Source organism: Rhizobium sp. 2MFCol3.1 (genome assembly GCF_000377565.1).
Taxonomy (GTDB): domain Bacteria; phylum Pseudomonadota; class Alphaproteobacteria; order Rhizobiales; family Rhizobiaceae; genus Rhizobium.
The window spans coordinates 56,443-112,040 of the sequence record NZ_KB898357.1 but is presented as its reverse complement, the minus strand read 5'-3'; the positions used below and the strand labels follow the sequence as shown (position 1 = coordinate 112,040).

General features: G+C 61.4%; 55 protein-coding genes (2 of these 55 only partly in view). 20 read left to right on the top strand and 35 right to left on the bottom strand.

Features of this window, described 5'->3' with window-relative positions; genetic code table 11:
* Window positions 1-168 carry the 5' portion of a 30S ribosomal protein S18 gene (gene rpsR, locus D460_RS0111845; protein WP_007531286.1) on the bottom strand. The gene continues 81 nt to the left of window position 1, outside the view, so only the first 168 of its 249 coding nucleotides appear in the window; its start codon is at window positions 166-168; the stop codon falls past the left edge of the window.
* Window positions 169-180: 12 nt separating this feature from the next.
* Window positions 181-639: a 30S ribosomal protein S6 gene (rpsF, locus tag D460_RS0111840; protein ID WP_018898759.1), complete on the bottom strand. Its 459-nt coding sequence runs from the start codon at window positions 637-639 to the stop codon at window positions 181-183.
* A 389-nt stretch (window positions 640-1,028) separates the two neighbouring features.
* Between rpsF and D460_RS0111835 the strand changes: the two genes are divergently transcribed.
* On the top strand, window positions 1,029-2,558 hold the full coding sequence (locus D460_RS0111835) for a hypothetical protein (RefSeq protein WP_018898758.1): 1,530 nt from the start codon (window positions 1,029-1,031) through the stop codon (window positions 2,556-2,558).
* Window positions 2,559-2,621: 63 nt separating this feature from the next.
* Here D460_RS0111835 and D460_RS0111830 read toward each other — a convergent pair whose 3' ends face one another.
* Window positions 2,622-3,665 (bottom strand): aldo/keto reductase, encoded by a 1,044-nt coding sequence (locus D460_RS0111830; RefSeq protein ID WP_018898757.1) that lies wholly within the window; start codon window positions 3,663-3,665, stop codon window positions 2,622-2,624.
* A gap of 207 nt (window positions 3,666-3,872) precedes the next feature.
* Between D460_RS0111830 and fabD the strand changes: the two genes are divergently transcribed.
* From fabD to gmk, 7 genes are all read left to right on the top strand, one after another.
* Window positions 3,873-4,817: an ACP S-malonyltransferase gene (gene fabD, locus D460_RS0111825; protein ID WP_018898756.1), complete on the top strand. Its 945-nt coding sequence runs from the start codon at window positions 3,873-3,875 to the stop codon at window positions 4,815-4,817.
* A gap of 29 nt (window positions 4,818-4,846) precedes the next feature.
* A complete protein-coding gene (gene fabG, locus D460_RS0111820; protein WP_018898755.1) occupies window positions 4,847-5,584 on the top strand; it encodes a 3-oxoacyl-[acyl-carrier-protein] reductase in 738 nt (245 codons plus the stop codon).
* Window positions 5,585-5,875: 291 nt separating this feature from the next.
* Complete coding sequence (locus D460_RS0111815) at window positions 5,876-6,112, top strand: acyl carrier protein (protein ID WP_003502080.1); 237 nt, start codon at window positions 5,876-5,878, stop codon at window positions 6,110-6,112.
* A 93-nt stretch (window positions 6,113-6,205) separates the two neighbouring features.
* Window positions 6,206-7,468 carry a beta-ketoacyl-ACP synthase II gene (gene fabF / locus D460_RS0111810; RefSeq protein WP_026283052.1) on the top strand — a complete coding sequence of 421 codons (1,263 nt, stop codon included), beginning with the start codon at window positions 6,206-6,208 and terminating at the stop codon, window positions 7,466-7,468.
* A 117-nt stretch (window positions 7,469-7,585) separates the two neighbouring features.
* The gene (gene mltG / locus D460_RS0111805) at window positions 7,586-8,821 is read left to right on the top strand and encodes an endolytic transglycosylase MltG (RefSeq protein WP_018898753.1); all 1,236 of its coding nucleotides are present in this window, start codon (window positions 7,586-7,588) and stop codon (window positions 8,819-8,821) included.
* A gap of 17 nt (window positions 8,822-8,838) precedes the next feature.
* Window positions 8,839-9,726, top strand: a complete 888-nt coding sequence (locus D460_RS0111800; protein ID WP_018898752.1) for a YicC/YloC family endoribonuclease — start codon at window positions 8,839-8,841, stop codon at window positions 9,724-9,726.
* Between the two features lie 3 nt (window positions 9,727-9,729).
* A complete protein-coding gene (gene gmk / locus D460_RS0111795) occupies window positions 9,730-10,410 on the top strand; it encodes a guanylate kinase (RefSeq protein ID WP_037111230.1) in 681 nt (226 codons plus the stop codon).
* 44 nt (window positions 10,411-10,454) lie between these two features.
* Here the strand turns inward: gmk and pstB are convergent, their stop codons facing one another.
* From pstB to D460_RS0111735, 11 genes are all read right to left on the bottom strand, one after another.
* The gene (gene pstB, locus D460_RS0111790) at window positions 10,455-11,261 is read right to left on the bottom strand and encodes a phosphate ABC transporter ATP-binding protein PstB (protein WP_018898750.1); all 807 of its coding nucleotides are present in this window, start codon (window positions 11,259-11,261) and stop codon (window positions 10,455-10,457) included.
* Complete coding sequence (gene pstA / locus D460_RS0111785; RefSeq protein ID WP_018898749.1) at window positions 11,261-12,109, bottom strand: phosphate ABC transporter permease PstA; 849 nt, start codon at window positions 12,107-12,109, stop codon at window positions 11,261-11,263. The genes pstB and pstA overlap by 1 nt, the downstream gene beginning before the upstream one ends.
* 2 nt (window positions 12,110-12,111) lie before the next feature.
* A complete protein-coding gene (gene pstC, locus D460_RS0111780; protein ID WP_026283050.1) occupies window positions 12,112-13,089 on the bottom strand; it encodes a phosphate ABC transporter permease subunit PstC in 978 nt (325 codons plus the stop codon).
* An 84-nt stretch (window positions 13,090-13,173) separates the two neighbouring features.
* Window positions 13,174-14,196, bottom strand: coding sequence for a phosphate ABC transporter substrate-binding protein PstS (pstS, locus tag D460_RS0111775; RefSeq protein ID WP_018898747.1), 1,023 nt, complete (start codon window positions 14,194-14,196; stop codon window positions 13,174-13,176).
* A gap of 303 nt (window positions 14,197-14,499) precedes the next feature.
* Entirely contained in the window at window positions 14,500-15,327 is an 828-nt protein-coding gene (gene rsmA, locus D460_RS0111765) for a 16S rRNA (adenine(1518)-N(6)/adenine(1519)-N(6))-dimethyltransferase RsmA (protein WP_018898745.1), read from the bottom strand.
* Window positions 15,327-16,352, bottom strand: coding sequence for a 4-hydroxythreonine-4-phosphate dehydrogenase PdxA (pdxA, locus tag D460_RS0111760; RefSeq protein WP_026283049.1), 1,026 nt, complete (start codon window positions 16,350-16,352; stop codon window positions 15,327-15,329). Before pdxA ends, rsmA begins: the two co-directional genes overlap by 1 nt.
* Before the next feature lie 5 nt (window positions 16,353-16,357).
* Window positions 16,358-17,308 (bottom strand): peptidylprolyl isomerase, encoded by a 951-nt coding sequence (locus D460_RS0111755; RefSeq protein ID WP_018898743.1) that lies wholly within the window; start codon window positions 17,306-17,308, stop codon window positions 16,358-16,360.
* Between the two features lie 183 nt (window positions 17,309-17,491).
* Window positions 17,492-19,837, bottom strand: a complete 2,346-nt coding sequence (locus D460_RS0111750) for an LPS-assembly protein LptD (protein WP_018898742.1) — start codon at window positions 19,835-19,837, stop codon at window positions 17,492-17,494.
* Complete coding sequence (lptG, locus tag D460_RS0111745) at window positions 19,837-20,925, bottom strand: LPS export ABC transporter permease LptG (protein WP_018898741.1); 1,089 nt, start codon at window positions 20,923-20,925, stop codon at window positions 19,837-19,839. The genes D460_RS0111750 and lptG overlap by 1 nt, the downstream gene beginning before the upstream one ends.
* Window positions 20,922-22,088 (bottom strand): LptF/LptG family permease, encoded by a 1,167-nt coding sequence (locus D460_RS0111740; RefSeq protein ID WP_026283048.1) that lies wholly within the window; start codon window positions 22,086-22,088, stop codon window positions 20,922-20,924. Before D460_RS0111740 ends, lptG begins: the two co-directional genes overlap by 4 nt.
* Window positions 22,089-22,185: 97 nt before the next feature.
* Complete coding sequence (locus D460_RS0111735; RefSeq protein WP_037111272.1) at window positions 22,186-22,932, bottom strand: phosphatase PAP2 family protein; 747 nt, start codon at window positions 22,930-22,932, stop codon at window positions 22,186-22,188.
* 201 nt (window positions 22,933-23,133) lie between these two features.
* On the opposite strand from D460_RS0111735, the gene D460_RS0111730 reads away from it, so the two are divergent.
* Both D460_RS0111730 and D460_RS0111725 read left to right on the top strand, forming a co-directional pair.
* A complete protein-coding gene (locus D460_RS0111730) occupies window positions 23,134-24,633 on the top strand; it encodes a leucyl aminopeptidase (protein ID WP_018898738.1) in 1,500 nt (499 codons plus the stop codon).
* Entirely contained in the window at window positions 24,630-25,079 is a 450-nt protein-coding gene (locus tag D460_RS0111725) for a DNA polymerase III subunit chi (RefSeq protein ID WP_018898737.1), read from the top strand. The genes D460_RS0111730 and D460_RS0111725 overlap by 4 nt, the downstream gene beginning before the upstream one ends.
* Window positions 25,080-25,100: 21 nt before the next feature.
* Here D460_RS0111725 and D460_RS0111720 read toward each other — a convergent pair whose 3' ends face one another.
* From D460_RS0111720 to D460_RS0111695, 6 genes are all read right to left on the bottom strand, one after another.
* Window positions 25,101-25,646 carry a GrpB family protein gene (locus D460_RS0111720; RefSeq protein ID WP_018898736.1) on the bottom strand — a complete coding sequence of 182 codons (546 nt, stop codon included), beginning with the start codon at window positions 25,644-25,646 and terminating at the stop codon, window positions 25,101-25,103.
* A gap of 60 nt (window positions 25,647-25,706) precedes the next feature.
* Window positions 25,707-26,633: a Gfo/Idh/MocA family oxidoreductase gene (locus D460_RS0111715; RefSeq protein WP_018898735.1), complete on the bottom strand. Its 927-nt coding sequence runs from the start codon at window positions 26,631-26,633 to the stop codon at window positions 25,707-25,709.
* A 119-nt stretch (window positions 26,634-26,752) separates the two neighbouring features.
* Window positions 26,753-27,592: a polysaccharide deacetylase family protein gene (locus tag D460_RS0111710; RefSeq protein ID WP_018898734.1), complete on the bottom strand. Its 840-nt coding sequence runs from the start codon at window positions 27,590-27,592 to the stop codon at window positions 26,753-26,755.
* Between the two features lie 129 nt (window positions 27,593-27,721).
* A complete protein-coding gene (gene abc-f / locus D460_RS0111705) occupies window positions 27,722-29,605 on the bottom strand; it encodes a ribosomal protection-like ABC-F family protein (RefSeq protein ID WP_018898733.1) in 1,884 nt (627 codons plus the stop codon).
* 53 nt (window positions 29,606-29,658) lie between these two features.
* Window positions 29,659-30,708 (bottom strand): GGDEF domain-containing protein, encoded by a 1,050-nt coding sequence (locus D460_RS0111700; protein ID WP_018898732.1) that lies wholly within the window; start codon window positions 30,706-30,708, stop codon window positions 29,659-29,661.
* A 141-nt stretch (window positions 30,709-30,849) separates the two neighbouring features.
* Window positions 30,850-31,365 carry a DinB family protein gene (locus D460_RS0111695; protein WP_026283047.1) on the bottom strand — a complete coding sequence of 172 codons (516 nt, stop codon included), beginning with the start codon at window positions 31,363-31,365 and terminating at the stop codon, window positions 30,850-30,852.
* Between the two features lie 203 nt (window positions 31,366-31,568).
* Between D460_RS0111695 and ndk the strand changes: the two genes are divergently transcribed.
* Window positions 31,569-31,991 carry a nucleoside-diphosphate kinase gene (gene ndk, locus D460_RS0111690; RefSeq protein WP_018898730.1) on the top strand — a complete coding sequence of 141 codons (423 nt, stop codon included), beginning with the start codon at window positions 31,569-31,571 and terminating at the stop codon, window positions 31,989-31,991.
* Between the two features lie 71 nt (window positions 31,992-32,062).
* Here the strand turns inward: ndk and D460_RS0111685 are convergent, their stop codons facing one another.
* Window positions 32,063-32,566, bottom strand: a complete 504-nt coding sequence (locus tag D460_RS0111685) for a hypothetical protein (RefSeq protein ID WP_018898729.1) — start codon at window positions 32,564-32,566, stop codon at window positions 32,063-32,065.
* Entirely contained in the window at window positions 32,563-33,114 is a 552-nt protein-coding gene (locus D460_RS0111680; RefSeq protein ID WP_018898728.1) for a CGNR zinc finger domain-containing protein, read from the bottom strand. The genes D460_RS0111685 and D460_RS0111680 overlap by 4 nt, the downstream gene beginning before the upstream one ends.
* A gap of 64 nt (window positions 33,115-33,178) precedes the next feature.
* Between D460_RS0111680 and D460_RS0111675 the strand changes: the two genes are divergently transcribed.
* Window positions 33,179-34,075, top strand: coding sequence for a branched-chain amino acid ABC transporter permease (locus tag D460_RS0111675; protein ID WP_018898727.1), 897 nt, complete (start codon window positions 33,179-33,181; stop codon window positions 34,073-34,075).
* On the opposite strand, the gene D460_RS0111670 is transcribed toward D460_RS0111675, so the two are convergent.
* The 5 genes from D460_RS0111670 to D460_RS0111650 all read right to left on the bottom strand — a co-directional run bounded on the left by D460_RS0111670 (window position 34,076) and on the right by D460_RS0111650 (window position 38,542).
* Window positions 34,076-34,537 (bottom strand): molybdenum cofactor biosynthesis protein MoaE, encoded by a 462-nt coding sequence (locus D460_RS0111670; RefSeq protein WP_018898726.1) that lies wholly within the window; start codon window positions 34,535-34,537, stop codon window positions 34,076-34,078. It lies immediately after the preceding gene.
* A 237-nt stretch (window positions 34,538-34,774) separates the two neighbouring features.
* The gene (moaD, locus tag D460_RS0111665; RefSeq protein ID WP_018898725.1) at window positions 34,775-35,029 is read right to left on the bottom strand and encodes a molybdopterin converting factor subunit 1; all 255 of its coding nucleotides are present in this window, start codon (window positions 35,027-35,029) and stop codon (window positions 34,775-34,777) included.
* On the bottom strand, window positions 35,026-35,616 hold the full coding sequence (pgsA, locus tag D460_RS0111660; RefSeq protein ID WP_018898724.1) for a CDP-diacylglycerol--glycerol-3-phosphate 3-phosphatidyltransferase: 591 nt from the start codon (window positions 35,614-35,616) through the stop codon (window positions 35,026-35,028). The genes moaD and pgsA overlap by 4 nt, the downstream gene beginning before the upstream one ends.
* A 110-nt stretch (window positions 35,617-35,726) precedes the next feature.
* Window positions 35,727-37,778 carry an excinuclease ABC subunit UvrC gene (gene uvrC, locus D460_RS0111655; protein WP_018898723.1) on the bottom strand — a complete coding sequence of 684 codons (2,052 nt, stop codon included), beginning with the start codon at window positions 37,776-37,778 and terminating at the stop codon, window positions 35,727-35,729.
* Window positions 37,775-38,542: an SDR family oxidoreductase gene (locus tag D460_RS0111650; RefSeq protein WP_026283046.1), complete on the bottom strand. Its 768-nt coding sequence runs from the start codon at window positions 38,540-38,542 to the stop codon at window positions 37,775-37,777. The genes uvrC and D460_RS0111650 overlap by 4 nt, the downstream gene beginning before the upstream one ends.
* Before the next feature lie 363 nt (window positions 38,543-38,905).
* On the opposite strand from D460_RS0111650, the gene D460_RS0111645 reads away from it, so the two are divergent.
* Window positions 38,906-39,538 carry an outer membrane protein gene (locus tag D460_RS0111645; RefSeq protein WP_026283045.1) on the top strand — a complete coding sequence of 211 codons (633 nt, stop codon included), beginning with the start codon at window positions 38,906-38,908 and terminating at the stop codon, window positions 39,536-39,538.
* Between the two features lie 151 nt (window positions 39,539-39,689).
* Here D460_RS0111645 and D460_RS32915 read toward each other — a convergent pair whose 3' ends face one another.
* Complete coding sequence (locus D460_RS32915) at window positions 39,690-40,286, bottom strand: glutathione S-transferase family protein (RefSeq protein WP_018898719.1); 597 nt, start codon at window positions 40,284-40,286, stop codon at window positions 39,690-39,692.
* Between the two features lie 73 nt (window positions 40,287-40,359).
* Window positions 40,360-41,232 carry a 23S rRNA (adenine(2030)-N(6))-methyltransferase RlmJ gene (locus D460_RS0111625; protein WP_018898718.1) on the bottom strand — a complete coding sequence of 291 codons (873 nt, stop codon included), beginning with the start codon at window positions 41,230-41,232 and terminating at the stop codon, window positions 40,360-40,362.
* A gap of 82 nt (window positions 41,233-41,314) precedes the next feature.
* On the opposite strand from D460_RS0111625, the gene D460_RS0111620 reads away from it, so the two are divergent.
* The 3 genes from D460_RS0111620 to D460_RS0111610 all read left to right on the top strand — a co-directional run bounded on the left by D460_RS0111620 (window position 41,315) and on the right by D460_RS0111610 (window position 45,289).
* Window positions 41,315-43,453, top strand: coding sequence for a molybdopterin oxidoreductase family protein (locus D460_RS0111620; protein WP_018898717.1), 2,139 nt, complete (start codon window positions 41,315-41,317; stop codon window positions 43,451-43,453).
* Window positions 43,450-44,049 (top strand): NUDIX domain-containing protein, encoded by a 600-nt coding sequence (locus D460_RS0111615; protein ID WP_018898716.1) that lies wholly within the window; start codon window positions 43,450-43,452, stop codon window positions 44,047-44,049. Before D460_RS0111620 ends, D460_RS0111615 begins: the two co-directional genes overlap by 4 nt.
* A gap of 76 nt (window positions 44,050-44,125) precedes the next feature.
* Entirely contained in the window at window positions 44,126-45,289 is a 1,164-nt protein-coding gene (locus tag D460_RS0111610) for an alpha-D-ribose 1-methylphosphonate 5-triphosphate diphosphatase (RefSeq protein WP_018898715.1), read from the top strand.
* A gap of 12 nt (window positions 45,290-45,301) precedes the next feature.
* On the opposite strand, the gene D460_RS0111605 is transcribed toward D460_RS0111610, so the two are convergent.
* Genes D460_RS0111605 through purM form a run of 4 tightly spaced genes read right to left on the bottom strand, consistent with a single transcriptional unit; the run spans window position 45,302 to window position 47,732 of the window.
* On the bottom strand, window positions 45,302-45,709 hold the full coding sequence (locus D460_RS0111605; RefSeq protein ID WP_018898714.1) for a type II toxin-antitoxin system VapC family toxin: 408 nt from the start codon (window positions 45,707-45,709) through the stop codon (window positions 45,302-45,304).
* Complete coding sequence (locus D460_RS0111600; protein WP_018898713.1) at window positions 45,706-45,942, bottom strand: hypothetical protein; 237 nt, start codon at window positions 45,940-45,942, stop codon at window positions 45,706-45,708. The genes D460_RS0111605 and D460_RS0111600 overlap by 4 nt, the downstream gene beginning before the upstream one ends.
* 60 nt (window positions 45,943-46,002) lie before the next feature.
* Window positions 46,003-46,662: a phosphoribosylglycinamide formyltransferase gene (gene purN / locus D460_RS0111595; RefSeq protein WP_018898712.1), complete on the bottom strand. Its 660-nt coding sequence runs from the start codon at window positions 46,660-46,662 to the stop codon at window positions 46,003-46,005.
* Window positions 46,659-47,732, bottom strand: a complete 1,074-nt coding sequence (gene purM / locus D460_RS0111590; RefSeq protein WP_018898711.1) for a phosphoribosylformylglycinamidine cyclo-ligase — start codon at window positions 47,730-47,732, stop codon at window positions 46,659-46,661. The genes purN and purM overlap by 4 nt, the downstream gene beginning before the upstream one ends.
* Window positions 47,733-47,977: 245 nt before the next feature.
* On the opposite strand from purM, the gene D460_RS0111585 reads away from it, so the two are divergent.
* The 4 genes from D460_RS0111585 to ppx all read left to right on the top strand — a co-directional run bounded on the left by D460_RS0111585 (window position 47,978) and on the right by ppx (window position 53,616).
* Window positions 47,978-49,099 (top strand): AI-2E family transporter, encoded by a 1,122-nt coding sequence (locus D460_RS0111585; RefSeq protein ID WP_018898710.1) that lies wholly within the window; start codon window positions 47,978-47,980, stop codon window positions 49,097-49,099.
* A complete protein-coding gene (gene hdaA / locus D460_RS0111580) occupies window positions 49,096-49,809 on the top strand; it encodes a DnaA regulatory inactivator HdaA (RefSeq protein ID WP_026283042.1) in 714 nt (237 codons plus the stop codon). The genes D460_RS0111585 and hdaA overlap by 4 nt, the downstream gene beginning before the upstream one ends.
* Window positions 49,810-49,875: 66 nt before the next feature.
* A complete protein-coding gene (locus tag D460_RS0111575) occupies window positions 49,876-52,080 on the top strand; it encodes an RNA degradosome polyphosphate kinase (RefSeq protein ID WP_018898708.1) in 2,205 nt (734 codons plus the stop codon).
* 12 nt (window positions 52,081-52,092) lie between these two features.
* Window positions 52,093-53,616: an exopolyphosphatase gene (gene ppx, locus D460_RS0111570; RefSeq protein WP_018898707.1), complete on the top strand. Its 1,524-nt coding sequence runs from the start codon at window positions 52,093-52,095 to the stop codon at window positions 53,614-53,616.
* Window positions 53,617-53,695: 79 nt separating this feature from the next.
* On the opposite strand, the gene D460_RS0111565 is transcribed toward ppx, so the two are convergent.
* Both D460_RS0111565 and D460_RS0111560 read right to left on the bottom strand, forming a co-directional pair.
* Entirely contained in the window at window positions 53,696-55,054 is a 1,359-nt protein-coding gene (locus D460_RS0111565) for an esterase-like activity of phytase family protein (RefSeq protein WP_026283041.1), read from the bottom strand.
* 45 nt (window positions 55,055-55,099) lie between these two features.
* Window positions 55,100-55,598, bottom strand: the 3' portion of a protein-coding gene (locus D460_RS0111560; RefSeq protein ID WP_026283040.1) for an adenylate/guanylate cyclase domain-containing protein. Its footprint extends 566 nt past the window's final position; 499 of the gene's 1,065 nt are visible here — the last part of the coding sequence; its start codon lies beyond the right edge, outside the window; its stop codon occupies window positions 55,100-55,102.

Here is a 55,598-nt window from a genome sequence, read left to right as displayed (position 1 = left end):
AACAGCCGTGATACGGGAAGGAACGATCTTGCCGCGCTCGGAAATGTAGCGCTGCAGGAGACGAACGTCCTTGTAGTCGATGCGCGGAGCGTTTGCGCCGGAGAACGGGCAAGTCTTGCGACGACGGTGGAACGGACGACGTACCGGTGCGGAGGAAGATTCAGACATTCTCAGTTCTCCTTATGCACGGTCTTCGCGCGGAGCGCGATCGGGACGCGGGCCACGCTGGAAGTCGCCATCACGACGCGGCGGACGATCGCCGAATTCGCGACGCGGGCCACGGTCGGCGCCATCACGCGGGCCGCGGTCGTCGCGGTCGCGCTTCTGCATCATGGCAGACGGGCCTTCTTCGTGAGCTTCAACAGCGATGGTCATGTAGCGAAGGACGTCTTCGCTGATGCGCATCTGGCGTTCCATTTCCTGCACGGCAGCAGCCGGGGCGTCGATGTCGACGAGAACGTAGTGAGCCTTGCGGTTCTTCTTGATGCGGTAGGTCAGGGACTTGAGGCCCCAGTTTTCTACGCGCCCGACCTTACCGCCGTTAGCTTCGAGTACGCCCTTGTACTGTTCTACGAGGGCTTCTACCTGCTGAGCGGAAATATCCTGTCGGGCAAGGAATACATGTTCATAAAGAGCCATGACAGCTTTGCCTTTCTTGCGTTTATTCAACCCGATATTCGGCGGCTAAGCCTCAACGACTGCTCCTGATTGGGTAAACCCAGGCAAGAAAAGCGTTCCGAGACGGTCGAGAGCGGAGACACGGGAGGCTGGAACGCTTCCGTTCCGAACGATTTCCCGTGGGAAACCGGCCCTCCGTTCAGCCACCAGCCAGAAGACCGGGTTTTGCGAACAGGGCGGCTTATACGGATTTTTCAGGAGAACGCAAGGGGCGGGAGCAGCAAGCTGCGCGCGGACGCGATTTTGGTGTGCCTGTGTTGTCGTTTCCATCAGTGGGTGTATAACGTATTGCGTGTGTATAATATACAATACAACCTAATGCAACCGCGATACGTTAAACGGAGGAAGTTATGGCGACTGTTCAGACTATTCTTTCGAAAGCGATAGCATGGCAGACTTGGACCGCCGACCCTGAGGTCATGGCGTTGCTGTCCGACTTGCAGGCAAACATCCTGAAAGGCCACGGCCGCGATCACACGGCCAACATATTCGTAAGCTTTGAAGGCATGAGCGCGTCGGAAATCGCGGCCTTGTTGAAAGGCTTGTCGTTCGCAGTGACCTCGGCGCTCGACCAACTGCGTGCGGCAGCTGCGTTCAAATCGGCAGGTGTTAGCGGAGGGCGTGTCGTCTGCGTTTTCCTCTCTGCGGCCGGATACGCCAAGCTGGGTGCGAAGTCCGTTCCCGCGGACGTGGCCTTCAACGAGGGTATGCGGGCGCGCGGCAATCTCGACCCGATCACCTTCCCGAGCCTGCAAGGGGTGACCTTGCCCGGATTGAACGACGAACCGCCCTCGGCCTGGGAGGCTGGCGGAGCGTGGACACCGGGCAATCCGATACCCGACGCGATGATCCTGATCGCCGACGACGACGCCGAACTCGTTTCATCCGCGACGTCGTCTCTCAAGACGAAGCTTCGGGATGCCGGCGCTCACCTGCTGGGCGTCGATATCGGTCTGGCGCAGCGGCGCCGGCAGACCAGAGGCGGATCGGTCAAGGGCGAGGGTATCGAACATTTCGGCTATGTCGACGGCCGCAGCCAGCCGCTCTTCCTGGCGGAGGACATCGATGAGAACAGGAAAGCAGAGGAGCCGAAGGCGAAGAAAGCCGGTGATCCTTGGCCGCTCTGGGACGAATCCTTCCTGCCATCGCAATTCATCGTGCCGGATCCCGCCGCCCGCACGAAGTTCGCCTGCGGCAGTTACTTTGTCTACCGCAAGCTTGAGCAGAACGTCGAAGCTTTCAAGCGCCGTGAAAGGCAACTCGCGGGCTGGCTTGGCGAGGATGAGGAAGGAGAGGAGCGCGCGGGTGCGTTGGTCGTCGGCCGCTTCGAGGACGGAACGCCGGTGGTTCTGCACGGTCAGCCTGTAAGCGGCGAGCCGACCAACAATTTCAACTATACGGGCGATACGAAAGGAGAGCTTTGTCCATTTCGCGGCCATATACGCAAGACCAATCCTCGAACGGCGGGCGATGATTTCGAGCGACGGAGGATCATGGCGCGGCGAGGCATCACCTTCGGGGAAAGAGCGCAGCGTCCCGAGGGAGCGGACTTCGAGGAGGATGATCGTCCCACTGGCGGCGTGGGCCTGATCTTCATGGCCTACATGAATGACATCAACGAACAGTTCGAGTTCACTCAGGCCGCGTGGGCGGGAAACGCGGATTTTCCTGGTCCTTTCACAGGGATCGACCCGGTGATCGGCCAGCAGGAAAACCGGCCCGGCACTGCCGACGTGTCATGGATCGACGGGCATGTGGCGATCGGCACGAAAAATCCGGCGCTGAAAGCGGATTTCGACTTCAAGACTGCCGTCCGGCTGGTCGGCGGAGACTATTTCTTCGCGCCGTCAATCAGTTTTCTGCAGCAGCCGCTTCCATAAACGAAAGAGAGCGCAGCGCCATCGGCGCCGCGCTCTCATAAACGCAATGCGTGCTATCTCCAATCAGATCGGCATCGGATATTCGCGATGCACCTTGTCGATCTCGGCGAGAATCTCGCTCGAAAGCTTGATGCCGGCCGCATCGATATCGGTCGTCAGCTGCGCCATGGTCGTCGCGCCGATGATCGCAGACGTCATGAAGCGGCGCGTCAGGCAGAATGCGATGGCCATGGCCGATGGGTCGAGGCCGTGGCGCTTGGCGATCTCGACGTAAGCCTTGGTCGGCGCTTCCTGCAGCGGCTGCAGGCGTCCGCCAATGTCGCCGTTGATCGAGCCGCGCGAGCCACCGGGTACCGCGCCGCCGATGTACTTGCCGCTGAGGATGCCGCCGGCAAGCGGCGAGTAGGCGAGCAGGCCCACGTCCTCATGATGCGACATTTCCGCCATGTCGAGATCGTAGTGGCGATAGAGCAGGTTATACTCGTTCTGGATGCTGACGACGCGCGGCAGGCCGAGCTGTTCTGCGATCGTAAGATACTTCTGCGTACCCCAGGTCGTCTCGTTGGAGAGGCCGATGGTCCGGATCTTGCCTTCCTTCACCATTGCGCCCGCCGTCTCCAGGATGTCGGTGATGTTGGCGACGGCTTTGGCGCGGTCCTGCTTGAAGGGGTCGTAGTGCCAGTTCTGGCGGAAGTGGAAATGACCGCGAACCGGCCAGTGGATCTGGTAGAGATCGATATAGTCGGTCTTCAGCCGCTTCAAGCTGGACTCGATCGCCAATCGCATATTCTTGGCATCGGCGCCTTCGCCGCCCCGGATATAGGAGCGGCCGGGGCCGGCGACCTTGGTGGCGAGGACGATATCCTTGCGCTTGCCGGTATTCTCAAGCCAGGTGCCGATATAGTCCTCGGTCAAGCCCTGGGTCTCGGGGCCGACGGGCGTGGTCGGATAAAGCTCGGCGGTGTCGAAGAAGTTGACGCCTTTTTCGAACGCATAGTCCATCTGTGCGTGCGCTTCCGCCTCGGTGTTCTGCGTGCCCCAGGTCATGGTGCCAAGGCAGATTTCGGACACCGAAATATCGGTGCGGCCAAGTTTCTTATGCTTCATTGGGGAGCCTTAATCGTGATCTTAAAAGAAAGCGGTCTTGGAAGGACGGCGCGAATTTAGGCCGGAATTGAGCAAGCGCAAGAGCAAAAGTGCGGCTTTGTTGCCGTCGCGAAAGCCTTGGAACGCAGGCCTCCGGCACTTGACTCTCGGGGAAAGAATGTCAATTGGAGGCGAAATGACCGCGGGTCCATATAAAAAGGACATAGGATGACCATCGCTTTCACGTTCCCTGGCCAGGGCAGTCAGGCCGTCGGCATGGGCAAGGATCTTGCCGAGAATTTTGCCGAAGCGCGCGCCGTTTTTGCAGAGGTTGATGACGCTCTCGGCGAGAAGCTGTCCGAGACCATGTTCAACGGTCCGGAAGAGACGCTGACGCTGACCGCCAATGCGCAGCCGGCGCTGATGGCCGTGTCGATGGCCGTCATCCGCGTGCTCGAAGCCAAGGGCGTCGATCTCAAGGCCAAGGTCTCCTACGTCGCCGGCCACTCGCTCGGCGAATACTCCGCTCTCTGTGCCGCCGGCACGTTCTCGATCGCCGATACCGCGCGCCTCCTGCGCATTCGCGGCAATGCGATGCAGGCGGCCGTGCCAGTCGGCGTCGGCGCCATGGCTGCCATCATCGGCCTCGAACATGCGGACGTGATTGCCGTCTGCGAGGAAGCCTCGGCTCTCGGCGCCTGCCAGATCGCGAATGATAATGGCGGTGGCCAGATCGTGATTTCGGGTGAGAAGGCGCCGGTCGAAAAGGCTGCCGCCATCGCCACCGAAAAGGGCGCCAAGCGCGCGATCCTGCTGCCGGTCTCCGCACCCTTCCACTCCGCGCTGATGGCGCCGGCCGCCGACGCGATGCGCGAAGCGCTGGCAGGCGTCGCGAAGTCGAACCCGGTCGTGCCCGTCATCGCCAACGTGCGCGCCGCGCCCGTCACCGACGCCGAGGAAATCGCCAAGCTGCTGGTCGAACAGGTCACCGGCCAGGTTCGCTGGCGCGAAACGGTCGAGTGGTTCGCGGCAAACGGCGTGACCACCCTTTACGAACTCGGCGCCGGCAAGGTCCTGACCGGTCTCGCGCGCCGCATCGACAAGAACGTGACCGGCATCTCGGTCAACTCGCCGGCTGATATCGACGCGGCGGTTGCCGCTCTTCTGGCCTGATTGATTTAACGATTACAAGGAATTCTTCCATGCTCGATCTCTCCGGCCGCAAGGCTCTGGTAACCGGTGCCTCTGGCGGCATCGGCGAAGAAATCGCCCGCATCCTGCACAAGCAGGGTGCCATCGTCGGCCTGCACGGCACCCGCGTCGAAAAGCTCGAGGCGCTGGCCAATGAACTCGGCGACCGCGTCAAGATCTTTCCGGCGAACCTTGCCGATCGCGACGAAGTCAAGGCCCTCGGCGTCAAGGCTGAAGCTGAACTCGACGGCGTCGACATCCTCGTCAACAACGCCGGCATCACCAAGGATGGCCTCTTCGTGCGCATGTCGGACGAGGACTGGGACAGCGTCATCGAAGTCAACCTGACCTCGATGTTCCGCCTGACCCGCGAGTTGACGCATCCGATGATGCGCCGCCGCTATGGCCGCATCATCAACATCACCTCGATCGTCGGCGTCACCGGCAATCCAGGCCAGGCAAACTACTGCGCCTCCAAGGCCGGCATGATCGGCTTCACCAAGTCGCTGGCGCAGGAGATCGCGACCCGCAACGTGACGGTCAACTGCGTGGCTCCGGGCTTCATCGAAAGCGCGATGACGGGCAAGCTGAACGACAAGCAGAAGGACGCGATCATGGGCGCGATCCCGATGAAGCGCATGGGCACCGGCGCCGAAGTGGCCTCCGCGGTTGCTTACCTGGCTTCGTCGGAAGCGGCCTACATGACGGGCCAGACTTTGCATGTAAATGGCGGCATGGCCATGATCTGAAACGGAAAACTGGCTTTCGGGCCGTTTTTCCCCGCAATAGCCTGTTCACCAACGCTATGGGGTTGATTTTCTGGCTTTGCGGCAGACATAAACCGTGTTAATCGGGCCATGACTGTGAACAGTCTCCCGAGAAAGAAGACGGACCGGCGGGCTTTCCAAGCAAGCCTGGGACATCTCTGGTAGCCGGGTACAACGAGTTTGCCGAAGGTGGCTTTAGGGCGCCGCAGGCTGAAACAGGGTAGGGTGCCATAAAGGCTCTCTGATCAGGATTATAAGGTCGAGGAAACCGACATGAGCGATATCGCAGAACGCGTAAAGAAAATTGTTATTGATCATCTTGGCGTCGACGCCGACAAGGTTGTCGAAGGCGCAAGCTTCATCGACGATCTGGGCGCTGACTCGCTCGACACCGTCGAACTGGTCATGGCGTTCGAAGAAGAATTCGGCGTTGAAATTCCTGACGACGCTGCGGACTCGATCCTGACGGTCGGCGACGCCGTTAAGTTTATCGAAAAGGCCCAGGCTTAATCCTGAGCACTTTAGAAAGGGCGGACCCGGAGTCCGCCCTTTTTATTTCTGGCATGGTCTCCATAGAACACAAAAGGCGGGGGAATGCAGTCGATGAGACGGGTGGTTATTACGGGCACTGGCATGGTGTCTCCCTTGGGATGCGGCACGGAAGTGACCTGGGCTCGCCTGCTGGCGGGTGAAAACGGCGCACGCCTCGTGACCGAGTTCGAAGTCGATGACCTTCCGGCCAAGATCGCATGCCGTATCCCTGTCGGCGATGGCACCGGCGGCACCTTCAATCAGGATGATTGGATGGAGCCCAAGGAACAGCGTAAGGTCGATCCCTTCATAGTCTATGGTATGGCCGCGGCCGACATGGCGCTCAACGATGCCAACTGGCATCCCGAGAGCGACGAAGACCAGATTGCCACCGGCGTCCTCATCGGCTCCGGCATTGGCGGCATCGAAGGCATTGTCGAGGCAGGCTACACGCTGCGCGACAAGGGCCCGCGCCGTATCTCTCCTTTCTTCATTCCCGGCCGTCTGATCAACCTCGTATCCGGCCAGGTCTCGATCCGTCACAAGCTGCGCGGCCCGAACCACTCCGTCGTCACCGCCTGCTCGACCGGTGCGCACGCCATTGGCGATGCTGCCCGTCTGATCGCTTTCGGCGATGCTGATGTCATGGTCGCCGGCGGCACCGAATCGCCGGTCAGCCGCATCTCGCTCGCCGGTTTCGCGGCCTGCAAGGCGCTGTCGACACAGCATAACGACGACCCCACCAAGGCCTCGCGCCCCTACGACAAGGACCGTGACGGCTTCGTCATGGGCGAGGGCGCCGGCATCGTCGTTCTCGAAGAGCTCGAGCATGCCCTCGCGCGCGGCGCACGGATTTACGCCGAAGTGGTCGGCTACGGCCTGTCGGGCGACGCCTATCACATCACCGCGCCGTCGGAAGACGGCGAAGGCGCCGGCCGCTGCATGGCAATGGCGCTGAAGCGCGCTGGTCTGACGCCTGCCGATATCGACTACATCAACGCGCACGGCACATCGACCATGGCCGACACGATCGAGCTCGGCGCCGTCGAGCGTCTGGTTGGCGATGCCGCGTCGAAGATCTCGATGTCCTCGACCAAGTCCGCCACCGGCCACCTTCTAGGTGCCGCCGGCGCCATCGAAGCGATCTTCGCGACGCTTTCGATCCGCGACAACGTCGTGCCACCGACGCTCAATCTCGACAACCCCGAGCGCGAGACGAAGATCGATCTCGTCCCGCACAAGGCGCGTCAACGGGAAGTGAACGTGGCGCTGTCGAATTCCTTCGGATTCGGCGGTACAAACGCATCGCTGGTGCTGCGCCGCTACGTCGCCTGAGACTGACCCACGACGTCCGCAACGGGCAGGGCAGTCCAATCCGATGGCTGCCCACCCGCATTTCGCCGCATTGCTTCGCAAGAAGCAGCTTTTGGGGCCAAATTTAGAGGATTGCCGGTGAGCGATACGAACCAGAGCAACGACACGACCGGCCAGCAGGGCCAGCAGTCGCAGAGTGGCCCGATCATTCCGAAATCGCCAACCGAAGCGCTGCGCCCGGAGCGCGTGCCGGAGCCGCCGAAGCGCTCCAAGAAGGCCAGAAGCCAGGTCGTCATTTTCCTGAACTTCCTGATGACGCTGGTCGTGCTCGGCTGCGCCGCCGCCGTCGTCGTCTTCTACTATGCGATTTCCACCTACCAGAGCCCCGGTCCGCTGGAAGCCAACACCAATTTCATCGTGCGCAACGGCGCCGGTATCACGGAGATCGCGTTCAATCTGGAGCGCAACAACATCATCTCCGATGGCCGCGTCTTCCGCTATCTCACCGCCACCCATTTGAACGATGGCGAAAGCCTCAAGGCCGGTGAGTACGAGATCAAGGCGCATGCCTCGATGAACGAAATCATGGAACTGCTGAAATCCGGCAAGTCCATCCTCTATTCGATCTCCTTCCCCGAGGGCCTCAGCGTCCGCCAGATGTTCAACCGCATGAACGAGGACCAGGTACTTGAGGGCGACCTCCCGACGGTTCTGCCGGCGGAGGGCAGCCTGCGCCCGGATACCTACAAGTTCTCGCGTGGCACCAAGCGCGCCGAGATCATCGAGCAGATGGCAGCGGCCCAGCAGAAGCTCGTGGACCAGATCTGGGACAAGCGCGATCCGTCGCTGCCCTTCAAGTCGAAGGACGAGATGATCGTTCTCGCCTCCATCGTCGAAAAGGAAACTGGCGTTCCAGACGAGCGCGCCCATGTGGCCTCGGTCTTCCTGAATCGTCTCGGCAAGGGCATGCGCCTGCAGTCGGACCCGACGATCATCTATGGATTGTTCGGCGGCGACGGTAAGCCGGCCGACCGGCCGATCTACCAGTCGGACCTGAAGAAAGAGACGCCCTTCAACACCTACGTGATCAAGGGCCTGCCGCCGACGCCGATCGCCAATCCCGGTCGCGATGCGCTCGAGGCCGTCGCCAATCCGTGGAAGACGCAGGACCTCTATTTCGTGGCCGACGGCACGGGTGGCCATGTCTTCGCCTCCACGCTTGAGGACCACAACGCCAATGTCCGGCGCTGGCGCAAGCTGGAAGCCGACAAGGGCGCCGATCCGAATATCGCGGTCGACGGGCAGCCCGATGCGGCAACGCCTGCCGATGCGCCGGCAGCGCCCGCTCCGGCTCCGAAGAAAAAGAGAAACTAACAGTATCGGAGGCTTCCATGGCTTTGCAGTCCATGACGGGTTTTGCGCGGCGCGAAGGCACGACCGATCGCTGGCGCTGGGCCTGGGAACTGCGCTCGGTAAACGGCAAGGGCCTGGATATCCGCCTGCGCCTGCCGCCGGGCCTCGAGCGCTTGGAAAACGAAGTCAAGCGACTGGCCGGCGAGCAGTTCAGCCGCGGCAATATGCAGGTGTCGTTGTCCGTCTCGTCTCCCGAGAGCCGCGTCGAGACCGTCCTCAATCAGGAAGCGCTTGCCGCCGTCCTGTCGCTGCGCGATCAGCTGGCTGATATCATCGATCCGGCGCCGCTGAAGCTCGATACCCTGCTTGCCATCCGTGGCATCGTCGATTTCCGCGAGACCGAGGATAGCCCGGAAGCCATCGCCGCGCGCGACGCCGAGATCATGAATGGCCTGTCGCTGGCGCTGACCGATCTCAGGCATATGCGCGAGCAGGAAGGGGCGGCTCTGTCCCGCGTGCTCCTCGACCAGGTGGCGATCATCGAGCGTCTGACTGGTGTCGTGGAAAGCGACCCGTCGCGTTCGCCACGCGAGATCGCGGCACGGCTCGCGGCTCAGGTCGCGATGCTGATGGATGCATCCGGCAAGTTCGATCAGGACAGGCTCCATGCCGAGGCGGCGATCCTGGCGACCAAGGCCGATCTGCGCGAAGAGATCGACCGCCTGAAGGCACACGTGGCCGCCGCGCGCGACCTGCTCGCCAAGGGCGGCCCTATCGGCCGCAAGCTCGATTTCCTTGCACAGGAATTTAACCGGGAATCGAATACAATATGCTCGAAGTCCAATGCGGCTGCCGTGACAGCGGCCGGTATTGAGTTGAAAGTGGTCATCGACCAGTTCCGCGAGCAAGTTCAGAATTTGGAGTGAGCCATGAGCCCGACCCCGTCGAGCCCCCCATCGTCGAGCAGCCCAACCGTGATCCCCCGCCGCGGGCTGATGCTTGTCCTGTCTTCGCCCTCGGGTGCCGGCAAGTCGACCATCGCGCGCAATCTCCTGGAGCGCGATCGCAGCCTTGAAATCTCGGTGAGCGTGACGACGCGCCAGCGTCGCCCGAGCGAGATTGCCGGCACCCACTATCATTTCATCACCATCCCCCAGTTCGAGCGGATGCGCGACAGCGGCGAGCTGCTCGAATGGGCGGAAGTGCATGGCAATTTCTACGGCACGCCACGTGAGCCGGTGGAGGCCGCCATGGCCGATGGCCGCGACATGCTGTTCGATATCGATTGGCAGGGCGCGCTGCAGCTGCAGGAGAAGATGAAGGCCGATATCGTATCGATCTTCGTGCTGCCGCCGACCATGACCGAGCTCCAGTCGCGCCTGCATCGCCGCGCCGAAGACTCCGAAGAGGTGATCGCCACGCGTCTCGCCAATTCCCGCGCCGAGATCGCCCACTGGCGTGAATATGACTATGTCATCGTCAACGACGACTTGAACACCGCCTTCGAGGCGGTGCAGTCGATCGTCCGCGCCGAACGCCTTCGCCGCGATCGCCGCCATGGCATGTTCGACTTCGTGACCGGCCTGATCGAAGAGACGCCGGTTCTCTGACCCACCCGCCGGCGCCTTCGCGCCGGCGTCATTCCTAGAAATGATCAGCCGTAGCGACCGGTGATGTAGTCCTCGGTCCGCTTGTTCTTCGGCGCTTCGAATATCTGCGATGTCGGGCCATGCTCGACAAGCTCGCCCAAATACATGAAGGCGGTGTTGTCCGAGATACGGCCGGCCTGCTGCATGTTGTGGGTCACGATGACGATCGTGAAGTTCGCCTTCAGCTGCGCGATCAATTCCTCGACCTTGGCGGTCGAGATCGGATCGAGCGCCGATGTCGGCTCGTCGAGCAGCAGAACCTCCGGCCGCAACGCCACGCCGCGCGCGATGCACAGACGCTGCTGCTGACCGCCGGAGAGGCCAAGACCGCTCTGCTTGAGCTTTTCCTTGACCTCGTCCCAAAGGGCGGCCTGCCGCAAGGCTTCCTCGACACGCCCATCCATCTCCGCCTTCGACAGCCGCTCATGATGGCGGATGCCATAGGCGACGTTGTCGTAGATCGACATGGGGAAGGGGACCGGCTTCTGGAACACCATGCCGACGCGGGCGCGCAGCTCGTTCATCGGATAGCGGGGGTCGAGAATGTTGTCGCCATCGAGCTTCACGGTACCCGTTGCCCGCATGCCCGGATAGAGCGCGTAGATGCGGTTGAGGATGCGCAGCAGCGTGGACTTGCCGCAGCCGGACGGGCCGATCAGGGCCGAGACCTGCCGCTCTGGGAAGCTGATGCTGACATCGCGGATCGCCTGCGTCTTCCCGTAGAAGAAGTTGACGTTTTCGAGCGTGATCTTGTCGGTCTTCATTGTGGGTGCGGTCCTGCCGGTATCGAGTGCGCTGGAAGATTGCAGCATTATTTTCCCCGTCTGCTGAGGATTACTCGTGATCCGACACTGAGCAGCAGCACGATGGCGGTCATGACGAAGGCGCCGGCCCAGGCGAGCGTATGCCACTCGTCATAGGGGCTCATCGCGTACTGGAAGATGACGACCGGAATGTTGGCCATCGGCCCGGACATGTCCGTGCTCCAGTACTGGTTGTTGAGGGCGGTGAAGAGAAGCGGTGCGGTCTCGCCGGAGATGCGGGCGACAGCGAGCAGCACGCCGGTCAGGATGCCCGCGGACGCGGCGCGATAGAGCACATGCACCGTCACCTTCCAGCGCGGAATGCCGAGCGAAAGTGCGGCCTCGCGCATGACGTCGGGCACCAGCCGCAGCATCTCGTCGGTGGTGCGCACCACGACCGGCAGGAAGATGAAGCCCAGCGCGATACCACCGGCATAGCCCGAAAAGCGCCCGGTCTGGCGCACGACCAACTCGTAGATGAACAGGCCGATGATGATCGAAGGCGCGCTGAGCAGGATGTCGTTCACAAAACGAACGAGATCGCCGATCTTCTTGCCGCGGCTGTATTCCGAAAGATAGGTGCCGGCGAGGATCCCGATCGGCGTACCGAGAACGACAGCCATGAGAACGATCAGAAGGCTGCCCATGAAGGCATTCGCCAGGCCGCCGTCTTCGCCGGGTGGCGGGGTCATTTCGGTCAGCAGGCGAGGGCTGAGCGCCGCGATGCCGTTGATCAGCGTCGTCCACAGGATCCAGACGAGGAAGATGAGGCCGATGACTGTCGCGACGGTGGCGAGAGACAAGGCGATGGCGCTCTTGATCTGACGATAGCGGTAAAGGGAGTTGGATGTGGTCATGATTATTCTCCCTTCTGCCTGGCGATTCTGAGCAGCATTAGCTTGGCAGCGGCCAGCACGATGAAGGTGACCACGAAGAGGATGAAGCCGAGGCCGATCAGCGACGACAGGTAGAGATCCGTGTCGGCCTCGGTGAACTCGTTGGCGATCGCAGCGGCAATCGAGTTGCCGGGCTCCATCAGCGAGATCGCGATATTGTGCGTATTCCCGAGCACGAAGGTGACGGCCATGGTCTCGCCGAGCGCGCGGCCGAGGCCAAGAAAGATGCCGCCGACGACGGCCGTGCGTGTGTGGGGAATGACGATATCGCGCACGACCTCCCATTTGGTCGAGCCGAGCGCGTAGGCCGATTCCTTCAGTTGCGCCGGGACGACGAGGAAGACGTCGCGCATGACCGAAGCGATATAGGGGATGATCATGATGGCGAGCACGATGCCCGACGTCAGCATGCCGATCCCCATGGGTGCACCCGAAAACAGCGCGCCAATAACCGGCAGCGGACCGAGCCAGTCGATCAGAACGGGCTGGATATAATCGGCCATGAAGGGGGCGAAGGTGAAAAGGCCCCACATGCCGTAGATGATGCTAGGAATGCCGGCGAGCAGCTCGATGGCGCCGCCGATCGGTCCGCGCGCCCAGCGTGGCGCCACTTCGGTGACGAACACCGCGATGCCGAGGCTGATGGGGACGCCGATGATCATCGCGAGCGCGGAGGTGACCAGCGTTCCGTAGATCGGCACGAGGCCGGCGAATTTCTGGGCGACGGGGTCCCATTCGGTGCCGTAGAGGAATTCCAGGCCGAAGGTGCGGAAGGCAAGCAGGCCGCCCCAACCCATGGAAAAGGTCGCGGCCAGAAGCGCGATCAGCACGAACATGCCGCAGCACAGCACGATCGCGGAAAATACCATGTCGCCGGTCGCGCCATGGCGACGCTTCACGCCGACACTCTCGGCGCGCTGCGATGCCAAAACTTGGCTCATTGTCTGTTCTCTAATCTTTGAGGGGCAATCAAAGTTAAGCCGGCCGGAAAGCAGAGCTCTCCGGCCGTTTCGACAGTGTGGGGATCAGCCCTTGAACTGGGCGGTCCAGTAGGCTTCGATCTGCTTCACGAGGCTATCGGGAACCGGAACGTAGTCGAGCGAGGAAGCCTGCTTCTGGCCGTTCTCAAGCGCCCACTTGAAGAACTCGAAGGCAGCCTTGGAGCGAGCTTCGTCCTTGGCCTGCTTGTACATGATCGCCCAGGTCGTAGCCGTGACCGGCCAGGCCTTGTCGCCAGGAGCGTTGGTCATGATCAGGTTGAAGTCCTGAGCCTTGTCCCATTCGGCGCTGGCTGCGGCAGCAGCGAAGCTCTCGGCGTTCGGCTTCGGATACTTGCCGGCAGCATTTTCGATCAGGACGTAGGGCAGCTTGTTCTGCAGCGCATAGGCGTACTCGACGTAACCGATCGAATCCTTCACGCGCGTGACGTAGGCTGCAACGCCTTCGTTGCCCTTGCCGCCGATGCCGACAGGCCAGTTGACGGCGGTGCCTTCACCAACCTTGGACTTCCAATCAGCATTGACCTTCGAGAAGTAGTTGGTCCAGTTGAAGCTGGTGCCCGAACCGTCCGAGCGGTGAACGACGGCGATCTGCGAATCCGGCAGCTTGACGCCCGGGTTCAGGTCGGCGATGGCCTTGTCGTTCCACTTGGTGACGTTGCCGAGGTAGATGTCAGCCAGAACCTTGCCGGTGAGCTTCAGCTCGCCCGACTTGATGCCCTTGACGTTGATGACGGGAACAATGCCGCCAACTACCAGCGGAAACTGGCCGAAGCCGCCATCCGTCAGTTCCTTGGATTCAAGCGGCTTGTCGGACGCGCCGAAATCGACCGTTGCGGCCTTGATCTGGGCGATGCCACCGCCAGAACCGATCGACTGATAGTTCAGCTTGTCGCCGGTCTTCTTGTTGTAGTCAGCCGACCACTTGGAGAGAACCGGGTAAACGAAGGTGGAGCCGGCGCCGGTGATATCGGCGGCGGAAGCGGAGGCGGCCATCACGGCCGCAAGGCCGATGCCGAAACAGGTCGTCAAAAATCTGTTGGTACGCATAAGGGTTCGCTTTCCTGAAAGCTGAAAAGATGACGGCGAGATCAATAGGGGGCTACTTGTTTGCTTGCGCAACGAGTCTCGCCGGGAACGGGCTATTCCCCAGAGATAACAGTTTCATGACAGTCGGTGAGGCAAACCGCATTCACGCGATGTTAAAGCGCATCGTCGAGAAAAAGTTGGTTTTCGGTAGCGGAAATACTTAGTTTCCCAAAGTCAAGACGACTGGAATTGTAGTGTTTTAACAGCATAGAAGGCAGCCGCCTGCACGCAAGCTAGCGTTGATTTTGATGAGGCGTGCAGGGATTAGAGGCTGTTTGCCAAGCGGCAAAATTCCTCGACCGAAAGCGTCTCGGCGCGTCTCTGCGGATCGATGCCGGCCTTTTCGAGCAGTTTCTCGCCGCCGATCGGCTTCAGGCTCTGGCGCAGCATCTTGCGGCGCTGTCCGAATGCCGCCTGGGTCACTTTTTCGAGATTGGCGACGGAGCAGGGGATCGGGTTCTCGTTCGGCGTCAGATGCACCACTGTCGAGGTTACCTTCGGCGGAGGCGTGAAGGCCTGCGGCGGGATGTCGAACGCCATGTGCGCGTTCGTACGCCAACCGCAGAGCACGCCGAGACGCCCGTAGTGGTCGTCTTCCTCGTCGGCGACGATACGCAAGCCCACTTCCTTCTGGAACATCAGCGTCAGCGATTGCCAGAAAGGCGGCCATTGCTTCGGCAACAACCAGTTCACCAGAAGCTGGGTCCCGACATTATAGGGAAGGTTGGCGATGATCTTCACCGGCCCCTCGGGTGACAGCGCCTCGAAGTCGGTGGTCAGAGCGTCGCCTTCGATAACCTCGAGCCGGCCGGGATAATGCGCCTGCACCTCGGCCAGCGCCGGGAGGCAGCGCGGATCGCGCTCGACAGCGATGACCTTCTTGGCGCCGAGTGCAAGGATCGCTCGCGTCAAGCCGCCAGGGCCGGGGCCGACTTCAAACACCGTCGCATCTTCGAGCGGGCCGGCGTTGCGCGCCACCTTCTGCGTGAGATTGAGGTCGAGAATGAAGTTCTGCCCGAGCGCCTTGCGCGCATCGAGGCCATGCCGCCTAATGACGTCGCTCAGCGGCGGCAATCCGTCGAGTGCGGCCATCAGGAGTTGCTCTTGGAGACGCGACCGAGGTGCCCGGCGAGCTTCAGTGCGGCAACCAGGCTGCTCTCACGCGCCAGCCCCTTGCCGGCGATGCCGAAGGCCGTGCCGTGGTCGGGGGATGTGCGGATGAAAGGCAAGCCAAGCGTCACGTTGACGGCGTCATCGAAGCCGAGCGCCTTTGCCGGGATCAGGGCCTGGTCGTGATACATGCAGACCGCGACGTCGTAGCGCGAACGCGCTTCGTCATGGAACATGGTGTCGGCGGGCAGGGGACCGATCGCATCGATACCCTCGGCGCGAAGGAACTGGATCGCGGGGTGGATGACGTTGGCGTCTTCCTTGCCGATGGCGCCATCTTCGCCCGCATGCGGATTGAGACCCGCGACGGCAAGGCGTGGATTGGCGATACCGAAACGCTGGACGAGATCGGCGTGTGCGATCCGGCACTTCTCGACGATCAGCTCTGGCGTCAGCGCCTGCGGCACATCCTTGATCGGGATGTGGATTGTAACAGGGATCGCCCGAAGCTTCGGTCCGGCGAGCATCATGACGGGCGTCACGGGCGTGCCGGTGGCGCGTTTCGCAAGCTCGGCCAGAAACTCGGTATGTCCAGGAAAACGGAAACCGCTCTCGTAGAGAACGGACTTGGCGATCGGGTTGGTGACGACACCAAGCGCTTCGCCGCTGACCGTCAGTGCCACGGCCTGCTCGATGGCAGCAATCGTCCCTCGGGCCGTCGCGACATGCGCTTCGCCGGCGATGACCTCAATGCCTGCGGGGATCGGCAGGACAGGAAGGGCGTCGGCAAAGATGTCGATCGCGCCGGCGCAATCGGCCTCGCGGATCGCAACGGTCAGATCCAGCATCCGTGCGCGGGTGGCGAGGACGTCAGGATCACCGATGAAAATAAAGGGCGGCAGGCCGAGCTCGCGGCGACGCAACCAGGCCATCAATGTGACGTCAGGGCCGATCCCGGCGGGATCGCCTTGGCTCAGTGCAAGAGGGCGCGAAAAAGCGAGCGTCATTGACATCAGCGGCGAATGATCTGCGCCTTGCTGCGCAGTTCTTCGAGATACTTGGTGGCGTTGGCGTTTTCCGGCGGTGCGTTCTTGTCCTTGGCCTTGTTCAGATCTTCTTCGCGGAAGACCATCTCGGCGGCCTGGTCGTCGGAGACCTGGCGCTGGCTGCAGATCGCGAGATACTCGACGCCCTTTTCGGTCACACGCGTGGCCGTGGTGTTGCCCTTGGCCTGTTCGACAAGCGGCTTCCACTCAGGTGGCAGTTCCGGTGCCAGCATACGGCCGAGATCACGAACGGAGACGTCACGCATCGTGGCGGCGAAAACCTTTGCCTGTTCGCAGCCCGGATACTTCGAGCGCGAGGCTTCCGCTTCGCTCTTGCGCTTGCCGACGATGCCCTTCTTGCTGGCGGGCACGACGAAGATCATCTGCTGCAGAATGTACTCGGTGGTTTCAGGCTTCTGCTTGTTGTTTTCCATCATGCGGGCAACGAGGTCGGCATTCGACATCTTGTTGCTATTGCCATAACGCGCGTTCACCAGGCGCGGCCAGCTCATCTGCACGGCGATGAACGCCTTGAAGTGATCGACGCCGACGCCGGCCTGGCTGAGGATCTGCGTCATTTGCGCGGTTGTCAGCTTGTTGCCGGTGGCAAAGCGCGCGAAGGATGCATCGACGTCGTCCTTGGACACCGACATGCGAACGCGGGCGATTTCCTGCTGCTTCAGCGTCTGCTCGATAAGCTGGTCTTCGGCGGACTTGGCATCAGCCTTCTGGTGCTGCAGGCGCAGGAAGGCCTGGCGCTTGGCCACGTCACCGCTGGTGAGGGCCGTACCGTTGACGACCACCCGGACTTCGCTCGCCGCGTAGGCCATGTTGGCCTTTGGCATTGCCAAGCCCGCGACAGTGGCGAATGCCAAGCCTGCGATCATCGTTCTTACGGTGTTCTTCGCGCCAATCATCTGTCGACCCTTCCCATTAACGCCGCGCTTCGCGTCGCGGCGCGCCTATCTTACCGAGATAACGTCAGCGTTGCTGCCTTCGAGACGCAGCAGCATATGCCGCATATATCCAATGGCCACAATGTCCTGCATAGCGTTACGGCGAAAGAAAGGCCCCTTTCTTTCGCCGTGCTATAAAATCGATCAGTTGTTGTAGATGTTTCCGTAGCCCAACTGGCTGGCGTCACCGACATTGATGTCGCCGAGGGTACGGAATGTCAGCCTCGCGCCGATCGTCCAATCGCTCGCCGACTGGTCGCTGGTATCGCGTTTGTCGGAGTAGGCGATCGTGAAGACCGTGCATTCGTCCTCATAGCTGAGGCCGATGGTCTGGCGCGTGAACGTGTTGTTGTTCAGATCGTAGGCGATACCGCCGAAGATCGACCAGTAGTCCTTGAACTTGATCCGAGCGCGCGTCTGGATTTCGTCGTTATCCGTGTCGTAGCCATATTCCGGCTGCGCGGAGAGGTGCGTATAGAGAAGCTGGCTCTGGAACGTGTCCGTCTCGAAGCCGGCCGTCAGATCGCCGCGGCGAAGCTCAAGGCTTTTCTCGTCGAGACGGTACGAAGCGGCAAAGGCAAAGCCCTGCGGTGTCTCGATGCCACCGAGACCGACATAGTCGGACCGGGTGGTCTCGAGGCCGGAATCGGCGCCGACGTTGACGAGATCGGCGGTATCGAACGAATTCTGACCGCCCAGCTGGAACGACTGCCCGAAGATGCCGTGCAGCTTGTAGCCGTTGTCGAAGGTGCCGGTGTACTGGAAGCCGACGTTGGCGCGCGTGCCGCCTTCGATACGGTCGTAACCGGAGAACTTGTCGCGCTCGAACAGGTTGGTCGCGTCGAAGACGAAGCTCTGCGCGTCTTCGTTCGGAAGCCTGCCGGCCAGCGATTCGTTCGGGCGGGCATAGATCTGCATGATCGGCTCGAACACGTGCGTGCTGTTGTCGGTCGTGGCGAGGATCGGATAGCGCATTTCGAGGCCGGCCGTCACCATGCCACGCGTCGCGGCATCGCTCGTGTCGTAGTTGCCGCCATAGCCGACCGGGTCGTCCATGTTGAGCGACAGCGCATCGCCGCGGGCCGAAAGCAGCGGCGTGATCAGAACGCCGGCAGGCGTCACGAAGGTGCGCTTCCACGTCAGCTCGCCCGTCAGGCGCGACGTCTGGCCTTCGAGGCCACGGTAACGATCGAAGCCTGCGACGTCGTAGAAGTCGTCATGGCCGCGCGAAAGGTTGGTGAAATTTACGTCAGCCGAGACTTCGCCGCCGGCAAGCGGCTGCGGAGCCACGTAGTGATAGTCCATCACCGGATAGACGATAGCCTGCTTCTTCTCAGCCGTGTTCGACGGATCGGCGTCCTGGACGTCGAAATAGAAGGAGCGCAGGTCGAAGTAGTTCCGCTTGCCGAGACCAGTCAGGTAGATCTGGTTGGTCTGCGTCGAATTATCGTAGCCCTTGAGCTTGTAGGTGCGCGAGAAGTTGTTGTCGCTCTGCACCATCACATCCCAGCCGAAAGCCCAGCGAGGGTTGATCTGGAAGGCCCCCTGCGAGGCGATCATGCCGCGAGCATCGTTCTGCGCGTCACTGGTTCCTTGAGTGAACGTGCTGGAATTCATCTGGCTGATGCCAGCCACGCGCAACGTGTGCGTGCCGTTCTCGAAACGCTGACGGAATTCGGCGTCCGCCAGGAAGCCCTGCGTCGTATAGCCGGTACCCGTTACCGTCGCGTCCATGCTAGGCGAGATAACGTAGTAGTAGGGGACAGACAGGCCGAAGCCGAGATTCTGCGCGCTGACGAAGCTCGGGAACAGGAAGCCGGACTTCCGCTTGACCGTATTGTCGGGCACGACGAGCCACGGAACATAGGCGATCGGATGGCCGAGCAGCTCCATGCGGGCGTGCTCAAGGCGAATCGTGTGCTTCTCGCCGTTCTGGATGACGCGTTCGGCCTTCACCTGCCAAAATGGCGGTTTCTCAGGCTTCTCCGCGCAGGGCAGACAGGCCGTGTAGACGCCCTTATTGAGAATCATCTCGGTGCCGCCGACCCGCTCGCCGGTTTCGGCGACGATGCGCGTGTTGTCGGGTGTCTCGATTCGAAGCGAATTGATGAAGCCGTTCGCGAAGTCATCGGTGACGTCGAGCTTGTCGGAGTACATGCGTGTGCCGTCGGGGCTGACGAGCTCGACATTGCCGAGCGCCATCATCCGACCGGTCTTCTGATTGTACTCGACTCGCTGCGAGACCATCTTGTAGCCGGCGTAATTGATCTGCACGCCGCCCACGGCCGAAACGACCTCGGCATCTTTGTTATAGACGAGCTCATTGGCCGAAAGAAGCATCTTGGCTTCCTTCGAAACATTGGGCTTCATGTTTTGCAAAGCGTCTTGAGCGATGGCAACGGGAATGTTGCCGGTATAGCTGCACAGGGCTACGCCTGCGAACAGGGCAACCAACTGCTTACGAACACTTTTGCGGTTGCCTGCCGCCACTAGCCATCCTCCTGATGAAGCAGAATTGTTGCACCCAAAGCCAAGGCGACGATGACCGGAATCCACGTCGCCACGAAAGGCGGGACAACCCCACTGCTTCCGAATGCTTTCACAAGCACGGTGACCACATAAAGCACGAAGCCTGCCAGGATGCCACCCAGAATCACGGACCTCGATTGGTTGAACCGGCTAAATTTTAGGGACACTGTTGCAGCAATGAGAGTCATCGCGATGAGCAACAGTGGTTGAGACAACAAAGAGTGGAATTGAGTCTCTAGAGCCTTGGTCGGAATCCCGAAGGATTTCGCGACATCGATTCGATGCGAAAGATCGAAAAATGCAATGGTTTCAGGGGCGGTAAGCCTCTGTTCGACGAAGTCCCGTTTCAAATTGGTACGGACTTGTACCTCATCCTTACGCTGTGCGATTTCACCCGGGCGACGCTCGATAACGTTCTTAAGAAGCCAGTAACCATCTTCCAATTTTGCGGACGCCGCGTCCTGTCTGAGGATGATGTGATTGCTCGAATCGAAGTGCACCAGCACCGCGTCGACGAGCAGCGTTCCGCCCTCGAGAACGCTCCGCGCGCCGATGATTGCGTCGTCCTGGTTGCTGATCTGACGGATCCACGGAACCTGAGGTCCACCCTTCGACGCGCCATTGTCGCCGCGCCAGTTGCTCTCGACCGTTGCGGCTTGCCGCTGCCCCCAGGCAGCCAGCGGGTTGAGGATCGTCATGACCCCGATACCGAGCAGAAACGCGCCGGCAATGAAGGGCGACATGAATTGCCAGACCGAAATGCCGGCGGCGCGCGTCACGACCAGCTCGTACTTGCGATTGAGGCCGATCAGCACGGTCATGCCGACGAAGAGCGCAATGAAGGGAACCGTCTGCTGCAGAATGAGCGGCAGGCGCACGGCCGTCATCAGCAATCCGCCGGTGACCGTATAGCCGGGCAGGCCGGACATGCGGCTTGCGGTTTCGCTGAAGTCGACGAGGTAGACGATGCCGATGACACCGAGGAAGAACCACATCGCCGTCGTTGCATAACGGCGGAAGAAGTAGCGGCCGAGCGTACCGAAAATCATGCATCACCTCCGGCCGAGCGGGGGAAGCGCTGCTGCAGCTTGCGCCAGCCGATGGCAATCCAGTTGCCAATGAAGCCAAGCAGCGAGATTCGTTTGTGCGAAACCAGCGAAACAATCGCCAACGCGCTGATTCCGAGTGGCAGCGCATAGAGGATGCCGATGAAGATCGGTTTCGATTCGATCTGGTTGGCGGCATAGAACGTCGCCCATCGAACCGCGAAGGCAAGCACCAGCGCCGATACCATCGGGTGCAGCCGCGCCTCGCGATGTGAGCGCGCATCACCCGCAATCGCCAGCGAAATCAAGGAGAACACGAGCGGCAGCAGCCAGTCGGTCATGCGCCTGTGAAGCTCCGCGACGTAGCTGCCTGGTTTGGCAATGTAATCCTTGTCCGTCGGATCGGGATTGAGCAGGAACGGCAGTTCGCGGTCCGACGCGCGCAGCGTCGACTGGCCACGGTTCTGCGTGAGATCGGAGAGATCGAACGAATAGGAATCGAACCGGATGATGGAGACGTCCCCGGTCGTGGTTTTCCGGTGCACCTCGCCATCATGCATGATCAGCGACGTGCCCTTTTCGTCCACAGCGCCTTCGCGAGCATAGTAGATCAGCTGAAAGGCCGGGTCGCGCTCGTCCACGACGAACAGGCCCTTGAGCACGCGTCCGGCCAAGCGCTCGGAGATCTGCACATAGAGGCCGGTATCGATCTGGCGGAAGTTCTTTTCTTCAATCACGGTTGAGAGCAGATCGGCGTAAGCCGCTGCAATCATTTGCCTTGCACCGGTCTTCGCCTTCGGCTCGACGACGTTGTCGACCAGAAAAGAAAAGGCGCTGATGACGACCGCGAGAATGATGATCGGGCGCCAGATGATGCTGCGGCGCGCGCCGGCGGCATCGATAACGGCAAGCTCCGAATCGTTGTTCATCGTCGTCAGCGTCTGCGTGACGCCGATCACGAGCGCGAAGGGCAGAACGACGGGGATGATCGAGGGCAGGATAAGTGTGGCGAGCTTGGCGAACGAACCGACCGACTGGCCGCTATCCGTCACCAGATTGATGCGCTGCAGCACCTGTGTGGTCCAGATGATCGCGAGCACGGGCAATAGGGCGACGAGAAACATCTGGCCCACGCGCCGCAATATGTATGTTTCAAGCAGTTTCATGCACGCCCTTGAACGCTCTTCGCGAATTCTTGCCGCCACGCAGCGAAAACCATCTACGCTTTTTGGTTTGCTTTTGCGACAAGCTACCGTCGAAAATTCATTCAATTTTCAGTTTTTTTTCCCGCTGTGGCGAATCGGTCAGCGCCAGGATGCCGGCAAAAACAACGAAGGATGACAACCATCCAAGAATGACGTCGGACAGATAGTGCGCTCCGAAGGCCAAGCGCAATGCCGGCGCCAGTAACGAAATCGTGGCCAGCGGCAGGAAGAGCGCGCGTCGTGACGCGCGTGGCATGATAAAGAGAAGACAGAGCAACCAGCCCGCGCCGGCCGCTTCGCCGGAGACGAAGGAACAGTTGGACAGACATTTGCCGGCTGTCGATCCAGCCGGAACGAAGTCGAGCGCGCCACCGAAATCGGTTGTGGAAAAGGGGCGAGGGCGCCCCCAATGATCCTTCAGTATGAAATTGACGAGAACGATCGGGCCGACGATCAGCGAACCCAGTGCGAGCTTCAGCTTGCGTGCGCGCTCCCCGTCGAATGTGGCGCCGAACTGGCTGTAGCAATCGATGAACTTCCAAAAAAGGACAAAGGCCACGACATAAGGAAGGCGCAACAAAAGGGTACGCAGGATCTGCAGCCAGAAATCCTCGCGATAGGGAAAATGGCCGCAAATCTCCTGCAGTGCCGCACCAGGAGCGCAGGCCTCCATCGTGAAGAAATGCGCGGAGACTTCCTGATCGATCTGCGGAAACAGATTGAAGACGGCAAGAAGCGCGAACCAGGTGATGAGAAGAAGCTTGAAGATATCGGCGGCGCTGTAGCTCGTCTCGCGTATGGCAATCGGCTTGAAAGCCTTCACTATGGAGTTCAAGACCGATCCTCACGCTGGCAATTTGCCCGGACCAATAGTCGTCTCGCATGACATTTTGTTGACGCAACTCGCGCGCTCGTTGCCGCGATGGGCGCGACAAAGACTTGTCTTCAGTGGTGAAAACCTGAATGATCGGGCAAGAGGATTTGAAACGATCCCACTGGAGAAGACATGTCAGCCAAATTCGATATCTCGTTTGAAAAATCTGCCGAAATTGCCGGTGGATACGCCATTCTGTTGCAGGCCAAGGGGCAGGATCTCGCCGCCGGCGCAAGTGTCGCCGACCCATCGGGCGTGGTGGCCAAGGCCGCCAAGATCGCCGGCTTCTCGGCCAAGCTCGCCGGCGCGCTCGATATCGTGGCGCCCGAGGGATCGAAGGCCGAGCGCATCTTCGTCATCGGTCTCGGCAAGACCGACGCCCTGGTTTCTTTCGATTGGCTGAAGGCGGGCGGTGCTGCCGCCTCGAAGATCAAGAACACGACGGATGTGACGGTCTTTGTGGACGCGCCCGGTGTTGATGTTACCGCCACTCAGGCCGCTGATTTCGCGCTCGGCATGATGTTGCGCGCCTATGGCTTCGATGCCTACAAAACGAAGAAGTCGGAAGACGACAGCAACGCGAAAGACGGCGGCGCGTCCGTCAAGGTCCGCATCGTCACGGCGAAGGCCGCCGACGCCGCCAAGGCCTTCGAGGTTTCGCAGGCGGTCGCCGACGGCGTCAACCTGGCGCGCGACCTTGTCAACGAGCCAGCAAACGTGCTCGGCCCGGTCGAGTTCGCCGCCAAGGCCAAGGAGCTCGAGAAGCTCGGCGTCGAGGTCGAGATCCTGACGGAAAAGGAAATGAGCAAGCTCGGCATGGGGGCGCTTCTCGGCGTCGCTCAGGGCTCCGTACGCCCGCCGCGCCTGGCTGTCATGCAGTGGAAGGGCGGCAAGAGCGGCGATGCGCCGCTGGCCTTCATCGGCAAGGGCGTCGTCTTCGATACCGGCGGCATCTCCATCAAGCCGGCCGGCGGCATGGAAGATATGAAGGGCGACATGGGTGGTGCCGCCGCCGTCACCGGCCTCATGTATGTGCTGGCTGCCCGCAAGGCCAAGGCGAACGTCGTCGGCATCATCGGCCTGGTCGAGAACATGCCCGATGGCAACGCGCAGCGTCCTGGCGATATCGTCACCTCCATGTCCGGCCAGACCATCGAGGTCATCAACACCGATGCTGAAGGCCGTCTCGTTCTCTGCGACGCCGTCTGGTATTGCAACGATCGCTTCAAGCCCAAGTTCATGATCGATCTCGCGACGCTCACCGGCGCGATCCTCGTGGCGCTGGGCAACATCCAGGCCGGCCTGTTTTCCAACGACGACAAGCTGTCGGACCAGTTGATCGCGGCCGGAACCGAAACCCACGAGCGCCTCTGGCGCATGCCGCTGGGCAAGGAATACGACAAGATGATCGACAGCAAGTTCGCCGACATGAAGAACACCGGCGGTCGCCATGCCGGCTCGATCACGGCGGCTCACTTCATCGGCCGCTTCGTCGGCGAGACGCCCTGGGCACATCTCGATATCGCCGGCACCGCCATGGGCTCGCCGCTCGACGAGATCAACCAGTCCTGGGGTTCGGGCTACGGCGTGCGGCTGCTCGATCAGCTGGTACGCGCCAACTACGAATCATGACCGAGGTCCTGTTCTACCATCTGACCGAATCCAAGCTGGAAGACGCGCTTCCGCCGTTGCTCGACAAAAGCGTCGAGCGCGGCTGGCGTGTCGCGGTTCAGATGAAGGAAGCGACTCACAGGGATGCGCTCGATGCGTATCTCTGGACCTTCCGCGAAGACAGCTTCCTGCCGCATGGCACGGATGAAGGTGAACTTGCCGGCAATCAGCCGGTTCTCCTCACCGTCGCCGACGACAACATCAACGGCGCCACCGTCCGCTTCATCGTCGCCGGCGCCGAGCCGCCGCCGCTCGATCCCTATGAGCGGGTCGTCTTCATGTTCGACGGCTATGACCAGGAACAGCTCGAAGGCGCGCGCGCGCAGTGGAAGAAGCTGAAAGGTGAGGGGCACAGCCTTACATATTGGCAGCAGACACCCGAGGGACGCTGGGAGAAGAAGGCCTAGTCAGGAGAGGGGCTGGCGGGATCAGAGAATCCCGGCATCCTTGACCACCTTTTCGATGAAGTCGTGCTTTGCACGGGTGTACTCCGCCCGGCTTGCAGCATGCGTGCCGGCGAGGTCGATCTTCAGCTGCTCGTAGGCACGGGCGAGATCAGGATTGGCGCGGAGTGCATCGCGGAACGCCAGCATGCGGTTCCAGTTCTCGCCTCGATATTCCACGACATGCACCAGATGCGTCCGCGTCTCGCCCTTTATGCCGCGCCCGAAGATGTGGTCGTCGGGAACGAGATCGGTGCCGGCATAGTCGTAGCCGATGCTCTCCATCGCGCCCACGCAGGCCGGGCCGTCGGCGAAGTATCGAATGCCGACCATGATGTCGATGATCGGTTTGGCCTTGATGGCGGGAATCGAGGTGCTGCCGACATGCTGGATGTCGATAACGGTGTCGCCGAGCGCTTGGCGGATCGCCTCGGCCTCTTCTTCATAGGCTTCATGCCACAAGGCATTTGCGTCGGAGAGCAATACCGTCAGGTTTTTCAAGCCTAGACCGAAAGCTTCATCGTCGCGCATGCCGAACCTCTGAGATACCCAAGATGACCTTACTGTATCACGAGGTTCGGCAATTTCGAATCAATCGTGGAACGCTTCGACGAACTTGCGGCGGCCGAGCATGAAGGCATCGGCGACGTGGCGCAGGGGCGCTAGGTCGACGTCGGACTTGCCGGCCTTGACGATTTCCGCGAAGCGACGATAGAGCGAAGGATATTCCTCTTCCGGCGCTTCGAATTTCAGCTCGCCATTGATCGACAGCTTCGACCCGCCTTCGGCCAGAACCATCTTGCCCGCTGCCGTCTCGGCGAAGATATCCCAGCTCTGCTTGCCGGTCTGGCGCCAGTCGAATTCGACATGAGCGGGCACGTTGTCGGCGTTCTTGAAATGTAGGTCGGCTGCGATCGGCGCGTCGCGGTTCTCCGGGAACTCCAGCGTTGCGCTGGTCAGGAAGATCGCCTTCGGCAGGATGTGCGTGACGATCGACAGCGCGTTGATGCCTGGATCGAACACGCCAAGGCCGCCGGCCTGCCAGATCCAATCCTGATTCGGATGCCACTGGCGCACGTCTTCCTTCCAGACGACGTGAACGCTTTGGATGGTGGTGGACGCGAGGAAGGACTTGGCCGCCTCGACGGCCGCCGCGTAGCGCGAATGCCAGCTGGCGAATAGCGATACGCCCTTGGAGGCTGCGAGCGCCTCGAGGTCGGCTACTTCGCTCAGCGTCGCGCCCGGAGGCTTTTCAAGGAACACGTGCTTGCCGGCCGAAAGCGCCTTGTGCGCGGCCTCGTAGCGGTACTGCGGCGGCATGCACAGCGACACGGCATCGATCTCGGGCACGGCGTCGAGCATCGCGTCGATCGCGGTGAAGCTCTGGACGCCACCGACGGTGCCGTGACGGCTCGCCGTGGCGATCAGGTTGAAATCCGGGTTCTTGGCGATGGAGGGAAGGTGCTGGTCGCGGACGATCTTGCCGACGCCGACGATGGCGAGGTTGATGGGTGACATGCTGTTGGCTCGCTTCGGTGTTTCGCTCAAAAGTATGATTATTGGGCGCCTGTTTTAACAGAAAGACGCCGGCGGGCAAGCGCCGGCGTCTGCTGTGAACCTCGAATTCCGCAGTCGAATTACAGCGACGCCATGACGGTCGGCGCAGCCGGCTTCTTGAACTTCAGCGTCACTACCTTGTAGCCCTCGGCCTCCAGCTTGGATAGCAGGGTGGGAAGCATGGTTGCTGTGCGATTGTGGATGTCGTGCATCAGGATGATGCCGCGTCCGCGCTTGTGCAGAAGGTCGAGCGTCCGCTTGGTCACGGCGGCGGGTGTCGTGTTGAAATAGTCCTTGCTGTCGACATCCACGTCCATGACGACCATGTCCCGCATGGCGATCGCGGAGCGCAGCTTGCGGCTGTCAGCGAGATAGGGGAAGCGGAAGAAGTTGACGTCGACACCCGTGGCCTTGGTCACCGCTGCCTCGCCGCGCATGACTTCCGCCATCGCCATGTCGAAGCTAAGGGCCGCGAGATTGTCGTGCTTGTAGGTGTGGCTGCCGATCGCATTGCCATCCATCGCGACCTTGCGGGCGAGTTCGGGATGCAGCGCCGCCATCTCGCCGACCATCATGAAGGCGCCCTTGACGCCAAACTCGTCGAGCGTCGCCAGAACACGGTCGGTACGGCCGGGGATAGGGCCGTCGTCGAAGCTGAGAATGACTTCCTTGTCCTGCAGCCGGATATCGTGGATCGATGAGACGGTCATGACGCGGCCGGCGAGGTGGTGCTGCTTGCCAAATCCACGTGCGCGCGGCTGCTCGGCCGCATCGCCGCCGATCGTGTCCTGCTTGCCTTCAGGCGCCACGATCGACGAGGTTTTGATCGTCTTGTCGGGCGCGGGCTGCTTTGTAGTCTGGCAGCCGGTGAGGGCGGCGGCGCACAGAAGAAGACCGGAGTAAAAAGCGAAGCGATGCATGAAGAGTGTCTCAACAAATCAGTAATGAATGTTGAGACAACCTTGATGATTATGGTTAACGATCGGTTTCTTTCGACCGTTCGCGCGCTAACAAATGTTAATTTCGGAGCGCCACAGCAATGACTGTGGCTATCCCGCCATAGCCTCTTCGTATTCGGACGAAAGCTCCAGCCATTGCTCTTCGGCCGCAGCCAGCTTGGCGGCCGCTTCGCCGCGCTGCTTTGCCTTCTCGGCGGCCTTCGCCGGCGCCTTTTCGTAGAGCACCGGATCCGCAAGTTCCGCATCAAGCCCCTGAATCAGTTTCTCCAGCTTCCCCGTCAAGGATTCGATTTCGTTGATCTTTTTCTTGAGAGGGGCGAGAGACGCGCGCCGGTCGGCATTGAGCTTGCGCTGGTCGGCCTTGGTCGCCGTTTCCTCAGTCACTTGCGGCTTTTCGTCTTTTTTTTTGCCGGAGGCGACGATCAGGTCGCGATACTCGTCCATATCGCCTTCAAAAGTGGTGACCGTGCCATTGTTGACCAGCCACAGCCGGTCGACGGTCGCCTCGATCAGGTAGCGATCGTGCGAGATCAGGATGACGGCGCCATCATAGTCATTCAGCGCCTCGATCAGCGCCCGGCGGCTGTCGATGTCGAGGTGGTTGGTCGGCTCGTCGAGAATGAGCAGGTTTGGCGCATGGAAGGCGGCAAGCCCCATCAGCAGGCGCGCCTTTTCGCCACCCGACAGATCCTTGGCGGCCGTCGACATCTTTTCCGTCGCCAGACCCATCTGTGCGACGCGGGCGCGCACCTTGGCCTCGGGCGCTTCCGGCATCAGCCTGCGCACATGCTCGACCGGCGACTGGTCGGGGATCAGGTCGTCGAGCTGGTGCTGGGCGAAAAAGCCGATCTTCAGGCTCGGTGCCAGCTTCACTTCGCCGCTTTCGGCCGAGAGCCTGCCGGAAATGAACTTCGCGAAGGTCGACTTGCCGTTGCCGTTCGAGCCGAGAAGCGCGATGCGGTCGTCATTGTCGATGCGGAGGTTGAGTCCCTTGAGGATCGGCTTGCCAGGCTCGTAGCCGACAGCGCCGCCCGAGATGGCGACGATCGGGGAGGCGGGCTGCTTTTCCGGTTCGGGGAAGGTGATCGGCTGCACGTGATCCTCGATGACCGAGGCCACCGTGCCCATGCGCTCCAGCGCCTTGACGCGGCTCTGCGCCTGCCGGGCCTTGGAGGCCTTCGCCTTGAAGCGATCGATGAAGCTCTGCAGGTGCTTGCGCGCCGCGTCGTTCTTGGCTTTCGCCTTGGTCTGCAACTCGTCGGCTTCGGCCTTCTGCCGCTCGAACTGGTCATAGCCGCCGCGATAGAAGGTCAGCTTCTTCTGGTCGAGATGCACGATCGAATTGACGGCATTGTTCAAGAGGTCGCGATCGTGGCTGATGATCAGCACCGTGTGCGGATAGCGGCGAACGTAATCCTCAAGCCAGAGCGTGCCTTCGAGATCGAGATAGTTGGTCGGCTCGTCGAGCAAAAGCAGATCGGGCTCGGTAAACAGCACCGAAGCCAGCGCCACGCGCATGCGCCATCCGCCTGAGAATGACGATGCCGGCCGCGCCTGCGCCTCCTGACTGAAACCGAGGCCGGACAGGATGCTGGCTGCGCGCGCTTCGGCCGAATGCGCGTCGATATCGACAAGACGCATCTGGATCTCGGCGATGCGGTGCGGATCGCTGGCCGTCTCCGCCTCCGCCATTAGCGCGGCGCGTTCCTTGTCGGCGGAGAGCACGATTTCGATCAGCGAATCTTCCGTGCCCGGCGCCTCCTGGGCCACCTGGCCGATCCGCGCGTTCTTTGGGATCGTGATCGAGCCGGTCTCAGCCCCGAGATCGCCGGTGATGATACGAAAGAGGGTTGACTTGCCGGCGCCATTACGCCCGACGAGGCCAGCCTTCGTGCCCGCGGGCAGCGAAACGCTGGCATGGTCGAGGAGCAGGCGGCCGGCAATGCGGGCGGAGATATCGCTAATCGTGATCATGCCCGGCGTTTTGGCCGAAAGCCGCGATCAGCGCAAGAGCTTGAAGTGGCCTCTCAGCGCCCGAAGGCCTGCACCGGCAGGCGTCGGTTCGATTGCGCGGCATGAAGCGCGATGCGGGCATTGGCCTGCAACTGAGACGCTGTCGCGGCATCGGCACTCAGGGCAACGCCGAGCGATACCGTCAGCTTGGCGTTCTGTCCGGCGTCCGAGGTCGCGAAGACCACGTTCTCTTCCACGGAATTGCGCAGGCGTTCGGCGATCGCCATCGCCTCCTGCATGCCGACATTGGCGAACAGGAAGGTGAACTCGTCGCCATCCGTGCGGGCCACGAAGTCGTGCTTCTTGATCGACTTGCGGAAAAGGTCGGCGAGCTTTTTCAGAAGACGGCTGCCGGTCTGCGTGCCGTAGCGGCTGTTCAGCGCCTTGAAGTCGTCGATATCCATCATGATCAGCGCGCTGCCGGCCGAGCCTTCCTCGCGCTCATAGAGATCGAGCACGGTCTTGTTGAGCGCGGTGCGGTTGGGAAGGCCGGTGAGGCGGTCGGTCGAAGACGCCGTTTGAGCAGCCGCAACGCCACGCTCAAGCGCTTCCATGCGATCGACATCATGGCGCAGCTTGGTCTCAAGGTCGGTCTCGGCGGTCAGGAGACCGGCGAGAGAGGTCGAGAGGAACTCCATCTCGCTCATGAAGGAAGACAGGCTCTGGTCCGGACTGCCGGTTATCGATTTCAGCGCGGTTTCCGCCGCGCGCATGAAACTCTGCTTCTGCTTTACGCCTGCTGTCAGGCGCTCGACGGCATCGCGCATCATCTTGCTCATCTCGGCCTGCGACGTCTCTCCGACCAGTCCGCAGTGGCTGACGAGGCGATATTTGAGGCCGAGCTCGTCAAGCGATGGCTGGCGCGGTGCCGCGCCAAGCGAGGCGATATCCTGGGCAAGGGCGGCGTTCTGGCCGACGATCGCCTCATGAAACAGCTCGTAATTGCGCGGCAGGCCGGAAACGCCAAGGCGCGTCATGTGCTGGCTGATCCGCTGGATATCCGTGACCGGTGCCGGACGGGATGTCTCGCGTTGCGCCTGCGGGCTTGATGCTGCACTTGCCATGTTGCACTCCTCGCTCGTCGGCCCTGTCCGGCCTCGTTCTCTCCCCTATGCACCGGACTATTTAAAATGGGCTGAATTTGCACCTTTGCCGAGTAAATCCCTTTCCGGGATTTCGCCAACGCGGTTAATACCGCGTTTCCGTCACGCGCTCAGCCAGCGCTTGCCGTCGCTGTGCAGGAAATAGCTGAGATCGAGCGACAGGCTGGGCTTGCCGAGCGAGGTCAGCGTCATGTGGCACTGGCCGCGATGATGCGTCTGGTGGTTGAACAGATGCGACAGCGCCGGCCACAGCGGCTGGGTGATCGCGCCGGGGCGGGTGACAGGGGTATAGGTGAACGTACCCGCGAGCGCATCGGCATCAAGCGTATCGACCCATTCGCTGATCCTGCGATCCTCTCGCTCACGCGCTGCACGCAAGCCATCGAGATCGTCATAGAGGATGCTGTCGAGCGTCGTCGGCGCGTCGCCCGATCCTGTGAAGCGCTTCATCCAGATCCGGTCGGCCGACAGGATGTGGTTGAGCGTTGCGTTGAGCGAGCCGAAGAAGGCGCCGCGGTTTTCGCGGTATTCGGCATCCGTCAGTTCCGAGGCTGCCGCATAGACCTTCCCGTTGGCCCAGCGGTTGTAATCCGCAAACATCGCATACTGCTTCTGCATTTTGCCCTCCATCTCTTGATCCGTTCTATCCTATGGGGCTTTGCCAGCAATGGTGCTGATGGCTTCATGAAATTCCGTCATCGCCTCGCACCAAACTGTCCCGCTCTGTGACGGACGCGTGAAATTCGCGCAGCCCCCTTGTTTTCAGCCTATCGGACGGGTAAACACCGCCCACTTTTCCCCGATGAATGAGGATTATTACAATGGCGATTGAACGCACCTTCTCGATGATCAAGCCGGACGCAACGAAGCGCAACCTGACCGGCGCCATCACCAAGGTATTCGAAGACAACGGCCTGCGCATCATCGCCTCCAAGCGCGTATGGATGTCCAAGCGCGAAGCTGAAGGCTTCTACGCCGTTCACAAGGAACGCCCCTTCTTCGGCGAACTGGTTGAAGGCATGACCTCCGGCCCGACCATCGTTCAGGTCCTGGAAGGCGAGAACGCCATCCTGAAGAACCGCGAAATCATGGGCGCCACCAACCCTGCCAACGCTGACGAAGGCACGATCCGCAAGCAGTTCGCTCTGTCGATCGGCGAGAACTCGGTTCACGGCTCGGACGCTCCTGAGACCGCTGTCCAGGAAATCGCCTACTGGTTCGCAGAAACCGAAATCGTCGGCTGAATCAAAGGCTCAGCCCCAGGGCTGAACCTTTTGAAATGACTCCGAAAGCCCGGCCACCGCGCCGGGCTTTTTCACGTCTTGGGGCAGGTGTCGGCGCTGTCGTAATCGACGGTCCCATCCGCTTTGAAGACCTCAGGGTTCTTAGTGTAGAGCGGCCCGACCACCAGAGGCTTGCCCGGCATGATCGACTGATCGACATCGGATGTGACGGTCGTCTTCAGGCTCTGCAGCTCTTTGCCGCCGGCATCGGCCAACCGGATGCTGACGGCGTAGGGCCTGTCCTTCTTCACGCAATGGATGGGCGGACTTTGCAGGCTGATCTTCTCCCACGCAGGAAAGATCTTCTCGTTAATCACCAGCGGCGCTCCGCCGGCGGGGTTCTCGAACTCGACGATCGCCACCGCTCCCTCAGGCAGCGGCGCCTTCTTGCTCAGCGTTACCAGATATGTCGCGATCGCGACGCGGTAGTTGAATACGAAAATATGGCCGCTGACCTGCACCAGCGTGTCGCTCTCGCGCTGGCAACCGCTAAGCACCAGCATGGCCGACAGCAGGGCCGCTCCGAGCGCTTTCATGACCCGTTCTCCTCTTTCCGTCGCCGATAGTGCTTGATCGCCTTGGCGCGGTTGCCGCAGACCGCCATGTCGCACCAGGTCCGGCTCCTGTTCTTGCTGCGATCGAGAAACAGCCAACCGCAATTTCCGCAGATCTTCATCCGCTCCGGCTCGGGCGAGGCGATCAGCTTCAGCACCGAATGCGCCGTGGCGCGATCGATGCCGTTGGCTCTGGAGCGGCCGCGCAGCACGACCGCGACTGCTTCTAACAGTTCCGCCAGCAATCCATCGCTGCCGCCGAACAGCACGCGGTCACGGAAATAGCGATCGGTCGCCTCGCGCAAGGCGATGAACGCAGGCCTTCCATCAGGCTGAACCGGCGCGACGTCCCCGAAGATCGCCCGTTCGGCGCAGAAATTCGCAGCCGCCTGCGCAAACCCATGCAGCTGCGCATCGACGTCAAAGCGATCGATACGGCGCGCCTCGTCTTGCCGCAGCACGACGCTGTTGGCGACATCGAATGCGAGTGCGCCACCGGAGAAGCGATGAGGGGTCCACGAGAATGTCATCCGAAAAATATAACTGGTAAAAGCAATTTTGCCAGTTATGATTTCGGCGAAATAGGATATGTCGATGGCCTATCTCTTGCAGCAACTGGCGAATGCGGTGCCGCTGGCAGCCCTTTATGCCGCGCTGGCCTTCGGCTATGCGGTCGCCTTCGGCGTCACCAAGCGTCCAGATATCACCTATGGCGCGTTTTTCGCCTTCTCCGGCCAAATCCTGCTGCTCTTCACCGATTTCGGCTACAACAAGCTATGGCTGGTTTTGCCCGCCGCCCTCGCGCTCGGTGCTGCGGCCTCGTTGGTTTATGCGATGGGGGCGGGGGGCTGGATCGGCCGCTCGGTCATGCTGCCGCTGGTGCGCCAGTCCTCGAACACGGTCATCGTCGCCGCGCTCGGCGTCACCATCGTCCTGATGGAGACCGCGCGTCTGGCGTCCGACACCCGCAGCCTGTGGCTATCGCCGTTTCTGAACGGCCATGTCGTGTTCTGGCAGAATGCCGGCTTCGAGGTGCTGTTGACCGAGATGCAGCTGATCAACACGGCGCTGATGTGCGGGTTCGTGGCGATCGGCGCCGTGATCCTGAAACGAAGTTCCTGGGGCCGCGCTTGGCGCGCCGTCACCGATGATCCGAAGGCCGCCGAACTCTGCGGGGTCAGCGCCACCAGCGTCTTCCTCGCGGCCTACGCCGCCGCCGTCCTGATGGCGACACTGTGCGGCATCCTCTCGACCGCCTATTACGGCACGATGGATTTCGGCGCCGGGCTGATGTTCGGGCTGAAGGTACTGATGGTCGCTGCTGTCGGCGGCTATTCGGACCCGCTGAAATCGGCGGGTGGTGCTGCCGGCCTCGGTCTGGTCGAGACACTGTGGACCGCTTACGGCCCGTTCCTCTGGCGCGACTTCGTGGTCTTTTCGCTGCTTGTGCTTCTGCTCGTGCTCAGCCGGCGTGAACGGGTAATCCCGTGATCACTTCCATTTGTCGCGCGCGGCATCGTCGTGGCCCTTGGCCTCGACCCATTCCCGCGCAACGCCGTCCTTGCCATGCTCCTTCTTCCAGAAGGGCGCGGACGTCTTGAGGAAGTCCATCACGAAGTTCGCGCCATCGAAGGCCGCCTGGCGGTGCGGCGCGGCCGCAATGACGAGCACGATGTTCTCACCCGCCGCGATCTTTCCGTAGCGGTGAATGGCGGTCAGGCCGTTGAGCTTGAAGCGCTCGATCGCCATCTCCGCGATCCGCATCATCTCCGCCTCGGCCATGCCAGGATAGTGCTCGAGCTCAAGTGCATCAAGCGTCCCGCCTTCGTCGCGGCACAGGCCGGAGAAGGTGACCACGGCGCCGATACCCGGCTTTCCCTTGCTCAACAGCTCGACTTCGGCCTGCAGGTCGAAATCCTCGCGCTGGACTCGGATGGTGGGGGTAGGGCTCATAAGAAGGTGCCTCGCTTCGCGGAAAGGGCGTGCCGCGTCGGCCGCCCTCTGCCCTGCCGGGCATCTCCCCCACAGGTGGGGAGATCACAAGCTGCTTGCTCCTCCCGCCGCTTTGCCCGTGCGTTTTGCAGAACTGTTCTTTGTGTGCTCGATCGGGCGAGCCCAGCCGATCTCCCCACTTGTGGGGGAGATGCCCGGCAGGGCAGAGGGGGGCTGACTGGCACAGCAGTCATGAATTTACCCGCCCGTCATCGGCGGAAAAATACCGATCTCGCGGGCATCGCCGATCGGCTCGTCGTGCTCGACATGTTCCTGATCGAGCGCGACGCGGATCACGTCGGGAAACTGCAATGCGGTCTCGTATTCTTCGCCGAGCGTCTTCAGGTGATCGAGAAGATCGGTGACGGTGACGACGGAGGCGGGGAGGGCGATTTCTTCCTCGGCCTTGCCGATCCGCTCGCGCACCCAGGCGAAATAGATGAGCTTGGTCATTCGTCGTTTTCCACGATGTGCTTGATGCCGGCGCGGAAGTAATCGTAGCCGGTATAGATCGTCAGGATGGCGGCGAGCCAGAGCAGCCCGATGCCGGTCATCGTGGTGTAGGGGAAGATTTCGTCGCCGGCCGGACCCGCGAGCAGGAAGGCGATCGCCACCAGCTGCACCGTGGTCTTCCACTTGGCGATGCGCGTCACGGGAACGCTGACCTTCAGCGCCGCGAGATATTCGCGCAGGCCCGAGACCAGGATTTCGCGGCAAAGGATGGTGATGGCAGCCCAGATCGACCAGCCGGCAATGGTCTGGTCGGCGGCCACGAGCAGCAGGATCGAGGCGACCAGCAGCTTGTCGGCGATCGGGTCGAGCATGCGGCCGATATTCGACGTCTGGTTCCAGATGCGGGCGAGATAGCCGTCAAGAAAATCGGTGATCGACGCGATGACGAAGATCCACAGCGCAACCCAGCGGGCCGTATTGCTGATCGACAGTTTTCCTTCGACGAAGAAGCACAAGACGATGAGCGGAACCGCGAGAATGCGGCCGTAGGTCAGCAGGTTGGGGATATTGTATGCGCGCGATGCCATGAAATCTGTCTCTGGTTTGATACGTCCGTAGATGACGGCTTTGACCGCAAAGCGTCAACATTCTTTCTGTTTTTTCGCTGCCTTTGCGTGGAATTTGCGACCGACGCCACCTATTTCGCGGCGTCGTCGTGAAAATGATTGTAAACCTGCTTGGCGACCGTCTCCGAAATGCCTTCGACGGCCATCAGATCCGACAGTGCCGCCCGCGAAACCGCCTTCGCCGTCCCGAAATGCTGGAGCAGTGCACGTTTGCGTGATGGGCCGATGCCGCCGATCTCGTCGAGCGGGTTCTTGACCATCTCCTTCTTGCGCCGCGCCCGATGCGAGCCGATGGCGAAGCGGTGCGCCTCGTCGCGCATGCGCTGGGTAAAGTAGAGCACCGGATCGCGCGGCGGCAGCGTGAAGCTCTCGCCACCGGGCAGGAAGAAGCGCTCGCGCCCGGCATCGCGGTCGACGCCCTTGGCGACGCCGATGGCGGTGACGCTGTCGGTGATCCCAAGCTCCTCAAGGATCGCCCGCACCGCCGTCATCTGCCCCTGACCGCCGTCGATCAGGATCACGTCCGGCCAGGCGGGGAAGGGCATGTCGGCAGCATCGGTCGGAGCGACCGGCTGGCTCCTGTCCGGAATGCCTTCTTCCTTGAGCAGTCGCGTGAACCGCCGGGTCATCACCTCTCGCATCATGCCGAAGTCATCGCCGGGCGTGATGTCGGTCGATTTGATGTTGAACTTGCGATACTGGCTCTTCACGAAACCCTCAGGCCCCGCGACCACCATGCCGCCGACGGCATTGGTACCCATGATATGCGAGTTGTCGTAGATCTCGACGCGCTGCGGCACGTAGGAAAGCTTGAACGTATCCTTGAAGCCTTCGAGCAGCCGCGATTGCGACGCGGTCTCCGCGAGCTTGCGCCCATGCGCCTCGCGCGCATTGCCCATCACATGGTCGACCAGATCGCGCTTCTCGCCACGCTGCGGCACCAGCACCGAAATCTTGTGGCCTGCCTTCTCCGCGAAGGCGGCAGCGAGCAACTCCATCTCCTCCACCGTCTCCGAAAGCAGGATCTGCTTCGGCACCGGCTTGTCGTCGTAGAACTGCGCCAGGAAGGCGCTGAGCACCTCGGCGCCTGTCAGTTGCGGGTCTGCCTTCGGGAAATAGGCGCGGTTGCCCCAGTTCTGCCCGGTGCGGAAGAAGAACACCTGGATGCAGGAAATCCCGCCCTCGTGATAGATCGCGAAGACGTCGGCTTCCTCGACGCCGGCGGGGTTGATCCCCTGATGGCTAGACACATGCGACAGCGAGGCAAGACGATCGCGATAGACGGCGGCCTGCTCGAAATCGAGATCCTCGGCCGCCTGGTTCATCGCCTCGGCCATATGCGCCTTCACCTTCTGGCTCTTGCCAGAAAGAAAGTCCTTCGCCTCCTGAACAAGTTCGCCATACCCCGCATCGCTGATCTCATGCGTGCAGGGCGCCGAACAGCGCTTGATCTGGTAGAGCAGGCAGGGGCGGGTGCGCGTTTCGAACACGCTGTCGGTACAGGTGCGGATCAGGAAGGCGCGCTGCAGCGAATTGATCGTGCGGCCGACGGCGCCCGCCGAAGCGAAGGGACCGAAATAATCGCCCTTGCGGGCGCGCGCGCCGCGGTGCTTCAGGATAGCGGGGGCGCGGTGGTCGCCTGATATCAGGATGTAGGGAAACGACTTGTCGTCGCGCAGAAGCACGTTAAAGCGCGGCCGCAACCGCTTGATCAGATTCGCTTCGAGCAGAAGCGCTTCGATCTCGGTCCGCGTCGTCACGAACTCCATATGCGCGGTCTGCCGCACCATCTGGGCGATGCGGTTGGAGTGCACGCGGCCGAGCGCGTAATTGCTCACGCGCTTCTTCAGGCTGCGCGCCTTGCCGACATAGAGCACGTCGCCGGCCTCGTTGAACATACGGTAGACGCCGGGGCTGTTCGGCAGCCGCTTGACGAATTCCGCGATCAGGTCGGCGCCGACAAGCCCGGTCTCGTTGCTGCCGCCCTCGTTCCAGTCGATGGCAGAGGCAACCGGCGCGCCAACGGGCGAGGCAGAGCTTTCGCTTTCCACCTCGATATCGTCGTCGGTCTCGTCATTTTCGTCGTAAAGAACGCCGCCATCCGGCAGCTTCCTTGAATTCATTCCGTAATCTCCGCCACATCGGGCGTCTGCCAGGCAAGATGCTGGCCGCCGTCGAGGGCAATCATTTGGCCGGTGATGGAGGGCGTATCATAGAGGAAGCGGATCGTCCGTCCGAATTCGCCGAATCCCGGCCCCGCCTTCATGATAAGGCCGTCGACCTGCTGCTGGAAGTCCTCTTCGCTCTGTCGCGCACTACGAACCGTCGGCCCCGGTCCGAGCGCATTGACGCGGATGCGTGGCGCGAAGCTCTGCGCCATGGTCTGTGTCGCCGTCCAGAGCGCTGCCTTTGAGAGCGTATAGGAATAGAAGCCCGGATTGAGCGCCCACACCCGCTGGTCGATGATGTTGACGATCAGTCCCGCGGCACTCTTTGGCAGCTGTTCGGTAAAGGCGGCAGACAATATGGAGGGCGCGCGCACGTGCAGCGCGAAGTGGTCGTCCCAGGCTGCCGCGTCAAAGTGGTGCGCCGAATCATTGTGGAAGGCCGAGGCGTTGTTGACGAGCAAATCGAGCGGTCCGAGCGCCTCAAACGCCTTTTTTATCAGTCCGTTGGTGGCCTCGACATTCTTCAAATCGGCGTGAAGCGCGACCGCGTTTTTGCCGTTTTGCCGCAATTCCGCCGCAAAATTTTCCGCCTCGGCGATGGAACCATTCGCGTGGATCGCAACCGAGAAGCCGCTCGCTGCAAGATCTTCGACTATCGCACGGCCTATTCTCTTGGCCGACCCTGTCACCAACGCTGTTCGAAGTCTTGTCTCGCTCAAAATCCTGCCTCTTCATCCCGCAAATCTCTGCGGTGCTTATATAGGTGGCGGATCAGATCTTATAAATAGGCGTCTTGATTGCGCACAGAACTTGGATATTGTACGTATTATTTAAGAATATAATTCGATAAAATAAGTATTCATGATTTAACGCTTGGTTAGGGTTAATGAAGTGTTTGTTGCGATAAAGCAACATCGAATTTCAGCCACCGCTAAGCCACAATCAAATCACATTTTGGCTCTTCCAAATCCTCATTTGCGCATCAATTTCCCTCTCGATCCGAAAGGGACATGCGTAATTGCTCGCGAATGCTTCACGTTAACACAGTTGATGAAGGGCGCGGGTTCGATAAGGAGATGAGTATGCGTACGTTTATTGCTAGCCTATTGGTTTCGACCGTTGCCCTTGGTGGCTTTTCCGCTGCTTACGCGGCCGATGCCGTCGATCAGATCCCGGAAGCTCCGGTCGCCCAGAACGATGTTGCCCCGACCGGCAACTGGCAGGGCTTCTACCTCGGTGGCGCCGGCACCTACAACATGGGCGGCTTCGCTCACGACTATAACGCTCGCGCTTTCGGCGGCCAGATCTACAGCGGTTACAACTGGCAGCAGGGCCAGATCGTATACGGTGTCGAAGGTGACATCGGCTACTCCGGCGCTGACGGCGCTGTCGACGGCGGCACTGCCAAGAACGAAGTCAACGGCTCGATCCGCGGCCGTATCGGTTACGACCTGAACCCCTTCCTGCTCTATGGTACGGCTGGTCTGGCCGCCACCAAGAACAAGTTCAGCAACGCCGCTGGTTCTGACAGCGACAGCGCTCTGGGCTACACGGTCGGCGCCGGTGCCGAAGCGATGGTGACCAACAACATCACGGCTCGTATCGAATACCGCTACACCGACTACCAGAAGAACGACTTCAACGTCGGTGGCGCGAACATCTCGCGCGGCTATGACGAGCACAGCGTCAAGGTCGGTATCGGCATGAAGTTCTGATCAGCCGATCAGATAAATGAAAAAAAGCCGGGGCATCGCTCCGGCTTTTTTGTTCCGCTTTGTCTGATAGGGCTCGGGCTTCATCCGCCACATAAAGCGTGACCGCCAACGGATTCGAATGACTCTCGAATTCGTCCTGAAGGGATCGCGCTCAGCCCTGAGGCTTGAGTTCCGCATAGGCAGGGAATTTCTTCTCGAAAGTCCGGAGCCAGCCGATCAGCTCGGAATGCTCGGCTTCCCACTGGCCGTGGAAACGCAGGTCGAGATACCCCAGCGTTGCCGCCAGCGCGAAGTGGCCGCCATGTAGCTTCTTGCCGATCTTCGGCAGGTGGACGCTCAGGTGATTGAGGCCGCTCACGACCTTCTTCCACTGCCTGTCGATCCAGGGCTGGTGGATCTTTTCCTCGTCGCGGAAGCGGCGTTCGTAGACGATGGCGAGCAGGCAGTCGCAGATGCCGTCGCAAAGCGCTTCCAACACTTCGGCTTCCGTCCGCTTGCCGTTCTTCGACGGATAGAGCTGCTTGCCCTTGAGGCGACCGAAATAATGCATGATCGCGACGCTGTCGAAGACCGAAACGCCGTCATCCGTCAGGACCGTCGGGATCTTTCCGAGAGGATTGTTGTCGACGAGGATCGCCGGCCCGGCATTGGTGTCGACGCGGATCTCGGTCGCATCAAGCTCGAGATAGCGCGCGGCCATCCGGACCTTGCTTGAATAGGGGGAGGCGGGCGCGCAAAGGATCTTCATCGTCGGTCTCTTTCAAAATGCCTGGCAACGTATTTGGAATGTGGCCGGACTATTTCGCGCCGGAAAGAGTCGGTCAATCCTCTTTCACGGCCTTGTTTTCACCGCGCAGCCAGAACGCCCGGTGCGAGGCATAGCGGTCCTGCGCCATATGATCTTTTAGCGCCGGCAGCAGCTGGTGCAGCTCGTCCTTCAGCGTAAAGGGCGGGTTGACGATGATCAGCCCGGAGCCGGTCAGCCCGGTCACCATTCCCCGGTCGCTGCGCACGGTAAGCTCGGCGCAAAGTGTCTTCGGAATATCGAGTGCCTGCAGCGCCTCGTGGAATTCCTTGATCGGTGCGCCCTTCTTGATCGGATACCAGAGGCAGTAGGTGCCGCCGGGAAAGCGGCGATAGGCCTTGGCGAGACCATCGACCAGCCGCTCGTACTCGCCGCCTTCCTCGAAGGGCGGATCGACAAGCACGATGCCGCGCTTCTCCTTCGGCGGCAGATGCGCGCCGAGCGACAGCCAGCCGTCGAGCTCGGTGATACGGGCATGATGATCGCCCTCGAACAGGCGATGCAGCCGCTGGTAATCTTCGGGATGCAGCTCCATCGCCGATAGCCGATCCTGCGGCCTGAACAGCATGCGCGAGAGCTTCGGGGAGCCGGGATAGTAGCGCATGCCGCCATCTGGATTGAGTTCGCGGATCGCGGTCAGATAAGGCTCCAGCAATTCGGCCACCTGCAGCGAAAGCTCGGCCTCCATGATCTTGCCGATTCCTTCGCGCCATTCGCCTGTTTTCTGCGCCTCTTCCGAAGAGAGGTCGTAAAGCCCGATGCCGGCATGCGTATCGAGCACGCGGAAGCCCGCATCCTTCTTCTGCATGTAGCGGACGAGACGCGCGAGAACCGCGTGTTTCAGGACATCGGCAAAGTTGCCCGCATGGTAGATGTGGCGGTAGTTCATTTTCGCTGATGCCTACATGAATTCGCGTGGGAGACGTCGTTTCCGGCTTTTGGCCGGTTTCCGGTTGGAATATAGAAACTCCATGAACATTGCGACCCCCATCGAAGCCAAATCCCCGAAGTCCTCCGTCCGGATCGGCCACACTGCCTGTCCGCATGACTGTCCCTCCACCTGCGCGCTGGAAGTGGAGGTCACTGATGATGGCAGGATCGGCCGTGTGCGCGGGGCAAACGACCACAGCTACACCTCTGGCGTCATCTGTGCCAAGGTCGCGCGATACGCCGAACGTCTTTACCATCCCGATCGCCTGATGCACCCGCTGCGCCGCAAGGGCGCCAAGGGGGCAGGAGAGTGGCAGCAGATTTCCTGGGACGCCGCGCTGGATGAGATCGCCGAAGCCTTCGTCAAGGCCGAGGCCAGGGATGGCAGCGAGGCGATCTGGCCCTATTACTATGCCGGCACAATGGGCTGGGTGCAGCGCGACAGCATCGATCGCCTGCGCCACGCCAAGCGCTATTCCGGCTTCTTCTCGTCGATCTGCACCAACCCTGCCTGGACCGGCTTCACCATGGCCACAGGGGTCTTGAGAGGCCCGGATCCGCGCGAAATGGCGCGCACCGATTGCGTCGTCATCTGGGGCACCAACGCGGTCGCCACACAGGTCAACGTCATGACCCACGCGATCAAGGCGCGCAAGGAACGCGGCGCCAAGATCGTCGTCATCGATATCTACGACAGCCCGACGATGAAGCAGGCCGATCTGGCGCTGATCCTCAAGCCGGGCACCGATGCCGCGCTCGCCTGTGCCGCCATGCACATCGCCTTCCGCGACGGCTATGCCGACCGCGCCTATATGGCGAAATACGCCGACGATTCCGCAGGCCTCGAAGCGCATCTGAAAACGAAGACGCCGGAATGGGCCGCCGCCATCACCGGGCTTTCGGTCGAGGAGATCGAAGCCTTCGGCAAGCTCGTCGGCACGACGAAGAAGACTTTCTTCCGCTTAGGCTACGGCTTCACCCGCCAGCGCAACGGCGCGGTCGCCATGCATGCGGCAGCCTCGGTGGCAACCGTTCTCGGCTCCTGGCAATATGAAGGCGGCGGCGCCTTCCACTCAAACAGCGACATCTTCCGCATGAACAACGCGGAACTGACCGGCAAGTCGATGAAGGATGCCGATATCCGCATGATCGACCAGTCGCAGATCGGCCGCGCCTTGACCGGCGATGCCGTGGCTCTGCGCCATCGCGGCCCCGTCACCGCCATGCTGATCCAGAACACCAACCCTGTTAATATCGCGCCCGAGCAGCGGCTGGTGAAGCGCGGCTTCGCCCGCGACGATCTCTTCGTCGCCGTCCACGAGCAGTTCATGACCGATACCGCCGAGATGGCCGATATCGTCATCCCCGCCACCATGTTCGTCGAGCATGACGACATCTACCGCGCCGGCGGCCAGAACCACATTCTGCTCGGCCCGAAGCTGGTCGAGCCGCCGGAAACGGTGCGCACCAATCTCTTCGTCATCGAGGAACTCGCCAAGCGCCTCGGCGTTGCCGATCGTCCCGGCTTCGGCTTCACGGCGCGTGAGATGATCGACCGCGTTCTCCAATCGAGCGAACTGCCCGGCTACGATCATTTCCTCGAGCACAAGTGGTTCGATCGCCAGCCGGAATTCGACGACGCCCATTTCATCAACGGCTTCGCCCATCCCGACGGCCGCTTCCACTTCCGCCCCGACTGGCGCAACCAGCCGGCGCCGAACCGTCCGCCGGAGGCCGTCGGTCTGCTCGGTCCCTATCCGGAGTTGCCTCAGTTCCCGGATCAGGTGGACGTGATCGAAGTGGCCGATGCCGAGCACCCGTTCCGCCTCGCCACATCGCCCGCCCGCAACTTCCTGAATTCCAGCTTCGCCGAGACCAAAACCTCACGGCAGAAGGAGGGGCGGCCGGAGCTGATGATCAATCCCGCCGATGCGAAAGCCCAAGACATCGCCCACGGCGATCTCGTCCAGGTCGGTAACGCAATAGGCGAAATTCGCCTGCACGCCAAGCTGACGACCGAGGTCAGGCCGGGCGTGCTGATTGCTGAGGGCCTGTGGCCGAACAAGGCACATGTGGATGGCGAAGGCATCAACGTTTTGACCGGCGCCGACCCCGTCGCGCCCTATGGCGGTGCTGCCGTCCACGACAACAAGGTTTGGCTTCGCAGGGACGCGGCATGACGAAATTTGAAAAGGCGAAGGCCGAGGTCATCCAGGAAAGGACGCTCTCGGATGGCTGGACGCGGCTCAGCACCTACGAGGTCGATTACACCAATTCCGACGGCGAAACGCACCGCATCCACCGCGAGATTTACCATCGCACCCCCGCCGCCACGATCCTGCTGCACGACCCCAAGCGCGACACCGTCGTCCTCGTCCGCCAGTTCCGTCTGCCCGTCTATCTCCACGGCGAGCCGGCCTGGATGCTGGAAACGCCGGCCGGTCTGCTCGATGGCGATGAGCCGGAAGCCGCCATCCGACGCGAAGCCATCGAGGAAACCGGCTTCCGCGTCCGCGATGTCCGCTTCCTCTTCAAGGCCTACAGTTCGCCGGGCTCCAACGCCGAACTCGTCCACTTCTTCGCGGCCTCGATCGACACGGACGACCGCGTCTCCGAAGGCGGCGGACTGGCTGAGGAGCACGAGGACATCGAGGTCGTCGAAATCCCGCTCGATGACGCAGTGAAGATGATCGCCAGCGGTCATATCATCGACTTCAAGACGATCATTCTGCTGCAATGGGCGGCGTTGAACAGGGTTGCCTTGAATAAGCCCTGAGACGTTCATTCGCATGTCATGAATCGGGGCTATCGGCTCCGGCTTGTCATAATTGCCTGATATGAGGAGAAAGCCGATGTGGCTCAGCAATTTCACGATCGTTCTGCCGGATGAGGTCGTGAACAACGGCTCGGTTCGCATCGAGGATGGCGTTATCGCCGAGATCCGCCCGGAGATGGTCGCCAATGCCGCAATCGACGGCGAAGGTCGCCTGCTGATGCCGGGGTTCGTCGACCTCCACGGCGACATGATCGAGCGCGAGATCGCGCCGCGCCCCAACGCCATGATGCCGATCGGCTTCTCCATCCACGAGCTCGACAAGAAGCTCGCCGCCCATGGCGTGACGACCGCCTATGCCGCTGTCTCTTTCGCCACCGAAAGCGTCTACGGCCACGTCCGCTCGCTGGAAACCACCTGCGCCGTCATCGAGGGCGTGAGCCGCTTCAAGGATGACCTCCTGATCGATCACCGCGTACACGCGCGCTACGAGATCACGAACGTTGGCGCGGCGCCGGCGCTCGAAAAGCTGCTCGATGCCGGCCATGTCGATATGGTCTCGCTGACCGATCACACACCGGGGCAAGGCCAGTATAACGACATCCAGAGCTATATCCTCAGCATGGCCGAGCGCCGTGCCATCTCCGAGGAAATGGCCGCCGAGATGGTCGCCAAGCGCATCGCCATGCGTGACAATCCCGAGATCGAGACCAGGCTTCGCCACATCGTCGACCTATCTCTGCGCCACAAGCTGTCGCTCGCCTCGCATGACGACGACAGCGCCGAGAAGGTGGCTGAGATGCATGCGATGGGCGTCACGATCAGCGAGTTCCCGGTAACGCTGCCGGCAGCCGAAGAAGCACGCCGCCGTGGCCTCTGGACGCTGATGGGCGCGCCGAATGCGCTGCGCGGCCAGTCGATGTCGGGCAATCTGAGCGCTCTCGATGCCGCCCGCGCCGGCGTCCTTTCCGTCATCGCAGCCGACTATCACCCGGCTGCCTTCGTCCCCGGCATCTTCAAGATCGCCGAGGCCACCAACCTGCCGACCGCCGTCGCCATGGCAACGAAAAACGCCGCCCGCTCCGCCGGTCTCACTGACCGCGGCGAAATCGCCATAGGCCAGCGCGCCGATCTGGTGGTCGTCGAAGCCGGCGACATCCACCGCATCCGCGCCACCTTCCGCGGCGGCCGCTTCGTCTACAGCGACGGCACGCTGCATCAGCCACGGGCGATCGCGGCTTAAGGGTTGATCCTGTCAAGCGAGCAGCGGCACGTTTTCGCGTGCTGCTGCCTCTATCAGTTGCTTGTCCAGGGTGGCGAGCGGCAGTTTCGTCTGGATTGCCAAGGCTAAATAAGCGGCATCGTAAGCGGTCAACCGGTGCCGTTCCGCCAAGCCAAGAATTGTGTCGTCGCTCGGCGAGCGCTGCGTGAAGATGCTCAGTCCACGCAAGAGTTTCACACCTTCACGCGCCTTGTCGAAGTCGATCCGATTGCGCCTTCTCGCCATCATCAACACATTGCGCACTTGGTGCCACAATAAGTCGGGAGCAATCGCGTCCGAGGTTTGAAGATGGGCGAATGCGGCAGCCGCGATCGGCGAGCTTTCGTCTGGCAAAACCCAGCAGCACACGACAGATGAATCGACGACGAATTTGGCCGTCATCGCCGGCCCGTCGCCTTCCACTCGGCAATTTCTTCCGCTGTAATGCTTGGCATGGTTTTCCGGAAGGCACGGACGGCCTCGATTGCCTGCCTGCGCTTTTCGTGATCCGCCGCGACAGGGGCCATCCTCGCCACCGGCAAACCATCGCGCAGGATAACGACCTCCTCGCCGGCTTCTACCTTGGCAAGGAGTTCGGGAAGGCTTGCTTCATCGATGTTGACGGTAACAGTCATGGCGTCGCTCCGTGGGCCACGCACATGATGATCCGCATCATCCCGCCGGTCAATCTCCGGTCAGGCGGAGATAACAGCACCGGTTGCGGTGGTATCGGACGCATCGGCCGTTCTAACAGCCTTGCCACCTTCCATCCGCACCTTGCTCTCGGCAAACAGCTTCAGCGCCTGCGGATAGATCTGATGCTCGACCGTCAACACACGCCCCGCCAGCGTATCGGCGGTGTCGTCCGAGAAGATCGGCACGGCCGCCTGGCCGATGACCGGGCCTTCATCCATGCCCTCGGTGACGAAATGTACGGTGCAGCCGGCGATCCGCATGCCGGCGTCGATGGCGCGCTGGTGCGTGTGCAGGCCGGGGAATAACGGCAGCAGTGAAGGGTGGATGTTGATCATCTTCCCCTCGTAGCGCTGGATGAACGTGCCGCTCAGCAGGCGCATATAGCCCGCGAGGCACAGAATGTCGGGAGCCAGTGCGTCCAGCGCCGCGAAGATCGCTTCTTCGTGCGCTTCCTTGCTGGCGTAGTCCTTGCGCGAAAAGGCGAAGGTCGCGATGCCCTCGGCTGACGCCTTGGCAAGCCCGCCAGCGTCCGGCTTGTCGGAGATCACGCCGACGATCTCGGCCGGGAAATCCGGATTTTTCGCGGCGGCGACCAGCGCCATCATGTTGGAGCCGCCGCCGGAGATGAAGACGACGGCGCGTTTGCGCGGAGACGTCATATGGCGAGCGTACCCTTGTAGAGCGTGCCGTGCGCACCCTCGGCGCGCGCGATCATTTGGCCGAGCCGCACGACGTTTTCGCCCTGCGCTTCCAGCGCCGAGATGACGGTGTCGGCATTCTCGGCGGAGACGACGGCGATCATGCCGATACCGCAGTTGAAGGTGCGCAGCATTTCGTTTGCTTCGACGCCGCCGGTCTTCGACAGCCAGGAGAACACGGCCGGAACCTTGACGGCGGCAAGATCGATCTCGGCGGCGAGGTGCTTGGGCAGAACGCGCGGAATGTTTTCAGGGAAGCCGCCGCCGGTAATGTGCGCCAGCGCCTTGATCGCTCCGGTCTCGCGTATGACGCTGAGCAACTGCTTCACATAGATGCGGGTCGGGGTCAGCAGCGCCTCGCCAAGCGTCTTGCCGTCAGCAAACGGTGCCGGCGCATCCCAGGCGAGGCCGGAAATGCCGACGATCTTGCGCACCAGCGAGAAGCCGTTGGAGTGGACGCCCGAGGAAGCGAGGCCGAGGATCACGTCGCCTTCGCCGATATCGCCCGACGGCAGTAGCTTGCCGCGTTCGGCAGCACCAACGGCAAAGCCGGCCAGATCGTAATCGCCGGAGGAGTACATGCCCGGCATCTCCGCGGTCTCGCCGCCGATCAGCGCACAGCCGGCGTCGCGGCAGCCGGCGGCAATGCCTTCGACGATCGCCGCACCCTGATCAGGGTCGAGCTTGCCGGTCGCGAAGTAGTCGAGAAAGAACAACGGCTCGGCGCCCTGTACCACGAGATCGTTGACGCACATGGCGACGAGGTCGATGCCGACGGTGTCGTGATAATCCGCGTCGATCGCGATCTTCAGCTTGGTGCCGACGCCGTCATTGGCCGCGACCAGAACCGGATCGGTGAAGCCTGCGGCCTTCAGGTCGAACAGGCCGCCGAAGCCGCCGATTTCGCCATCCGCGCCGGGGCGGCGGGTCGAGCGTACGGCGGGCTTGATCTTTTCGACGAGAAGGTTGCCAGCGTCGATATCCACGCCTGCATCGCTATAGGTGAGACCGTTTTTTCCGGACTGGCTCATACTGCTCTCCGATGGCTGTCGTCGGGCGGGAAATATCCCCGCGTCACATGCGGGTCGCAATTGCATGACAGGGGCCTTTATGCAAGGCGTTGCGTGGCAAAAGCCCCAATTTCCCGCTCTTTTGAACGGAGCTTCTGGGAAATTGGACGCTGGGGTTGACCATTCTCGCGGGTGCATCCTATGTGGCTCGCAGGCCGTATCGCTGCGATGCGGCAAGTACCGACGTTCGATCAGCGGAGAACATGATGGCACACCAGGTTAGCGGCGCCGGTCTGAAGCGCCAGGTTATCTTCTGGCTGTTCGTGCTCGCCGCCTTCATCGCCTTCCTTTTGGTGTTCAGCTCCATCCTGCTGCCGTTTCTGGCCGGCATGGCGATTGCCTATTTCCTCGATCCGGTCGCCGACCGGCTGGAGAGGTTCGGCCTCAGCCGTCTGATGGCGACCATCGTCATCCTGATCGCCTTCGTCATCCTGATCGTCCTGGCGCTGATGATCCTGATCCCGATCCTTGCCAGCCAGTTCGCCGATTTCGCCGGCCGCCTGCCGGGTTATATCGATCAGCTGCAGACCTTCATCGCCAAGCAGCAGAACTCGATGCTACCGGATTGGATCAAGAACCAGCTCGGTACAATCAAGAACAATTTCTCGGAAATCCTGTCGCAGGGCTTTGGCCTGCTCACCGGCTTGTTCAGCCAGGTCTGGAGCTCCGGCCTTGCCGTCGTCAACGTCATTTCGCTGATGGTCGTGACACCAGTGGTCGCCTTCTACATGCTCCTCGATTGGGACCGCATGGTCGCCAATATCGACAAGTATATCCCCCGTGATTATGTCGCCAACGTTCACCAGATCATGAGCGAGATCGATGGCGCGATCGCCGGCTTCATTCGCGGGCAGGGGTCTCTCTGCCTGATCCTCGGCATCTGGTATGCGGTCGGCCTGTCGCTGGTAGGGCTGAACTTCGGCCTGCTTATCGGCCTCTTCGCCGGCATGATCAGCTTCATTCCCTATGTCGGCTCCACGGTAGGTCTGATTGCCGCAGTCGGCGTGGCGCTCGTGCAGTTCTGGCCTGACTATATCTGGGTCGGCGCGGTTCTCGCGGTCTTCTTCAGCGGCCAGTTCATGGAAGGCAACATCCTGCAGCCGAAGCTGGTTGGCCACAGCGTTGGCCTGCATCCGGTCTGGCTGATGTTTGCGCTGTTCGCCTTCGGCGCGCTGTTCGGCTTCGTGGGGCTTCTGGTCGCCGTGCCGGCCGCTGCCGCCGTCGGCGTCCTTGTTCGCTTTGCGCTTTCACGGTATCTTGAGAGCGACCTGTATGCGGGCGAGGCGAAGGCCACCCCGGTACGGAAGACAAAAGCTGGCCCGAAATGACTGACGTGAAAAACGCTGACTCAAGGCGCAAGCCCGTGGAGCAGCTCCCCTTGGCCTTTTCTCATGATGCCGCGACCGGTCGTGATGATCTCCTGATCTCCGAGCGGCTGGCGGCGGCTGTCGAGATCGTCGATGCCTGGCCGAACTGGCCATCGCCAGTCGTCATCCTCGCCGGCCCGGTCGGATCGGGCAAGTCGCACCTCGCCAATATCTGGAAGGATCACAGCGGCGCCACGCTCATCCATCCGAAAGCGGGCGCCAACGCCGCCGTCGATGCGGCTAACGGCCCGGTGCTCTTCGAGGATGTCGATCGCCTCGGCTTCGACGACACCGAACTGTTTCACGTCATCAACAGCGTGCGCGAAAACGGCCACAGCCTGCTGATGACCAGCCGCCTCTGGCCGATGTCCTGGCCTGTCGAGCTCGCCGATCTGCGCTCTCGCCTCAAGGCCGCGACCGTCGTCGAGATCGGCGAGCCGGACGAGGAACTGCTGTCGCAGGTTATCGTCAAGCTGTTTGCCGATCGCCAGCTTTATATAGATGACAAACTGGTGCTCTATATTGTCGTCAGGATGGAGCGATCGCTGAACGCCGCGCAGACGATCGTCGAGCGGCTGGACCGTCTGGCTCTGTCGAGAGGCACCAAGATCACGCGCGCGCTCGCCGCTGAAGTGTTGAATGAATTGGGCAATTCCGATCCGGCTGATTGACTGTCACAGTTCCGTCGTGAAACTGATATATTCGGCTTGGCGCAATGATGAGGGGACGATCGAACGATGGACAGTGCAGTCGCGGGAAACCAGGAAACGGCTCCCGAAACCAAGGCGAACGTTCCTCCGCTTGAAGAACTGCTCTCCAGCCCCGAGCGCTTCATCAACCGCGAATTTTCCTGGCTGCAGTTCAATCGCCGCGTTCTCGAGGAGACGCTGAACACCGAGCATCCGCTGCTCGAGCGCGTTCGGTTCCTGTCGATCTCGGCTGCCAACCTCGATGAATTCTTCATGGTCCGCGTTGCAGGTCTTGAAGCGCAAGTGCGCCAGAACATCGTTGTGCGCACGCCTGACGGTAAAACGCCGGCCGAACAGCTCGAATCCATCCTGCAGGAAATCGACAATCTGCAGATGGAGCAACAGGCCTCGCTGGCCGTGCTGCAGCAATATCTCGCCAAGGAAGACATCCTGATTGTGCGCCCCGGCGCGCTCAGCGAAACCGATCGCAACTGGCTCGCGACCGAATTCGAGCAGGCGATCTTCCCGGTTCTGACGCCGCTCTCGATCGACCCGGCGCACCCGTTCCCCTTCATCCCCAATCTCGGATTCTCGATCGGCCTGCAACTGGTCAGCAAGAATGGTCGCGAGCCGATGACGGCGCTGCTGCGCCTGCCGCCGGCGCTCGATCGTTTCGTGCGCCTGCCAGATGACGGCAACACGATCCGCTACATCACGCTCGAGGACGTCGCCAATATCTTCATCTACCGGCTCTACCCGGGCTATGAGGTGCAGGGTTCCGGTACGTTCCGCATCATCCGCGACAGCGATATCGAAGTCGAGGAAGAAGCCGAAGATCTCGTCCGCTTCTTCGAAACCGCGCTGAAGCGCCGCCGCCGCGGTTCGGTGATCCGTCTTGAAACCGATTCCGAAATGCCGGCTTCGCTGCGCCAGTTCGTGGTGCAGGCAACCAACGTGCCCGATAACCGCGTTGCCGTTCTGCCGGGGCTGCTGGCACTGAACACGTTGTCCGAGATCACCAAGGCGCCGCGCGACGACCTGCGCTTCCCCTCCTACAACGCGCGATTTCCCGAACGCGTCCGCGAGCACGCCGGCGATTGCTTCGCCGCCATTCGCGAAAAGGACATGGTGGTTCACCACCCCTACGAGTCCTTTGACGTGGTGGTCCAGTTTCTGCTCCAGGCTGCGCGCGATCCTGACGTCCTGGCGATAAAGCAGACGCTCTACCGCACCTCCAACGACAGCCCGATCGTGCGCGCGCTGATCGACGCCGCCGAATCCGGCAAGTCGGTTACGGCGCTGGTCGAGCTGAAGGCGCGTTTCGACGAAGAGGCCAACATCCGCTGGGCGCGCGACCTTGAACGCGCCGGCGTGCAAGTCGTCTTCGGCTTCATCGAATTGAAGACCCACTCGAAGATGTCGCTGGTCGTTCGCCGCGAAGAGGGCAAGCTGCGCAGCTACTGCCACCTCGGCACCGGCAACTATCACCCGATCACCGCGAAGATCTATACCGACCTGTCGTTCTTCACCTGCAATCCGGTGATTGCCCACGACATGGCCAATATCTTCAACTTCATCACCGGCTATGGCGAGCCAGAAGAGAGCATGAAGCTCGCCGTATCGCCCTATACGCTGCGCTCACGCATCCTTCGTCACATCAACGAAGAGATCAAGCACGCCAAGAACGGCGCGCCGGCGGCCATCTGGATGAAGATGAACTCGCTCGTCGATCCCGAAATCATCGATGCGCTCTATACGGCGAGCCACGCCGGCGTGGAGATCGATCTCGTCATCCGCGGCATCTGCTGCCTGCGCCCGCAGGTTCCCGGCCTGTCGGAAAACATCCGCGTCAAGTCGATCGTCGGCCGCTTCCTCGAGCACAGCCGCATCTTCTGCTTCGGTAACGGCCACGGCCTGCCGTCCGACAAGGCGCTGGTCTATATCGGCTCGGCCGACATGATGCCGAGAAATCTCGATCGTCGCGTCGAAACGCTGGTTCCGCTCATCAATCCGACCGTGCACGAGCAGGTTTTGTCACAGATCATGCTGGGCAACCTCATTGACAATCAACAAAGCTACGAGATATTGGCCGACGGAACGTCAAGGCGCATGGAGGTGCGCAAGGGCGAGGAGCCGTTCAACGCGCAACAGTATTTCATGACCAATCCCAGCCTTTCGGGCCGTGGTGAAGCGTTGAAATCCAGTGCGCCAAAGCTGATCGCCGGCCTTCTTTCCGGCCGCACGAAACGATAAAACTGGACCTGCATGGTTGAATCAGAAGCCCAGGGGCGCCTTCCAGGGATTGCCCCGGTCTCCGTTGTCGATATCGGGTCGAACTCGATCCGTGTGGTCATCTATGAAGGCTTGTCGAGATCGCCCACGATCCTTTTCAACGAAAAGGTTCTCTGCGGTCTCGGTAAGGGCATAGCGCTCACAGGCAAGATGGACGAGGCCAGCGTCGAACGTGCGCTTTCCGCTCTGCATCGCTTCAAGGCGCTGTCCGATCAGGCGCGTGCGGCCACCATGTACGTGCTGGCGACGGCTGCTGCCCGTGAGGCCTCGAATGGCCCGGATTTCATCCATCGCGCCGAAACCATCCTGCAGCGCAAGGTGCGCGTTCTCTCTGGTGAAGAAGAAGCCAAGTTCTCCGCGCTCGGTATCGTCAGCGGCTTCTACACGCCGGATGGTATCGCCGGTGATCTGGGCGGTGGCTCTCTGGAGCTGATCGACATCAAGGGCAAGGAACTCGGCCAGGGCGTAACGCTGCCGCTCGGCGGCCTGCGCCTGTCGGAATATGCCGGCGGCTCCATGGAGAAGGCCCGCACCTTCGCCCGCAAGCACGTGAAGACCATCTCCAAGCTTCTGGCCCAGGGCGAGGGGCGCACGTTCTACGCCGTCGGCGGCACTTGGCGAAACATCGCCAAGCTGCACATGGAGATGACCAACTACCCGCTGCACATGATGCAGGGCTACGAGATCTCGCTAGAGCAGATGATGCTGTTTCTCGATCAGGTCGATGCAGCGAGGGACTCCAAGGATCCCGCCTGGATGGCGGTTTCGAAGTATCGCCGCGCATTGCTGCCCTTCGGCGCCATTGCGATGAAGGAAGTGCTGAGCGTCATGAAGCCCTCGGTGATCTCCTTCTCCGGCCAGGGCGTGCGCGAGGGCTATCTCTACTCGCTTCTCTCCGAAAGCGAACGCCGCGCCGACCCGCTGCTGGAAGCGGCCCGCGAACTGGCGATCCTGCGTGCCCGCTCGCCGGAGCATGCCCGCGAGCTCTCGGAATGGACCGGCCGTATGATGCCGTTCTTCGACATTTTGGAGACGCCGGAAGAAGCCCGTTATCGCCAGGCTGCCTGCCTGCTTGCCGATATCAGCTGGCGCGCTCATCCCGATTATCGCGGCCTGCAGGCGCTTAATATCATCGCCCACACGTCCTTCGTCGGCATCAGCCATCCCGGCCGCGCTTTCATCGCGCTTGCCAATTACTACCGCTTCGAAGGCCTGCACGACGACGGCGCGACCAGCCCGCTGGCAACGATCGCGACGCCGCAATATGTCGAGCGCGCCAAGCTGCTCGGCGGCATGCTGCGTGTCGTCTACCTGTTCTCGGCCTCGATGCCCGGCATCGTCCGCAATCTGACCTTCCGCAAGTCCAACGATCCCGATCTCGACCTCGAATTCGTCGTGCCCTCGGAGTATCGCGATTTCGCCGGCGAGCGTCTCGACGGCCGCCTGCAGCAGCTTGCGAAGCTCACCAACAAGCGCCTGGCCTTCCGCTTCGAGTAGCGGCATCAACGCCCAGCTCCGTAATAAGCAAAACAGCCCCCGCTTTTTCGAACGGGGGCCGTCTTGATTTCGATGCCGCTTACTTGGCGTTGAGCAGTTCGCCGACTTCGAGCAGGCTGAACTCGTTGTCGTCAGCCTTGTCTACTGCGCGGCCGGCGGAGAAGGGCAGGTTGTTGTCGTTGCCGACCACGATGTGGGTGGCGTCAACGCGGTCGACGTTCTCGATCGTTACGAACGGCATGTCGTAGACGCCATCCTTGGTGCCGGCCTTCTTCTTGTTGTTCGGGTCCTTGATGTCGAGAAGGTCGATATAGCCGATCTTGCGAACGGCGCCGTTTGCGTTGGCGTCGTTGAACTCGATCTTATAGATGCGCTTCAGCTCGGCGGGAGCCTCGAAGCAATCGGCCTTCGGCTGCTTGGGATCGGCGCAGGCCTTGTCCTTGCTGCCGGCGCCGTTGTCACGCTCGATCACCAGCGCGGTGGTGTCGTCGAGCATGTTGAAGTCGCCGATCGCGATGCCCTTTTCTTCCAGCGGGTAGAGCCAGCTGCGGCCGGTCCAGTTCTTGGCCGCCGTGTCGAACTCAACGATGCGCAGGCCCGTGCGGCCATCGACCGCCTCGACCTTGCCGTCGTCCTGGAAGAGCGGGCCTTCGAGCAGGCCATAAAGCTTGCTGCCATCCTTGGACATCGCAAGGCCTTCGAAGCCGCCGGAACGCTTCACGTTGAATGCGGGCATCTTGGCGACCGGGTTTGCCGGAACCGAGAGCGTCGGGTGGTCGGGCGACAGCACCGGCTTGCCGTTGACGACGGTGGAAACGACGTCGGTCAGCTTGCCCTCGGTGTCGAACTTCAGGATGTAGGGCCCGAACTCCTCGCCGATCCAGAAACCGTCGGCGACGGGCTGGATGGATTCGATGTCGAAATCGGCACCTGTGAGGTAGCGCTTCTCGGCACCTTCAAGCACGATCGGGAAGGGCGCCTTCTTGTCGGGATCGGACAGGAACAGGTTCTTGACGACCTCGACCTTGCCGGTGGCCCAATCGAACTTCACCTGATGCAGGAAAAGCATGGCGTCGCTGGAGTTGGCCTTCGAGCCGAAACCGTTGTCGGACAGCGTCCAGAACGTGCCGTCTTCCATGGTCTTGATGCCGGAGAAGCCCTGGATCGGCTGTCCGTCGAAGGGGAGCTTGAGGTCGGTCACGCGTGCGCCGTCCTTGCCCGGAACGGTGCCGAGCGCCTCGGTGCGCTTGCGATCCGGCGTCGTGAACTTGCCGGAGTGCTTGAGGAATTCGGGTGCATCGGCGGGAGCCGGCACCATGGTGTTCGCCGGCAGAATAGCCTGGCCGGCGAGCTTTGCGGGAAATTGCTGCTGGTCGGCCATGGCCGAACCGGCGATCAAAAGAACAAATGAAACAGAAGCAAGAAGAGCATTTTTCATCGAAACCCCCATGTGATGGAATGCGGGGTTCGATTAGCAGGCCTCTTATGTCGGCGCTTTGACACCCGCGTGAAGCTTTGGTGACGCTATGCGGTCGTCCGCCTTGACGAGCGAGATCACGCCGAGGCTCTGTCCGCGTCCCTTGACCGCGTGCTGGCCGAGATCCTCCGCCACCACCTTGGCCGGCAGCTGGATCCGCTGGGCGAGGTCGGTCGAGATCAGCACCGAGCGGTTCAGCGTCTTGCAGAGCGATTCAAGCCGCGACGCGGTGTTGATCGTATCGCCGAAATACGTGATCTTGTGATGGTCGATTTCGGCGGTGATGATGCTTCCGCCATGCAGCGCCGCGCGCAGCCTCGGCACCTGCCCATAGGTCGTCAACCAGCTCTCGGCATCCGCCTCGATCGCATTGATGATGTCGAAGATGCAGTTGACGCAGCGCGCGAATTTGACGCCACGGTCCAGCGGCCAGGTAATGATGGCGGCATCGCCGACATAATCGACGATCGTTCCCTTGTACTTGCGCACCGGCTCGGCAAAGGCC

Coding starts and splice junctions, on each gene's coding strand:
- lptG (WP_018898741.1), bottom strand. CDS start 20,925: ATGATTTTCGGTACGCTCGGCCGCTACTTCTTCCGCCGTTATGCAACG.
- D460_RS0111755 (WP_018898743.1), bottom strand. CDS start 17,308: ATGATTGGCGCGAAGAACACCGTAAGAACGATGATCGCAGGCTTGGCA.
- D460_RS0111615 (WP_018898716.1), top strand. CDS start 43,450: ATGACGAAATTTGAAAAGGCGAAGGCCGAGGTCATCCAGGAAAGGACG.
- ppx (WP_018898707.1), top strand. CDS start 52,093: ATGGTTGAATCAGAAGCCCAGGGGCGCCTTCCAGGGATTGCCCCGGTC.
- D460_RS0111835 (WP_018898758.1), top strand. CDS start 1,029: ATGGCGACTGTTCAGACTATTCTTTCGAAAGCGATAGCATGGCAGACT.
- fabF (WP_026283052.1), top strand. CDS start 6,206: ATGAGACGGGTGGTTATTACGGGCACTGGCATGGTGTCTCCCTTGGGA.
- ndk (WP_018898730.1), top strand. CDS start 31,569: ATGGCGATTGAACGCACCTTCTCGATGATCAAGCCGGACGCAACGAAG.
- D460_RS0111675 (WP_018898727.1), top strand. CDS start 33,179: ATGGCCTATCTCTTGCAGCAACTGGCGAATGCGGTGCCGCTGGCAGCC.
- D460_RS0111740 (WP_026283048.1), bottom strand. CDS start 22,088: ATGAAACTGCTTGAAACATACATATTGCGGCGCGTGGGCCAGATGTTT.
- purM (WP_018898711.1), bottom strand. CDS start 47,732: ATGAGCCAGTCCGGAAAAAACGGTCTCACCTATAGCGATGCAGGCGTG.
- D460_RS0111730 (WP_018898738.1), top strand. CDS start 23,134: ATGTCAGCCAAATTCGATATCTCGTTTGAAAAATCTGCCGAAATTGCC.
- hdaA (WP_026283042.1), top strand. CDS start 49,096: ATGACTGACGTGAAAAACGCTGACTCAAGGCGCAAGCCCGTGGAGCAG.
- uvrC (WP_018898723.1), bottom strand. CDS start 37,778: ATGAATTCAAGGAAGCTGCCGGATGGCGGCGTTCTTTACGACGAAAAT.
- pgsA (WP_018898724.1), bottom strand. CDS start 35,616: ATGGCATCGCGCGCATACAATATCCCCAACCTGCTGACCTACGGCCGC.
- fabD (WP_018898756.1), top strand. CDS start 3,873: ATGACCATCGCTTTCACGTTCCCTGGCCAGGGCAGTCAGGCCGTCGGC.
- D460_RS0111815 (WP_003502080.1), top strand. CDS start 5,876: ATGAGCGATATCGCAGAACGCGTAAAGAAAATTGTTATTGATCATCTT.
- D460_RS0111565 (WP_026283041.1), bottom strand. CDS start 55,054: ATGAAAAATGCTCTTCTTGCTTCTGTTTCATTTGTTCTTTTGATCGCC.
- D460_RS0111725 (WP_018898737.1), top strand. CDS start 24,630: ATGACCGAGGTCCTGTTCTACCATCTGACCGAATCCAAGCTGGAAGAC.
- pstS (WP_018898747.1), bottom strand. CDS start 14,196: ATGCGTACCAACAGATTTTTGACGACCTGTTTCGGCATCGGCCTTGCG.
- D460_RS0111610 (WP_018898715.1), top strand. CDS start 44,126: ATGTGGCTCAGCAATTTCACGATCGTTCTGCCGGATGAGGTCGTGAAC.
- purN (WP_018898712.1), bottom strand. CDS start 46,662: ATGACGTCTCCGCGCAAACGCGCCGTCGTCTTCATCTCCGGCGGCGGC.
- D460_RS0111695 (WP_026283047.1), bottom strand. CDS start 31,365: ATGCAGAAGCAGTATGCGATGTTTGCGGATTACAACCGCTGGGCCAAC.
- abc-f (WP_018898733.1), bottom strand. CDS start 29,605: ATGATCACGATTAGCGATATCTCCGCCCGCATTGCCGGCCGCCTGCTC.
- D460_RS0111715 (WP_018898735.1), bottom strand. CDS start 26,633: ATGTCACCCATCAACCTCGCCATCGTCGGCGTCGGCAAGATCGTCCGC.
- D460_RS0111830 (WP_018898757.1), bottom strand. CDS start 3,665: ATGAAGCATAAGAAACTTGGCCGCACCGATATTTCGGTGTCCGAAATC.
- D460_RS0111620 (WP_018898717.1), top strand. CDS start 41,315: ATGAACATTGCGACCCCCATCGAAGCCAAATCCCCGAAGTCCTCCGTC.
- D460_RS32915 (WP_018898719.1), bottom strand. CDS start 40,286: ATGAAGATCCTTTGCGCGCCCGCCTCCCCCTATTCAAGCAAGGTCCGG.
- pstB (WP_018898750.1), bottom strand. CDS start 11,261: ATGCTGCAATCTTCCAGCGCACTCGATACCGGCAGGACCGCACCCACA.
- D460_RS0111585 (WP_018898710.1), top strand. CDS start 47,978: ATGGCACACCAGGTTAGCGGCGCCGGTCTGAAGCGCCAGGTTATCTTC.
- gmk (WP_037111230.1), top strand. CDS start 9,730: ATGAGCCCGACCCCGTCGAGCCCCCCATCGTCGAGCAGCCCAACCGTG.
- pstA (WP_018898749.1), bottom strand. CDS start 12,109: ATGACCACATCCAACTCCCTTTACCGCTATCGTCAGATCAAGAGCGCC.
- D460_RS0111575 (WP_018898708.1), top strand. CDS start 49,876: ATGGACAGTGCAGTCGCGGGAAACCAGGAAACGGCTCCCGAAACCAAG.
- D460_RS0111645 (WP_026283045.1), top strand. CDS start 38,906: ATGCGTACGTTTATTGCTAGCCTATTGGTTTCGACCGTTGCCCTTGGT.
- D460_RS0111625 (WP_018898718.1), bottom strand. CDS start 41,232: ATGAACTACCGCCACATCTACCATGCGGGCAACTTTGCCGATGTCCTG.
- rpsF (WP_018898759.1), bottom strand. CDS start 639: ATGGCTCTTTATGAACATGTATTCCTTGCCCGACAGGATATTTCCGCT.
- D460_RS0111720 (WP_018898736.1), bottom strand. CDS start 25,646: ATGCGCGACGATGAAGCTTTCGGTCTAGGCTTGAAAAACCTGACGGTA.
- D460_RS0111685 (WP_018898729.1), bottom strand. CDS start 32,566: ATGAAAGCGCTCGGAGCGGCCCTGCTGTCGGCCATGCTGGTGCTTAGC.
- D460_RS0111700 (WP_018898732.1), bottom strand. CDS start 30,708: ATGGCAAGTGCAGCATCAAGCCCGCAGGCGCAACGCGAGACATCCCGT.
- D460_RS0111800 (WP_018898752.1), top strand. CDS start 8,839: ATGGCTTTGCAGTCCATGACGGGTTTTGCGCGGCGCGAAGGCACGACC.
- fabG (WP_018898755.1), top strand. CDS start 4,847: ATGCTCGATCTCTCCGGCCGCAAGGCTCTGGTAACCGGTGCCTCTGGC.
- D460_RS0111605 (WP_018898714.1), bottom strand. CDS start 45,709: ATGACGGCCAAATTCGTCGTCGATTCATCTGTCGTGTGCTGCTGGGTT.
- moaD (WP_018898725.1), bottom strand. CDS start 35,029: ATGACCAAGCTCATCTATTTCGCCTGGGTGCGCGAGCGGATCGGCAAG.
- D460_RS0111670 (WP_018898726.1), bottom strand. CDS start 34,537: ATGAGCCCTACCCCCACCATCCGAGTCCAGCGCGAGGATTTCGACCTG.
- D460_RS0111600 (WP_018898713.1), bottom strand. CDS start 45,942: ATGACTGTTACCGTCAACATCGATGAAGCAAGCCTTCCCGAACTCCTT.
- pstC (WP_026283050.1), bottom strand. CDS start 13,089: ATGAGCCAAGTTTTGGCATCGCAGCGCGCCGAGAGTGTCGGCGTGAAG.
- D460_RS0111680 (WP_018898728.1), bottom strand. CDS start 33,114: ATGACATTCTCGTGGACCCCTCATCGCTTCTCCGGTGGCGCACTCGCA.
- rsmA (WP_018898745.1), bottom strand. CDS start 15,327: ATGGCCGCACTCGACGGATTGCCGCCGCTGAGCGACGTCATTAGGCGG.
- pdxA (WP_026283049.1), bottom strand. CDS start 16,352: ATGACGCTCGCTTTTTCGCGCCCTCTTGCACTGAGCCAAGGCGATCCC.
- D460_RS0111710 (WP_018898734.1), bottom strand. CDS start 27,592: ATGCATCGCTTCGCTTTTTACTCCGGTCTTCTTCTGTGCGCCGCCGCC.